30 protein-coding genes and 2 pseudogenes (2 of these 32 cut by a window edge) are annotated in these 57,671 nt (G+C 71.4%); 19 read left to right on the forward strand and 13 right to left on the reverse strand.

What is annotated here, in order from left to right:
- The 3 genes from O0S08_RS10115 to O0S08_RS10125 form a co-directional block, all read left to right on the forward strand.
- Positions 1–1,205 carry the 3' end of a M36 family metallopeptidase gene (locus O0S08_RS10115; RefSeq protein ID WP_269038854.1) on the forward strand. Its footprint begins 2,311 nt before the window's first position, so the window shows 1,205 of its 3,516 coding nt (coding positions 2,312–3,516); its start codon lies off the left edge, out of view; it ends in the stop codon at positions 1,203–1,205.
- Positions 1,206–1,427: 222 nt separating this feature from the next.
- Positions 1,428–2,903 carry an SBBP repeat-containing protein gene (locus O0S08_RS10120; RefSeq protein ID WP_269038855.1) on the forward strand — a complete coding sequence of 492 codons (1,476 nt, stop codon included), beginning with the start codon at positions 1,428–1,430 and terminating at the stop codon, positions 2,901–2,903.
- Positions 2,904–3,212: 309 nt separating this feature from the next.
- Positions 3,213–4,637, forward strand: a complete 1,425-nt coding sequence (locus O0S08_RS10125) for an SMP-30/gluconolactonase/LRE family protein (RefSeq protein ID WP_269038856.1) — start codon at positions 3,213–3,215, stop codon at positions 4,635–4,637.
- Positions 4,638–4,788: 151 nt separating this feature from the next.
- Here O0S08_RS10125 and O0S08_RS10130 read toward each other — a convergent pair whose 3' ends face one another.
- From O0S08_RS10130 to O0S08_RS10140, 3 genes are all read right to left on the reverse strand, one after another.
- Positions 4,789–5,031 (reverse strand): CPBP family glutamic-type intramembrane protease, encoded by a 243-nt coding sequence (locus O0S08_RS10130; protein WP_308477880.1) that lies wholly within the window; start codon positions 5,029–5,031, stop codon positions 4,789–4,791.
- 48 nt (positions 5,032–5,079) lie between these two features.
- On the reverse strand, positions 5,080–5,796 hold the full coding sequence (locus O0S08_RS10135; RefSeq protein ID WP_269038857.1) for a hypothetical protein: 717 nt from the start codon (positions 5,794–5,796) through the stop codon (positions 5,080–5,082).
- A 392-nt stretch (positions 5,797–6,188) separates the two neighbouring features.
- On the reverse strand, positions 6,189–7,301 hold the full coding sequence (locus tag O0S08_RS10140) for a PAS domain-containing protein (protein WP_269038858.1): 1,113 nt from the start codon (positions 7,299–7,301) through the stop codon (positions 6,189–6,191).
- A 664-nt stretch (positions 7,302–7,965) separates the two neighbouring features.
- Here O0S08_RS10140 and O0S08_RS10145 point away from each other — a divergent pair.
- The 6 genes from O0S08_RS10145 (at position 7,966) to O0S08_RS10170 (ending at position 16,282) form a co-directional block, all read left to right on the forward strand.
- Positions 7,966–9,363, forward strand: a complete 1,398-nt coding sequence (locus O0S08_RS10145) for a phosphatidylglycerol lysyltransferase domain-containing protein (RefSeq protein WP_269038860.1) — start codon at positions 7,966–7,968, stop codon at positions 9,361–9,363.
- A gap of 525 nt (positions 9,364–9,888) precedes the next feature.
- Positions 9,889–12,813 carry a serine/threonine-protein kinase gene (locus O0S08_RS10150; RefSeq protein ID WP_269038862.1) on the forward strand — a complete coding sequence of 975 codons (2,925 nt, stop codon included), beginning with the start codon at positions 9,889–9,891 and terminating at the stop codon, positions 12,811–12,813.
- Positions 12,814–12,872: 59 nt separating this feature from the next.
- On the forward strand, positions 12,873–13,085 hold the full coding sequence (locus O0S08_RS10155; RefSeq protein WP_269038863.1) for a hypothetical protein: 213 nt from the start codon (positions 12,873–12,875) through the stop codon (positions 13,083–13,085).
- Between the two features lie 72 nt (positions 13,086–13,157).
- Positions 13,158–14,093, forward strand: a complete 936-nt coding sequence (locus tag O0S08_RS10160) for an FHA domain-containing protein (protein ID WP_269038864.1) — start codon at positions 13,158–13,160, stop codon at positions 14,091–14,093.
- Positions 14,094–14,098: 5 nt separating this feature from the next.
- Positions 14,099–14,683, forward strand: a complete 585-nt coding sequence (locus O0S08_RS10165) for a hypothetical protein (protein ID WP_269038865.1) — start codon at positions 14,099–14,101, stop codon at positions 14,681–14,683.
- A 234-nt stretch (positions 14,684–14,917) separates the two neighbouring features.
- Positions 14,918–16,282 (forward strand): hypothetical protein, encoded by a 1,365-nt coding sequence (locus O0S08_RS10170; protein ID WP_269038867.1) that lies wholly within the window; start codon positions 14,918–14,920, stop codon positions 16,280–16,282.
- Positions 16,283–16,343: 61 nt separating this feature from the next.
- Here the strand turns inward: O0S08_RS10170 and O0S08_RS10175 are convergent, their stop codons facing one another.
- Positions 16,344–17,477 carry a leucine-rich repeat domain-containing protein gene (locus tag O0S08_RS10175; RefSeq protein WP_269038868.1) on the reverse strand — a complete coding sequence of 378 codons (1,134 nt, stop codon included), beginning with the start codon at positions 17,475–17,477 and terminating at the stop codon, positions 16,344–16,346.
- A gap of 263 nt (positions 17,478–17,740) precedes the next feature.
- Between O0S08_RS10175 and O0S08_RS10180 the strand changes: the two genes are divergently transcribed.
- From O0S08_RS10180 to O0S08_RS10190, 3 genes are read left to right on the forward strand one after another with little or no spacing between them, the layout of a single operon-like run.
- Positions 17,741–18,829, forward strand: a complete 1,089-nt coding sequence (locus O0S08_RS10180; RefSeq protein WP_269038869.1) for a hypothetical protein — start codon at positions 17,741–17,743, stop codon at positions 18,827–18,829.
- Between the two features lie 38 nt (positions 18,830–18,867).
- A complete protein-coding gene (locus O0S08_RS10185; protein WP_269038870.1) occupies positions 18,868–20,019 on the forward strand; it encodes an RNA polymerase sigma factor in 1,152 nt (383 codons plus the stop codon).
- Between the two features lie 54 nt (positions 20,020–20,073).
- Positions 20,074–20,655, forward strand: a complete 582-nt coding sequence (locus tag O0S08_RS10190) for a hypothetical protein (RefSeq protein WP_269038871.1) — start codon at positions 20,074–20,076, stop codon at positions 20,653–20,655.
- Positions 20,656–20,870: 215 nt separating this feature from the next.
- On the opposite strand, the gene O0S08_RS10195 is transcribed toward O0S08_RS10190, so the two are convergent.
- Positions 20,871–21,524, reverse strand: a complete 654-nt coding sequence (locus tag O0S08_RS10195) for a glutathione S-transferase family protein (RefSeq protein ID WP_269038873.1) — start codon at positions 21,522–21,524, stop codon at positions 20,871–20,873.
- Positions 21,525–21,849: 325 nt separating this feature from the next.
- On the opposite strand from O0S08_RS10195, the gene O0S08_RS10200 reads away from it, so the two are divergent.
- Positions 21,850–22,656, forward strand: a complete 807-nt coding sequence (locus tag O0S08_RS10200) for a hypothetical protein (protein WP_269038874.1) — start codon at positions 21,850–21,852, stop codon at positions 22,654–22,656.
- A 374-nt stretch (positions 22,657–23,030) separates the two neighbouring features.
- On the opposite strand, the gene O0S08_RS10205 is transcribed toward O0S08_RS10200, so the two are convergent.
- The 4 genes from O0S08_RS10205 to O0S08_RS10220 all read right to left on the reverse strand — a co-directional run bounded on the left by O0S08_RS10205 (position 23,031) and on the right by O0S08_RS10220 (position 26,364).
- Positions 23,031–24,410 (reverse strand): type 2 periplasmic-binding domain-containing protein, encoded by a 1,380-nt coding sequence (locus tag O0S08_RS10205; protein ID WP_269038875.1) that lies wholly within the window; start codon positions 24,408–24,410, stop codon positions 23,031–23,033.
- 216 nt (positions 24,411–24,626) lie between these two features.
- Entirely contained in the window at positions 24,627–25,613 is a 987-nt protein-coding gene (locus tag O0S08_RS10210) for a prohibitin family protein (protein WP_269038876.1), read from the reverse strand.
- Positions 25,614–25,619: 6 nt separating this feature from the next.
- The gene (locus O0S08_RS10215) at positions 25,620–25,808 is read right to left on the reverse strand and encodes a hypothetical protein (protein WP_269038877.1); all 189 of its coding nucleotides are present in this window, start codon (positions 25,806–25,808) and stop codon (positions 25,620–25,622) included.
- 16 nt (positions 25,809–25,824) lie between these two features.
- Positions 25,825–26,364 (reverse strand): YcjF family protein, encoded by a 540-nt coding sequence (locus O0S08_RS10220; protein WP_269038878.1) that lies wholly within the window; start codon positions 26,362–26,364, stop codon positions 25,825–25,827.
- Between the two features lie 694 nt (positions 26,365–27,058).
- Between O0S08_RS10220 and O0S08_RS10225 the strand changes: the two genes are divergently transcribed.
- Together O0S08_RS10225 and O0S08_RS10230 are read left to right on the forward strand one after the other, a co-directional pair.
- Positions 27,059–27,289 (forward strand): MbtH family protein, encoded by a 231-nt coding sequence (locus tag O0S08_RS10225; RefSeq protein ID WP_269038879.1) that lies wholly within the window; start codon positions 27,059–27,061, stop codon positions 27,287–27,289.
- A gap of 36 nt (positions 27,290–27,325) precedes the next feature.
- On the forward strand, positions 27,326–28,960 hold the full coding sequence (locus O0S08_RS10230; RefSeq protein ID WP_269038880.1) for a cyclic peptide export ABC transporter: 1,635 nt from the start codon (positions 27,326–27,328) through the stop codon (positions 28,958–28,960).
- Positions 28,961–29,000: 40 nt separating this feature from the next.
- Here the strand turns inward: O0S08_RS10230 and O0S08_RS10235 are convergent, their stop codons facing one another.
- The 3 genes from O0S08_RS10235 to O0S08_RS10245 form a co-directional block, all read right to left on the reverse strand.
- Positions 29,001–29,714, reverse strand: a complete 714-nt coding sequence (locus O0S08_RS10235) for a DUF6875 domain-containing protein (RefSeq protein WP_269038882.1) — start codon at positions 29,712–29,714, stop codon at positions 29,001–29,003.
- Complete coding sequence (locus tag O0S08_RS10240; protein ID WP_269038884.1) at positions 29,705–47,002, reverse strand: non-ribosomal peptide synthetase; 17,298 nt, start codon at positions 47,000–47,002, stop codon at positions 29,705–29,707. Before O0S08_RS10240 ends, O0S08_RS10235 begins: the two co-directional genes overlap by 10 nt.
- 558 nt (positions 47,003–47,560) lie before the next feature.
- Positions 47,561–49,405, reverse strand: coding sequence for a multicopper oxidase family protein (locus O0S08_RS10245; protein ID WP_269038885.1), 1,845 nt, complete (start codon positions 49,403–49,405; stop codon positions 47,561–47,563).
- A 1,138-nt stretch (positions 49,406–50,543) separates the two neighbouring features.
- Between O0S08_RS10245 and O0S08_RS10250 the strand changes: the two genes are divergently transcribed.
- A complete protein-coding gene (locus O0S08_RS10250; RefSeq protein ID WP_269038886.1) occupies positions 50,544–51,284 on the forward strand; it encodes an outer membrane lipoprotein-sorting protein in 741 nt (246 codons plus the stop codon).
- Here O0S08_RS10250 and O0S08_RS10255 read toward each other — a convergent pair.
- Complete coding sequence (locus tag O0S08_RS10255; protein ID WP_269038887.1) at positions 51,259–51,771, reverse strand: hypothetical protein; 513 nt, start codon at positions 51,769–51,771, stop codon at positions 51,259–51,261. The genes O0S08_RS10250 and O0S08_RS10255 overlap by 26 nt on opposite strands.
- Before the next feature lie 469 nt (positions 51,772–52,240).
- On the opposite strand from O0S08_RS10255, the pseudogene O0S08_RS51245 reads away from it, so the two are divergent.
- The 3 genes and pseudogenes from O0S08_RS51245 to O0S08_RS10265 form a co-directional block, all read left to right on the forward strand.
- A pseudogene (locus O0S08_RS51245) lies at positions 52,241–52,990 on the forward strand (serine/threonine-protein kinase); the annotation flags it as partial.
- A gap of 431 nt (positions 52,991–53,421) precedes the next feature.
- A pseudogene (locus O0S08_RS51250) lies at positions 53,422–53,556 on the forward strand (1,2-phenylacetyl-CoA epoxidase subunit PaaD); the annotation flags it as partial.
- 2,524 nt (positions 53,557–56,080) lie between these two features.
- Positions 56,081–57,671, forward strand: partial view of an ATP-binding cassette domain-containing protein gene (locus tag O0S08_RS10265; RefSeq protein ID WP_269038891.1) — the 5' portion only. Its footprint extends 269 nt past the window's final position; only the first 1,591 of its 1,860 coding nucleotides appear in the window; its start codon is at positions 56,081–56,083; its stop codon lies beyond the right edge, outside the window.

Genomic DNA, 57,671 nt, shown 5'->3' on the forward strand with positions numbered 1-57,671 from the left:
TCGTCGGCGTGGTCGAGGACTTCGAGGTCCGCCCGCAGGGGGCGCTCGTCGCCGCCAGGCTCGACGACGCGGTCGACTCGTGCGACGGCGACGGGGTCCTCGACGCCGAGGAGTCGGGGCGGCTGACCGTCACGGTGCGCAACTTCGGCGCGGCGCCGCTGACCGGCGCGACCCTCGAGGTGGTGGGGGCGCCGGCCAACCTGTCCCTCGGGCCAGATACGTCGATCGCGGTCCCCGAGGTCGGCCCGCTCGCGGAGGTCGAGGTCAGCTTCGACGCCGAGCTCGCGGCCGCGAGCGGCGCGACGCCGCTGACGCTCACGGTGCGCCTCGACACCCCCGCAGGTTGCGAGGCGAGCACCGAGCTGCTGCTGCCGACGGCGCTCGACGCCGACCGCACGCCCGCGGGCGGGAACGTCGACGACGTCGAGTCCGCCGCCACTCTGTGGACGATCGGCGGGGCCGGCGGCGAGGCCGTGTGGTCGCGCCTGCCGTCGGCGGCCTCCGGCACGATCTGGCACGCCACGAGCTCCAGCACGGTCAGCGACACCTGGCTCGCCTCGCCGCCGCTGAAGGTCTCGCCCGATCAACCGTTCGTCGTCGGCTTCGAGCACATGCACGCGTTCGAGGTGCGCGTCGATCCGCTGCTGACGTTCGTGGACGGCGGCGTGATCGAGATCTCGCGCGACGGCGGGAAGACGTGGGAAGACGTGGCGCCGCTCGTGAAGAAGAGCCCGTACACCGCGCTGATCCTCGGCGGGCTGAACCCGCTGTTCGGCGAGGGCGGCGTGGTCGGCTTCAACCCGTCGTACCCGCAGCGCGACCCGGTCTCGCTCGACTTCGGGACGGCGCTGGCCGGTGAGACGGTGCAGCTGCGCTTCCGCGTCGGCACCAACCCGAGCACCGGCGGACACGGCTGGGACCTCGACAACTTCGAGTTCGCGGGCATCGTCGACGGGCCGTTCCCGCAGTGGATCGACGACGACGGCGAGTGCGACGGCGATTCGCCGACGACGAGCGGAGACGACGCGAGCACGGGCGGTGACGATTCGTCCGCCACCGGCGCGAGCGACACGAGCGACGAGCAGCCGAGCGGCGAGGACGGTTGCGCGTGCTCGGCCGACGGCGAGCGCGGGTCCGCGGCGCTGCAGTTCGCGCCGCTGCTGCTCCTGGCGGCGCTGCGCCGCCGTTCACGCCGCGGCCGCTGATCGCGAGGGCGTCGACGCCTCACCGCGATCGCGAGCTCGCCGGGCTCGCGGTCGCGGTGCCGTTTGCTGCCCGCAATCGAATGCACCGACCCCGCCGCCGTGGATCGAAGTCGAGCGCGGCACGAATGCGCGAAGAACGTCATTGACGCCACTCTTCGCGCCCTTCATGCTGCCTCCGCGGCGTCGCCGGACGATCGGTGATGGGCGCCGCGCCGAGGTATCATGCATTTGTACAGCCTGGATCTTTCCGCTCGCACGCGTCGTCATGCGTGCTTTTCTGTCACGCTCGCGGCGCTCGTCGCCGCCGTCCCCGAGGCCCACGCGCTCCCGGACCTCACGTGGAGCACGTACTACGGGGCCGACCCGAGCGACGCCGTGAACGACGTCGACTTCGACGTGTGGGGCGAGCTCGTCAGCGTCGGGTATACGTTCTCCGAGTCCGAGATCGCCGGCGGCGACGCCTTCGACCCGGACTACGACGGCGACGCCGACGGCTTCGTCACCAAGTTCGACGCGTTCGGCGATCAGGTGTGGGGGACCTACCTCGGCGGCAGCGGGCCCGACTACCTGCACTCCGTCGCCAGCGACGCGAACGACGGCATCATCGTCGTCGGCGTCACCTCGTCGACGTCCGACATCGCCACGATCGGCGCCGACCAGACCATCCTCTCGGGCACGAGCGACGGGATGGTGGCGAAGTACGACGGCGAGGGCGAGCTCCAGTGGGCCACGTACATCGGCGGCAACGGGGTCGACGGCGCCCGCGGCGTCTGTCTCGCCGCCGACGGCACCATCTACGTGGTCGGCCGCACGACCTCGAACAGCGGGCTGGCCGTGGGCACGGTCCACGACAGCACCTTCAACGGGGTGCAGGACGCCTTCGTCGCCAAGCTGGCCAGCGTCGACGGCGACGTCCTGTGGACGACGTACTTCGGCGGCAACGGCACCACCGAGGCCTTCGACTGCGCCGTCGACTCCAACGGCAACATCTTCGTCACCGGTTACACGAACGCGACCGACATCGCCACGGTCGGCACGCACGACGCCGGCGCCAACGGCGGGCAGGACGCCTTCCTCGCCAAGTTCACCTCGTCCGGCGGGCGGTCCTGGGCCACCTTCTACGGCGGCGCCGGCGACGATCATGGCAACGCAGTCATCGTCGACGGCTCCAACAACGTCTACATCGCCGGCGACACCAAGTCGGCCAACGGCGGGCTGTCGCTGCTCATCGCCACCACCGCCGACACCAGCCTGGACGGCACCCAGGACGCCTTCGTCGCCAAGTTCAGCAACGGCGGCGTCCGCTCGTGGGGGCGCTACTTCGGCGGTGCGCCGGGGGGCTTCGAGTACGAAGGGTTCTACGACCTGGAGGTCTTCGCCACGGGGCTCTACCTCTCGGGGAGGACGACGAGCTCCGGCCTCGCCACCGCCAACGCCTTCGATGCGACGCACGGCGGCGGCTACTCCGATGCGGTGTTCGTCGCGATCGACGCGACCAACGGCTCGCTGTTCCACGCCAGCTACCTCGGCGGCACCAGCTACGACGCGGGGCACGGTGTCGCCATTCGCATCGGCGAGGCGGCGATCGGCGGCACGACCGGCTCGCCGAGCGGCGTCGCCACGGCCGGCGCCCACGACGCCACGTACGACGACGGCTACGACGGGCTCATCGCCTGGATCCACCTGTTCGACGTGTGAACACGAGCCGGGCCCGCGGTCGCCTCGCGCGCCCGCGGCGACGCGCATGGGGTAGTGAGATCCGGCGTCCCCATCTTGAGGCGTGTCGATCGTAAACCCCGACGCAGTCGCGCTCGGGGCCCGTCCTCGAGGCTCCGTGTGGACAAGCGTCGACGACCGCGAGAGCGGCTCGCACGAGCGAGATCCACGTGAAAACTCGTCGCTCTCGCGCGCAAATGGTCGCGCCGCGAGGCGCGCGCGATCGATCGATCCCGCGTGGAGCGCTCTTGCGGGCCCGTGGCGGGCCCGATACCGTAGTGCATGGCCTCCATGCGTCGCTTCGGTTTGTTGCTCGCGGCAGGACTCTTTCACGCCCCCGGTTGCTCGAGCACGTGCGTCGACGACGGCGCGGTGTTCAACCAGTCGCTCGAGGCGTGCATGACCGCGGGCCTCACCGCCAACGCGACCGAGGGCACCGAGGGCAGCGAGTCGGACACCGACGGGCAGACGATGACCGCGCCGACCGAGGGGAGCGCGAGCGCGACCGAGGGGAGCGCGACCGAGGGCAGCAACAGCAACAGCGAGTCGAACTCGAACTCGAACTCGAACTCGAACTCGAACAGCAACAGCGAGAGCGACACGATCACCGGCGGCGGCGGCGGCGTGTGGTGCGAGGACAAGGACGGGGACGGGTTCGGCGATCCTGCGAATTGTGTGCCCGCGGAGCCCGGCGAGGACCCGCCGGCGGGGTTCGTGCCGAACGACGACGACTGCGACGACGGCAGCGAGCACACCTTCCCGGGGGCCGCGCCCAACGACGACCCGATGGCGTGCATGACCGACGTCGACGGCGACGACTGGGGCGAGAGCATGCCGATGAACCCGGACGTGACGCCGGGGACCGACTGCGACGACGACGACGCGTCGACCTTCCCCGGCTCGGCCGAGGTCGAGGACCCGGAGAAGTGCATGAAGGACGAGGACGGCGACGGCTGGGGCGACAGCAGCGTCGGCTCGGGCGTCGACGTCGGCTCCGACTGCTATGATTCGAACGCCGACATCAACCCCGGCGACCGCCTGCTCTACACCGCGTTCGACGACGGCCAGTTCGCCGAGGTGAACGTGGAGACCGGCGACGTCACGCCGTTCGCCAGCGTCGACATCGGCCCGCTGGCCCCGCCGTACCAGGTGATCACCTGCGCGATCTCGCCGATCGACGGCACGATCTACTGCTCGCAGTCGGCCAAGCAGATCCTCATCGTCGTCGATTACTGCAGCGGCGACACGCCGACCGAGCTCGCCGACCACGGGAGATCGATCTGCGGCCTCGGCTTCCTCGACGACGGCACCCTCTACGGCATCGACTCCGACGGCGACGAGCTCGTCACCTTCGACCCGGCCACGGGCGAGGTCCTCGACGCCAAGCCGCTGACCCTCGACGGCAACGGGGTCAACATCCAGGCCTGCGGCATGGCGGTCGACTGCGTCGGCGAGCGCATGCTCGTCACCGACGGTCAGAACAGCCGGATCCTCAGCGTCGACCCGGCCACCGGCGAGGGCACGGTGGTCGCCGACATCCCCGAGGGCCAGTGGAACTCGGTCGGCCTCGAGTTCGACTCGGTCAGCAAGCAGGCGTTCTCCAACAACGGCGACCAGCTGTTCCGGATCACCCTCGACGGCTCGAACGACTACATGCAGCTGCCCGACCTCGCGGTCAGCATCAACGACCTGTCCTACGGGCCGACCTGCAACTGACGGGCTGCCGGCTGTCTCGCGCGGCGGATGCCCTTCGAGACATGGCGATCGGGCCATGTCCTGCCTTCGTTCCCTCGGCCGCTCGGGAGCCGATGCGTCGGCGCCGGCGGCGAGCCATCGCGGCCGAGACGTGCGGTTCACCCGGCGACGGTCACGTCATCACGGCAGGCAGGACGACGTGCAGCGCGATGTCGGCCGCGAAGTGCATCACGATGGCGTGCTCGAGGCCGCGGCGCACGTAGATCGCTCCGAACAGCGCCCCCGGGAGCGCGTTCAACAGCAGCGTGCGCGCGACCACGAGGTGGGTCAGCGGCCACACCTGTGCCGCCGCGGGTAGATGCAGCGCGCCGAACAGCACCGCGGCGCCGGCGATCCCGACGGCGGCCGACGCCAGCGGATGACCTCAAGGACATGGCGCAATAGCCATGTCCGAACGAGCATCTCAAGCGCGACGCCGGCGCAGCAGCCACAGCAGCGCCAGGCCCGCGAGGCCGCCCGGGGCCGAGCCGCGGGTGTTGCAGCCGCCGGCGGACTCCTGGGCCTTGGCGGCGGGCGGGTCGGCGGCCTTGACCGGAGCCGGGGCGGGCGGCGGCGTGGGGGCGGGTGCCGGCTCGGAGGCGGGCTTGGGCGGGTCGGCGAGCGGGGCGTTGATGGGCTTGGGCGGCTCGGGCGGCGGGGGCGTGGGCACTGCCTTGCCAGTGGCGTCGAGGTACTCCTGCTTGACCAGCTCGGCGCTGCACTTGTCGCCGTCGACGGTGGCGCGCCAGGTCCAGCGGACCTCGACGGCCGGGGAGGTGTCGACGATCGTGCGCACGCCGGCGAACGGCTTGGCACACTCGACGCTGGCGGCGAGCAGCGGCTTGATCTTGTCGCGGTCGAGGTCGGCGCCCGCGGCCTTGATCGCGTCGCCGTCGCCGGCGCTGATCAGGCGCAGCTGCATCTCGCCGCCCAGCGGGTGCCACGAGATCTTCTGGTCGGTGCCGGGGACGAGCAGGGTGCCGCCCTCGAAGGTGTTGGCCAGCACCAGGGCCTTGCCGCTCGGGACCTGGGCGTCGACGCGCAGCGACAGCGCGACGCCCTTCTGCCCTTCGGGCAGTATGTCGGCGCGGGCGGCGAGCGGGACCAACAGGACGGCGAGGGCGGCGGCGAGGGTGCGCATCGGCCCGAGGATGCCACAGGGCCGGGCCGGCCGACACGGGCACGAGTGCGCGCTCGACTGTCGGGACGGACATGTCCTCTCAGGCATGTGGCCGCGAGCCCACACCTGCGGGCGTGCTGCCGGGTCTGTCCCCGGGACGGAGCCCGTCAATGACTTTGACGGTGAGACACGGCGCCGGTCAGGTTTTGTGAATGTGAGATCTCGGCAAGTGGCGTCGGAGGATGGGTTCGTCGTGATGCACCTGTCCGTAAGGACATGGACGTCGTACTCGCCAGGGCCGCGATCGGGATCTCGGGGGGCACCTATGATGAATGCCCGTCCCCCGGGCAGCCTCACCGATGCGGCCGACTCGCCGCGGGGGCACCCAGAGAGGGACGCCGCGCCCGACCGCCTCAGCTGCGCGCGCGGGGCCGCTTGCCGATGCAGTAGACGAGGGCGTCGCGCAGCTTGCCGAACACGGCCACGCGCGACAGGTCGACGCCGAGCGACACGATGGTCTGGGCGATCAACGGGTGGATGCCGGTGAGGATGCCTTCGGCGCCGAGCAGGCGGATCGCCTGGATCATGCGGATGAGGTGGCTGGCCGTGCCGGTGTCGACCACCTCGACGCCGGTGAGGTCGAGGATCGCGTGCCTCGCCCGCGTGCGGGTGACCGCCTGCAGCAGGTTGTCCATGATCTCCGCGGTGCGCACCGTGTCGATGAGGCCGACGATCGGCAGCGTGATCACTCCGTCCCACACCTCGATGATCGGGGTCGACAGCTGGCGGATGACCTCTTGCTGGCGCTCGATCAGGTCGAGCTTGGCCTGCAGCTCGAGCTCGTTGCGCTTCGTCTCCGTGACGTTGAGCGTCACCCCGATCAACGACAGCTCCTCGTCGTCGACCGTGGGGAGGTTCCAGTTGAGCCAGTGGACGCCGTGCACCTCGGTCGGCACGGCCGCGGAGGCCTCGCCGGCGATCGCCCGCCGCACGTCATCGACGTTCGGCAAGTGGCCGTAGTGATCGAAGTAGTTCTGACCGACGAACTCATTGGGCCGCAGACCGGCGGTCCGCATCGCCTTGCCCTGCTGAAACACGAAGTTCGCCTGCTTGTCGATCGCCCACACCGCGAGGTCGAGGTTGTCGAGCATCACCGCGAGGGTCCTCGCCTCGATCCCGAGGCGACGGGCCTCGCGCTCGCGGGCCGTCACGTCGTGGCCGTAGATCGTGGCGCCGACGACCCGCCCGTCCTGGTCGAGGGTCCTCTGGGACCAGGTCTCGAAGTGCAGCGGGCCCCCGGGGCGATCGATGATCCGGACGCTGGCATCCTCGCTGTCGTCCACGAGGGCGCTCGCCCACGAATCGTGGTCTTCGGACACCGGCAGGACCTCATGGACGAGGCTGCCGAGCGCCTCGCTCGCTGCGATCCCGAGCACTCGCTCGGCGCGAGGGTTCCATCCGATGATTGTCTGATTGTTGTCCAGCTCGATGGCGGCGAGAGGAGCAGTGTTCCGGCGGTTGTCCACGAGGCCAGGATATCGACATGTAGACAGGAGTCCACGCATCCCCGAACGCGGGCGAGAACCGTCGGCGTGGGTGTGCGTGCTGGGCTGGCGATCCGCAGACCGCGAGAGCCGTGGATATTGGCGGTCTCGCGCGCACCTGCCCCTTGAGGCATCTGCCGAGCTGTGAGCATGTCGCACAGGTCCGCCTCGGTCATACGTCGCTTCCGGCGCCGGGCAGACTCGTCGCCCTGCTCTGAACTTCGCGGGCCGTGTCCCACACGACATTGGCCGGTAGGGACGATTGCTCTTCTCGCGCGCGGGAGCGATGCGGCGCGATCTCCGTCGAGCCGAGATTTTTTGATCAGCGACACCGGAGCGCTGACGGGAAGATTTCCCATGACCAGGAACGATTCCGTTCCGCGTGGCGAGGCTCGATCTCGGGGACGACGGATTCGCGGAGCACGCGAATGCCACATGGCACTTCCGGTGACCGCGTCGAGCGAGCAGGCGTCCTGCTCGAGCCCGCAGGCGCAGGGCGCGGCCACGATTCACGCAGGACAGTGCCGGTGTCGTCGCGCGGTCGCCTGCAGCGCCAGCGAGGTCGTTGCGACTGCATGTCGCAGCGCGGACCGACCTCGGCCCTCGCGGGTCGCCCGCGCGGGCCGATCGGCTTTAAGCTTGCGGCGTGGGGCACGACGATGACGGCGCAACGACGCGGCCGCCAGGCGACGAGGCGGCCCGGGTCGCGCTGCTGCGGGCGTGGGGGACCGACGCGGTGTCGTTCCAGGCGCTCGAGTCCGTCATGCGATGGTGGTACGACGTCGGGCCGCCGGACGGCACCGGCGCTGCGGTCGCCTTCGTCGACGTCGGCCGTTACCGGCTCGCCGGCGGCAGCCCGCTCGCGCCGCCCGAGCTGCGCCTCGCCGCCGTCGCGCGCTTCATCGCCGCCGCGCGGGCGGCCGGGCGCGAGGTCGCCTTCGTGGCGGTCGAGGACCTCGCGCCGTTCGCCGGGCTGCGCCGACTCCCGCTCGGCTTGCAGTCGATCGTCCGCGCCGCCGACTGGCCGTCGACGCTGCGCGCCCGCCGGCGCCTGCGCGAGCAGCTGCGTCGAGCCCGGGCCAAGGGCGTCGTCGTGCGCCGCGTCGCCGCCGGGGAGCTGGCCGCGGGCAGCCCGTTGCGTCGCGCCGCGGAGGCGCTGCAGGCCGGGTGGCTGGCCTCGCGGCGGATCGAGCCGCTGGGCTTCCTCGTCGCCGTCGAGCTGTTCCACGCGCCCGACGAGCACCTCTATCTCGTCGCCGAGCGCGACGGCGCGGTCGTCCAGTTGCTGTCGGCAGTGCCGATCTACGCCCGCGGCGGGTGGCTGATCGAAGATGTCCTGCGCTCGCCGGCGGCCCCCAACGGCACCACCGAGCTGATGCTCGACCGGCTGCTGCGCGAGGTCGGCGAGGCCGGCTGGGTCACTCCGGGGCTGACGCCGCTGGCCGGACCGATGCCCTGGTGGCTGCGCCTCGCTCGCACGGCGGCGCGTCCGTTCTACGACTTCTCGGGGCTCGAGCAATTCCGGGCCCGCCTGGCGCCTTCGCGCTGGGATCGCGTGTGGCTGGTGTGGACGCGGGGCTCGGCCGTGCGCGTGGTGGCGGTGGTGTTGCGAGCGCTCGCCCACGGGGCGCTGCTCCGGTTCGCCTGGCGCTCGGTGGTGCGTCACCCGAGCGGGCCGCCGTGGGTCCTCGCGGTGCCGCTGGTGCCCTGGACGCTCCTGCTCGCGATCCTGGCCGGCGTCGGGCGCCACGATCTGTTCGGCTTTTCGCGCGCGACGCTGGCCGGCTGGGCGCTGTTCGACGCGGGCCTGGTGGTCCTGCTGTTCCGCGCGGCCGCCCGCCCGCGGCGCTCGACGCTCCGGGCGGCCGCCGCGTGCGTGACGTTCGACGCGCTCCTGTCGGTGCGGCACCTCGTCCTCGTCGGCTTCGGCCCGTCCTGGCCGAGCGCCGTGCTCCGCCTGATCGCCACCGCGGCGCCGCTGGTTGCCTCGGCGCTGCTGCTGTGGACCCAGGCGAGGCCGACTCCGCGGAGACCGGGTTCGTGAGGCGCGAGCCGCTCGACGGGTCGCGGTCTCGACGCGGCGAGGTCTCGAGGTTCGGCCTGTCGCCGACATGACCTCGTGAACGGGACCGCGGACATTCGTCTGTCCCAAAGTTCAGGTGGCTCTGCGCGCCGGAGGTCGCGGGCCGGCGGCTGGCGGCGTGGGTGGCGAGGCGGCGACGCGAGCCGGTGGGTATCGGGGCGGCCTGTCCGCATCTCTCGAGGCCCGCGATCGCGGACCGACGGAGAGCCTGAGGTTGCGCCGCGTCCGCAGGTCGGCGAGGGCGACCGAGGCGACCGACGCAGCTCCCCGAGAAAGCTCGCCGTTGGCTGCGAAGGGGCCCGCGGCGGCGAATTGTGCAGGCGTGCGGAGGTCGTCGGGGGGAATCGGCGGCAAGTCCGCCTGTGAGGATGTTTCTCTCGTTCCGATCGGAGTCGGATCACGTAACGGCGTGAATGTTGGTATTGTGGTTTCAGCCTCGTGCGAAGTCTCATGCCCTCCCTCGACGCCACGCCCCACTCCGCGCGGATGCGCACGGACCCCGACGGTAGCCGGGATTCGGGGGACTTCGAGGCGATCGGGGACAGCAGCGAGGGCGGGGACTTCGGGCGGATGTACGTCGACGCCGAGCGCGGGGCGGTCGCGTACGAGGCGGCGACGCGGGCGGTGGAGGCCGAGCTCGAGCCGTTCCGCGCCGGTCGCTACGTGATCATGAAGCACCTGGGGCACGGGGCGATGGGCAACGTGTTCCTCGCCTACGACCCCGACCTCGACCGCAAGGTCGCGGTGAAGATGCTGCGCGAGTCGTCGCGGGCGCTGGTGCCGGCCTCGCTGGTGCGCGAGGCCAAGGCGATGGCGCGGCTGACCCACCCCAACGTGGTCGGCGTGTTCGACGTCGGCGTGTGCGACCGCGGCGTCTACGTCGCCATGGAGCTGGTCGAGGGGGTGACCCTTCGGACATGGCTCAAGGAGCAGCCGCGAGGCTGGCGCGAGGTCCTCGGCCTGTTCATCCAGGCCGGCAGCGGCCTGGCGGCGGCGCACGAGGCGGGCCTGGTCCACCACGACTTCAAGCCCGACAACGTCCTCGTCAGCGCGCGCGGGCGGGCGATGGTCAGCGACTTCGGCCTGGCGCGCGTGCACGAGGCCGCCAGCGCCGACGTGAGCGGGGAGATCAGCGACGCCGGGACCACGCGGCGCGGCAGCGGCGGGGCCAGCGACGGCAGCTCGACCGTCGCCTCGAGCCGCGGGCCGGTCGGCACCCTGGCGTACATGGCCCCGGAGCGGCTCAAGCTGCAGCCGTCCGACGCCCGCTCCGACCAGTTCAGCTTCTGCGTCGCCCTGTACGAGGGCGTGTACGGCCGGCGGCCGTTCGTCGGCGAGGACGCGCCGGCCCTGCGGCGCGCGCTGCTGCAGGACCGCCCGCAGGACCCGCCGAAGGGCTCGGTGGTGCCGCCCAAGCTGTGGAAGGTGCTGCGCCGCGGGCTCGCGCGCGACCCGGCGGCCCGCTACCCCGGGATGGACGCGCTGCTCGCCGAGCTGACGGCGATCGCCGCCGAGCGGCCGATGCGGCCGTGGCAGTGGGCGCTGGCGGCCGGCTCGTTCGCGGGTGTCCTCGGGGGCATGTCCTTGTGGACAGCTCCGGTCGACCGCTGCGGCGCGGCCGGCGAGGCGCTGGCGGCCGCGTGGACGCCCGAGGTGCGCGGCGAGCTGCAGGCCAAGTTCGCCGGGGTGGCCGGGCGGTGGGCGCGGGTCGAGTCGGCGCTCGACGACTACGTGACCGGCTGGCAGGTCCGGCGCGAGGCCGTGTGCGCCGGGGCGGCGCGGGCCGACGCGGCCGCCTCGGAGGAGCTGCGGGCGCGGGCGACCTGCCTCGAGCACCCGCGGATGCGCTTCACGGCCTTGATCGAGCTGCTCGGCAGCTCGTCGCGGGTCGACGTCGACGACGCGGCGCGGGCGGCCGCCCAGCTGCCGGCGCTGGCCGACTGCGACGACCGCCAGCTGCTCGCGCTCGGCCTGCGCCCGCCGGACGCGCACGAGCGGCCGCGGGTGACCGCGCTGCGGGCCGGGCTCGAGCGGGCGCGCGTGCGCGAGGTGTCGGGCGAGTACGCCAGGAGCCTGGCGATGGCCGAGGAGGCGGTCGGGGCGGCGCGCGGGCTCGACTACCCGCCGCTGCTGGCCGAGGCGCTGTACCAGCGCGGCCGCGTCGAGCACTACCTCGGCCGCAGCGACGCCGCGGTGGCCAGCCTGTCCGAGGCGGTCGACCTGGCCGAGGCCAGCCGGCACGAGGTGCTGGTCGCCGAGGTGTGGCAGTACCTGGTCGAGGTCGGCGCGCTGCACTGGCGCCCGGGGCTGCCGGTGCTCGAGTGGGTCCGACGCGCGCGGGCCAGCGCCGAGCGGCTCGGCCGGCCCGCCGCCGACAGCCGGGCGCGGGCGCTGCAGGCCGAGGGCCTGGTCGCGCGCGGCCGCCAGCAGCCGCGCTCCGCCGAGTCCGCGTTCCGCAAGGCCCTGTCGCTGTGGGCCCAGAGCCCGGCCCCCGACGCGGTGGCGATCGCCAAGCTCAAGCTCAACCTGGCCACCGCGCTGGTCGACCAGGACCGCGGCGACGACGCGGCGGTGCTGTACGTCGAGGCCGAGCAGGGCTTCGTCGCCGCGCTCGGTCCGCGCCACCCGTACGTGCTGGTCGCGCTGTACAACCTCGGCCTGCTCGAGGAGCAGCGCGGCCGCCTCGACGCCGCCCGGGCCGCCTTCGAGCGCGCGCTGGCGGTGGCGCGATATGTCTTCGGGGACAGCCACGGCAAGGTCCTCGAGCTGCACCTCGCGCTGGCCCGGGTCGACCTGTACGAGGGCCTGGCCTCCTCGGCGCTGGCCCACGGCGAGGCCGCGCGGGCGATCTTCGACGACACCGGCAGCGCCGACGACGAGGTGTTCGCGGTCCTCGGCGAGGCCCACCTGCTGCTCGGCGGCTACGTGGAGGCCCTGGCGGCCGCCGAGCGCGAGCTGACCCTGGCCGCGGCGCTGCACGGGGCCGACGGCGAGGTCGTCGCCCGGGCCCACGCCAAGGCCGGCGAGGCGCTGCTCGGCCTGCACCAGCCCGACGAGGCCGAGGCCCGGTTCGCCCAGGCCCAGGCGCTGCTGTCCCGCATCGACGACGCCGACGGCGACGCCCAGGGCTTCGTTCTCAAGGGCATCGGCCAGGCCCGGCTGATCCGCGGCGACCACGCCGGCGCCGCCCAGGCGCTGCGCCAGGCCTCGGCCGTGTGGGCCAGCGCCGGCAGCGACTTCCGCGAGGTCGCCGACACTCAGTGGTGCCTCGCCCAGGCCCTCGCCGCGCTCGGCGAGACCACGGCCGCCGCCGAGCGGCGGGCCGCCGCCGAGCGCTTCTACGCCCGCTTCGGCGAGGCCGGGGCGCGCCGCGCCGCCGAGCTGGCCGGGTGGCTCCGACCTCCGTCCTAGCCCCGTTTTTTCTTCCTAGCCCAAAGAACATGTCCCCAAGACCCTGTAGGGAGGTACTTATGTCTCGCACCGTCACTCTCGCCCTCGCCGCTCTCGCCCTCACCGCCGTGTCCGGCTGCGACGAATTGGTCCAACGCGCCGCCGCGACCCAGGCAGGGCCGACCGCCCTCAAGGAGGACGCCGGTCCGGTCGACGGCAACGGCGATTGCGGCTCTTGCGCCAAGTTCCGCACGCGGCCGCCGTCGGGCATCAACGCCCCGCCGTCGCTGTGATCGCTCGCGCGCAGGCCCGCTGCGCTGTCGTCCGCTGGTACAATCGTCGTCCCTATCGAGAGGAGGCCCGCCGTGTTGCAAGGTCGCTACACCCCCTTTGTCCGTTTTCGCCTCCCTGACGGGCGTTCCGCCCAGGTCGCCGCCGGCGGGCTGATCGGCAGGGCGTCGACGGCCGAGCTGCGGATCGAGAGCCCGGAGGTGTCGGAGGCGCACGCGTTCATCAGCATGCGCGGGCGTCACCTGCAGATCCTCTCGCTGCGGCGCTGGATCATCCTCGACGGCGAGCGCAAGTCGTCGATCATCCTCGCGCCGGGCCAGCGGATCCGCCTGTCGCAGAACGTGACGCTCGACGTCGAGGCGGTCGAGCTGCCGGACCGGGTGATGGTGCTCTACGGCGACGGCCAGGAGCTGTGCACCCTCAGCGAGTCGGTCTATTCGATCGTGACAGCGAACGGCGGGCCGTCGCAGACCCCCAGCTACAAGCTCCACCCGGAGTATCTGCCGGGGGCCGAGGCGTACATCTGGGGCACCTCCGACGGCTTCACCCTGCGGGTCGGCGACCGCGAGCCGGTCGAGCTGGCCGCCGGCACCTCGTGGGAACTGCGCGGGCATCACTTCGCGGTCCAGGCCAGGCCGCTCGGCGACGGGGCCCTCAGCACCCGCAGCATCGGCCAGAACGACCCGCCGCTGACGATCGTCGCCCGCTACGACACGGTCTATGTGCGGATGCCCGGGCGGCCCGAGTGCGTGATCGCGGGGTTGCTCGCGCGGATCGTCAGCGAGCTGGCCACCATCAATCGCCTCGTCTCGTGGGAGGCCGTGGCCAGGGAGATCTGGGGCGACGAGACCGACCGCGGGATCATGCGGCAGAACTGGGACCGCAATTTGCGGCGACTCCGGGCGCAATTGCGTGAGGCGGGGATTCGTCCCGACCTGGTGCGGCCGGACGGCAAGGGCAACGTGGAGCTGTACCTGCTGCCGCAGGACACCGTGGTCGACGAGAGCTGAACATCGTGCGGCCGGGCGGCGAGGGCGACGTCGCGTCGTCCTCGCCGGGACAGGACACCGCGCTCGACGGCGCCGAAGTTCGTGCTCGTCGCGGCCGGCGAGCGCTGAACATCAGACGAGGGATTATGTGGATACGGTCGTTGGTGGTCGCATTATCATTGTCGTCGGCCGGGTGCGACGACGTATTCACGGCCGGCGGGGTGGCCACGGCGACGCCCGTGTTCACCAGCATCACCGCCGGCGACCTGCGCGACCTCGACCGCGATGAATCGGTGCTCGTCGAGCTCGACGGCGAATATCCGGTGGTCTTCGAGTTCGACGGCCGCCGCGGCGCCCTCGACTTCGGGCGCATCGAGATCGCCACGCCGGCGGGCGGGCGGCTGCCGCTGGGGGCCTGGCTCGAGGCGCTGGTGTCGGCCCACGGCCTCGGCTTCGTCGCGCTGTCGGGCGGCCGCTTTCGCCTGGCCAACGACCGCGCCGCGGCCTCGCTGGGGATCGTCGATTCGCAGCCGGGGAGCTGCGATTCCATCGACATCGTCGATCTCGACGGCGTGGTCGCGGTGCTGTTCGTCGCCGAGGCTTCGTGCTGAGTCCGAGTTGACTCCATAAGATGTGTTGTTCGAGGCCGGTGATTCCGTCACCAGTCTGCTCGAGCGGACGCTCACGTAGAGAGACGTCCACAGCCGCTGGTTGAGTGGTTCGCTTCAGCGCAGGATGCTGCCGCTGTCACTCAGCAGAAAGCTCGGGTTTTTCTGATGCGATATTCCGCCATTTTCCCCGGTTTGTTTGTCCTCGCCACGCTGTCTGGTTGCGCCCAGGACGTAGTGCAGGGTTCTGTCACCGACACGACCACGGATACGTCGTCGACCACGGAGCAGGACCTCTCGACGGGTGTGACGCCGACGACGGCCGACCCGCCGACGACGACGGACGAGACGACGACGACGACGACGGCGCCGACCACGACCGTCGACCCGACCGAGCCGACGTCGACGACGACGGGAGAGACGACGGACACGTCGACGACGACGACGACGACGGGAGAGACGACGGACACGTCGACGACGACGACGACGGGAGAGACGACGGACACGTCGACGACCGGCGATACGACGACGACCACCACCGGCGATACCGAGACCGACACCGAGACGACCGCGCCGGGCAGCTGCGGCGACGCGATCCTCGATGCCGGGGAAGATTGCGATCAGGACAACCTCGGCGGCAAGGATTGTGTCAGCCTCGGCTTCGACGGCGGCACGCTCGCGTGCGCCGACGATTGCACCTTCGACACCGGCCTGTGCCTGCTCGAGTCGTGCGGCGACGGCCAGCTCGACGAGAAGGAGACCTGCGACGGGGACGACCTCGCCGGCGAGAGCTGCGAGTCGCAGGGCTTCGCCGGCGGCGCCCTGGCCTGCAATGACACCTGCAACGGGTTCGACGCCTCGGCTTGCACCGCCTGCGGCGACGATCAGAAGCAGGACGGCGAGACCTGCGACGGCGCCGACCTCGACGGCGAGAGCTGCGAGTCGCAGGGCTTCGGCGGCGGGACCCTGGGCTGCAACGCCGACTGCGGCGGCTTCGACGTGTCTCAGTGCGACCCGTGCGGCAACGACCAGATCGACGACGACGAGACCTGCGACGGGGCGGCGCTGGCCAACGAGACCTGCGAGTCGCAGGGCTTCAGCGGCGGGACTCTGGGCTGCAGCGCGACCTGCGACGCGTTCGACACCTCGCAGTGCGACAGCTGCGGCAACGACGTGCTCGACGCCGGCGAGACCTGCGACGGGGCGGCGCTCGGCGGCGCGACCTGCGAGTCGCTCGGCTTCGACGGCGGCGTGCTCGCGTGCGCGGCCGACAGCTGCGGCGCGTTCGACACCTCGGGCTGCATCGGCTGCGGCAACGACAAGCTCGACGGCGACGAGCCGTGCGACGGGGCCGAGCTCGACGGCGAGACCTGCGAGACGCAGAACTTCTTCGGCGGGACGCTGGCCTGCAGCGAGCAGTGCGACGACTTCGACCTGTCGCAGTGCACCAATTGCGGCAACAACCAGATCGACGCCGGCGAGACCTGCGACGGCAGCGACCTCGGCGGGGCGACCTGCGAATCGCAGGGCTTCGCCGGCGGCGGCGTCCTGATCTGCGCCACCGGCTGCGGCGCGTTCGACACGTCCGCCTGCATCGACTGAGCCGCCGGGATCCGGCGAACCTTGGAGGCGACGGCGCCGCGGCGCCGTCGCCTCGAAGACGTCAGCACTCGCCGCCGTCCCAGAACATCCACAGGCCGAGGTCGCACAGCGCCGGGATCAGCGTGTCGAGGCTGTTCGCGTCGAGCGGGTTGCCGGTCACCGAGAGGAGGGTGTTGCTCACCGCGCACGGAGCGTCCATGAACGGGGCCAGGGTGGTGATCTGATTGTTGCCGAGGGCGAAGGTGAACTCGAGCGCGGGGTAGTTCTGGAGCGGGGATAGGTCGGAGATGTGATTGTTCGGGAGGGTGAGCATCCCGAGGGAAGGAGGGGGCACGGCCGGGAGCTCGGTGAGGCCGGTATTGGCCGCCGAGATGGCGAACAGCTTCGGCGCGCCGGAGAGGACCTCGAGCCCCTCGGCCAGCGGGTTGTCGTCGACCGCGAGATAGGTGAGCTGCGGGTGACTTCCCAGAGCGCTCAGGCTGGTGATCTGATTGTCGCGCAGGGACAGGTCGAACAGCGCGCTCGCACCGGCCAGCGGCCCCAGGTCGACGATCGCGTTGCGGTCGGCGTACAAATAGGTCAGGCCGGGCAGCGCCGCGACCGGCTGGAGGTCGACGATCGCGTTGTCGTGGAGCTCGAGGAGGTTCAACATCGGCAGGCCCGTGAGCGTGTCGAGCTCCGTGAGGCCGTTGTTCGCCAGGTCGAGCCGCCACAGCCGAGCCAGCCCGGCCAGCGGCGAGAAGTCGTCGACCGTGGTGTTGTTGAGGGTCAGATCCTCGAGGTTCGAGAAGCACTCGAGACCGGCGATGGAGGCCACGCCGCCGTCGACGACGAGCATCTCGAGCTCGAGCGCCGCTGCGGGCGAGATCGGCCCCTCGGCGATCCCCAGCGCGTCTCGGACGGCCTGCAGGAGCACCTCATCCGCGAGGACGATCTCGCTGCAGTCGACGGGCTCGGGGGTGGTGGTGGAGGTGAGTTCGAGTTGATCGGTGGTGCCGCTGGTGGTGGAGGTCTCCTCGGGCTCGCCGCTGGCGGATTCACTCGAGGTGGGCTCCATGCCGGGCGTGGTGGCGGTGGTGGCATCCGTGGTCGACGTCGCCTGCGGGCTGTCGCCGACCTTGTAATCGAGGACGCACGCGGACAACCAGGTCGAGGCGAGGACGGCGGCCGCGGGTTTGCGCTTGGACAGGATCATGCATCGCTCCTTTATTCGTGTCGTTCTCCGGGGGGCGGCGGATCCTTCACGACGCGAGCTGAAAAACTGTCGCGGTCGTCGGCGCGCAGAGAATGTCGTCAGCGGCTCCACGCGCGCGATCCGGACGAGACGCGATCGAGCGAGGCGAATCACCGGGGCGGATGAAACCGGCGGACGCGGCCGCGGGTCCTTCGCGGTGGAGGGCGCACGCCCGCGGTGCACCGAGGTCGTCGCGGCGGCGCTCGTGGTAGGTTCGTCGTCCCTTGCCAATCATCACTGCCCTCGCCGCGCTGCTCGCGGTCCAGGTGCCCGACCTGGCGTCGGCCCGATTGGTGTGGGACGCGCCGAGGGACTGTCCGGGGCGCGAGGACCTGCTCGCGGCGATCGAGCAGCGGCTCGGGCGAGCGTTCGCGGGCGAGGTCGAGGTCGAGGCCCGGGTGACGCACCACGCCGACGCGCCGCGCTTTCGCCTGACGATGCGGCTCGGCCAGCGAGGTCGTGCGGCGCTCCGCAGGCTGACATCCGGGCGCTGCGCGGCCCTCGTCGACGCCGCGGCGCTGCTGGTGGCGACCGCCGTCTCGCCGGGCGAGGCGACGGAGGTGCAACCGGGCGCGGACGCGGCGCAGCCGATCGCGGACGCGGCGGGAGAGGTCGCCGAGGTGGAGGCCCGAGAGGAACCGATCGGGCCGGAACTCGCGCCGCAGTCCAGGCTCGAGCAGACGGCCGAGCAGGCGCCGGAGCTCCCCCCGGCGGCGGCGGAGTTGGAGGTGTGGGAGCCCGCGGCAGGGACCGCCGAGACGCCGCTGGAGGCGCCCCGGCGAGCGCGGCGGGGGCCCGGCGGGGTCTTGAGGATCCAGGGAGGGGCCGAGCTCGGGGCGCTCCCCGGCGTCTCCGGGGCCGCGATGGTGGTCGGCGGTCTGCTGTGGCGGCGGGCGCGGCTGGAGCTGCGCGGTACGTTCCTCTCGCCGCGGACGGAGGTGCGCCCGGAAGGGTCGCTGCGGGCGTTCGCAGGCATGGGGGCGGTGCTCGGCTGCGGGCGGCCGGGCCCGCGGCGGGTCGAGTTCCCGCTGTGCGGCGGGCTGGAGCTGGGGGGCGTGCGCGGGACCGCCACCCGCGCGGCCGGGGCCCGCGGCACGACCGGGTACTGGCTGGCGATCGTGGCCTCGGCCGGCGTCGCGGTGGCCGTGCATCCGCGGGTGCGGCTGGGCGCGGCGCTCGAGGGCGTCGCGGGGCTCCTCGTGCCGAGCTTCGAGCTGCGCGATCCGGGGCCGGACGTGGCCCTCTTCACCTCGTCCCGGATCTCGGGCCGGCTGCTCTTCACGGTCGAGCTGCATTTTCGCGATCCGCGGTGACGGAAGTCGGGGCCGCCGGAGAACCGAACCAACAGGTCATGCACGACACTGCGACCGCTCGCGCACCCGGACCCGCCGACGAACCGCGCCGCGCGCGGTTCCACGCCCTGTACTGCCGCGAGTTCGAGTTCGTGTGGGCGGCGGCGCGTCGCTTCGGGGTGCCGCGCGCGGCGCTCGAGGACGTGGTGCAGGACGTGTTCATCGCCGCCTATCGCCGGCTCGACGCGCTCCACTACGAGGTCTCGCCGCGCGCGTGGCTGTTCACGGTGACGCGGCGGGTCGCGTGGCGCTACCGGCGAGGCGCGACCCGCCTGGCGCGGCGCGTGGCGGCGCTGACCGAGGCCGGGCCCGCGAGCCACGAGGCGCCGCATCGGCAGCACGACGCGGCGCGCCAGCTCGAGCAGGCGCTGGGCCAGCTGGGCGGCGATCTGCGGGCGGTGTGGGAGATGTCCGAGCTGCTCGGCATGAGCGGGCCGGAGATGGCGGCCGAATTGGCGGTGCCGCTCAACACCGTCTATTCGCGGCTGCGTCTGGCGCGAGGGCAGCTGCAGGCGCGCCTCGGGGAGGCGGAGCTGGCCGCCTGCGCCGCCGCGACGCGCCGGGACGACGCGCCGCCGCCCAGGCAGGCGCAGCGCACGTGGGTGTTGCTGGGGCCGACGCTCGGCAAGACCGCGACCGTCGGCGTGCTCGGAGCCGTGTCGGCGAGCCGCGCGGCGGTCGCTGCGACGCTGATCGTCGCCGGCGGGGCGACGCTGCAGGCGGTCGCGCGCACCGAGCTGCGGCCGGAGAGCGAGGCCCGGGCCGCGGTCGAGCGCGCCGAGAAAGACATGTCCCGAGAGACAGATCGCACGGCGAGCCCGGCGGAGCCGAGCCCCGAGCCGGCGGCGGTCCCGACGCCCGCCCCGGCGCGGGCGCGGATCGATCGGCTGTCGGCCGAGGTGGCGCTGCTCGACGAGGCCCGCGCCCGCCTCGAGGAGGGCGCGCCGGCGGCCGCGTTGACGCTGCTGACCACGCATGCGCGCGAGTTCCCGCGCGGCGCCTTGATGGACGTGCGCGAGGCGGGGCGCGTCGAGGCCCTCTGCGCAATGCAGCGCGGGGCCGAGGCCGAGGCCGTCGCCCGGCGCCTGATCGCCACGCACCCGAGCTCGCCGCTGGCGCAGCGGTTCGAGCGCTACGCGTGCGCGCCCTGATTTTCGGCGCGCCCACCCGCATCCGCAACTGCCCGCCCTGCGAAGACGATTCGTGTGTCTGCGGTGACATGGTCTGGGAATCGGCTCGGCGATCTCTACATCGAAGAGGCGCTCCTCCGGGGCCTCGACCTGTCTTCGTGGCATCGCTTCGGATTGACCGGCCTGTACCTGTCGCACGAGCTTTATCAACACCTCGTGGTCGCGGGCACGGTCGGGCTCCTGATGACCGGGGCGCTCGATCGCTGCCACCACGAACCCGCGCCGGAGCGAGCGCAGGCGGCCAAAGTGGTGATCCAGGCCTCTGGAGATTCCAGGGCACCGCGGCCGCTCTGCTCGGTCGACGCGTTCATGCGATTCGTGCGCGCGCCGGGTCTCACTGTGCATTGCCGACGGCGTGGCGGCGAGGGGCCCGACCGCACGTTCGAATTGGAGGACCTGATCGAACCGGGCGCCGACCCGACTGAACTGGATGCGCTGGCGCGGCGATTCGCCGACGTCACCCACCTGCGGCCGCTCGCGCGGCAGGCTGACGGCATTCTTCTGTCCCACCAGGCAGCTCGCACCGCCTCGTCTGCGCGGACGGTCGCATCTATTATTTTTCGCCGCTGGGCGACTCTCGATACCACAACCAGGTGATCGCCGACGATCTGACGATCTGGCACGCTTCCTCCGAGACAGCGCAGCGGTGACGACGTACTACGAGGACGACGGAGAGCAGTATTACCCGCGCGCGTTCCTCGTCGAGGCGTGAACGAGGCGCTCGAGCAGCGATTGCGACGCCTTGCAAGCAGGGCGTCGAAGGTGCTCGGTGCTGTCGCCGAACAGGCTCGATCGGCGGGCCTCGGTCGCGCTCAGGGGATGTCCGCGACGGTCACGCCGAGCCGCTCGGCGTAGCGCTCGAGCGTCCGCTGCCAGGCCGGGCGCGCCAGGGCCCGATCGTAGTAGGCCCGCAGTCGCGGGTAGTCGGCGAGGAGGTCGGTCCGCCGGATCTGGCGCAGGACGGTCGCCAGCAGGATATCGGCGACCGTGAAGTCGTCCGCGGCGATCCACGTGCGCCCGTCGAGCCGGCGCTCGAGCCCGCCGAGGCAGCGGCGGGCCCAGGAGACCAGCGCTGCTCGCTGCTCAGTCCCGCTTGGCAGACCGCCGAGGTCGGTCAGCTGGATCATCGCGACCGGCGGCTCGACGGTGGTGAGCGCGGCGAAGCTCCACTGGACGACCGCGATTCGGGCGACGGGGTCGGCCGGCAGCGCGCCGGCCTTCTCCGCCAGGTAGAGCAGGATGGCGCCCGTCTCGGCGACGACGACGCCGTCGTCGTCGATCACCGGGGCCTGGTGGAACGGGCTGATCGCCACGTACGCCGGGCTGTCGAACTCGCCGCCGGTGTGGTCGAGCGGGTGGACGCGGTACGGCAGGCCGAGCTCCTCGAGCGCCCACTCCACGCGCAAGTCGCGTGTCTCGCCGATGACCTTTGGATGGACCCGGCCGAAGCCGTAGAGCGTGATCATCCGATCCTCCTCATTCGGGCCGTTGCCGATCGTCGTGATTGGCGTTGGGCTCGGCCACGGGGCGACAGTCTGTGCGAGATCGCTCGCCCCGTCAATCCGACCTCGGTTCGAGTCGGCAGCGGCGCCACGGCCTGCGACCGGATCGGCGCACGCGGGTTCGTACGTACTTCATGACGGTCCGTTCGCTGCAGCTCGCGACGCGACAGCATGAGAGCGCCGGCGGGATGATCCTCCGAGCTCATCGGGCCTTTGAGGCAGGTGGCGACCTGTGACTCCCCGCGGTCCTCGTGGCGAGGTGCCCGGCGCTTCGTGGCATGCTCCGCGAATGGCCGAGAGCGCCCTGTCCGAGCTCGTGGTGTGGAACGACCACCCGAGCGGCATCTTTCCCGAGGGGGAGCACTTCTTTCCCGCCGATCGCGAGACGCTCGCAGCGTTGGTCGCAGCGCTCCGGGGCGATCTCGCAGAGACACACCTGGTGCCCGTCGCGGAGCTCCTCGACGATCTGGAAGAGGTCCGGCCCGAGCAGAGGCTCCCGCTTCGCCTCACGAACCTGCGCGCCTTCCTTGCGGCCCATCATTCGCGGCTCGTGGAGGCGCTCGGCCACGAGCGCGTGACCGCGAACACGCTGGCTCACGGCGCCCGGCGCATCGCGCGGCTGCGGGAGCTCCATGCGCCGGACGTCATCGTCGACCACGACGTCGCAGAGCTCGCGCGGGTCGGAGCGGAGCGCTGGAAGCCGCAGGTCGATCCCTGCGCGTCGTTGCCGGACGTCCTGTGGACGGCGAGCATCGTCGATGTCGACGCGCGCCGGGTGAGAGACATACCGCTCGTCGTCGATGCCGACATCACCGACCTCGTCCTGCTCGCCGCGCAGTGCTGCATCCCGCCCGACGCGACGAGCCTCGCGGCTCCGTGGCTGGAGGGTCTCGATTGGGTGTCCTTGTCCATGAGCGAAGAAGACGACGAGAGCGATCTGCCGGACGACGTCGTGCGTGTCCGCCCTGCCATCAATACCGACACGGTCGAGCTCCTCGCGTTCGCCGACGTGCGCGGCGTGCCCGAGGCGGCGTCGCTGGCCCGAGGCGGCGCTCTCTTGCGGGTGCACATGGTGACGAGCGAGCTCGACGACTGAGGGGTTGATTCGGCGAGCGCGGGAGATCGCGGCAGGAGGCTCGCGTCGCTCGTGGTCGCGTCCGCCGCCGGCGCGCAGGTGCACGCGAACGTCGACGCGGTCGACCTCGCGGGAGTTCCCCTCGACGTCCTCCGGCAGATCACGTGCGACTTCCAGTGCTCTGCAGGAGCACCAGTCGACGAGCCGCCGACGATCTCGTTCGAGCTGCGGCGAGGAGGTCGGCGCCCCGTTGTATCGGCTCGGCGTGAATACGACCGAGGGGCGGCCTACGCCACGTTTGACGCCGCTCAAATTCCGGCCGGTCGCGTCTCGCCACAGCTCGAGGAGCCTGAGCAGTCCCTGCCGCCGCGTCGACGGCAACGCCTTGAGCTCGCTCAATTCCGGCCGGTCGCGGCTCGCCACAGCTCGAGGAGCCTGAGCAGCACCGGCCCGTCTGGCCGCGGCGGCTCCTGGTTGGCCGGCTCGAGCTCGATGCCAAAGCGACGCATGTCGAGGAAGGGGTTCTTCTCGAGGTCGAAGGCGTCGAGCGGGCGCGCGAGTCGCCCCGGCCGCAGGCCATACGTGATCGCGTTCTGCTGAACTTGTTCGCTCTCGAGGTATTGCAGCCAGCGCCGCGCGGCGTCGAGGTTAGGCGCGCGCTCCTCGTCGTCGGGCCACATCAGCACCGCGGGGTGCTCGGCGACGAGGGTCGGCGACGGGTAGTACACCCGGAGTTCTCCGAGCTCGTCGGAGCTGAGTCGCGCGAGGATCGGGAAGACGAGGCTCTCGTAGGTGATGACGCCGTCATAGCTCTTCGGGCCGAGGTCGAAGACGTGGTCGGTCAGCAGGAACGCGGAGGCGAACCATTCGTCACGCCCCGCGTTGCAGCGGCGCAGCCACCGCTGCAAGACCTCGCCCTCGCGCTCGAGCGCAAGCGCGAGGTCGCCGGCGGTGTCGGCGAGGAGGTGCTGCCGGGCCATCAGCAGGAGCGTCGAGATGCCGCTGGCGGAGGACGTCGGCGCAGGGAACCCGAGCTTGACGCGGCCCCAGGAGCGCAGCTCTTCGGGCGTAGGAATCAGCGGAGCGGCGGGCGTCGGCTGAGCTGCAGGGGCGGAGCGCTTTTTCTTCGTCACGAGCCGCGTGTCGGGCTGCGGCGGCGGCGGGTTCCGCTGGGTGTACCAGTCGAGCCAGGTACCCGGGAGCATGTCCTCCTGCAGCACACCGTCGAGCTCGGGTGCGCGAGGAATCGTGGGACAGAGCGCGTCGACCCAGAACCCCACCCCGTCGCGGTCGGCCTCGCGGATCGCCCGCAGCACTCGGTACTGCTCCTCGTGGAGCAGGGCGACGAGCGGCGAGCGGACGAGGGGGCGCCGCTCGTCCAGCCGGAACAGCAATTCGTGGGACTGCTCTCGCCAGCGGATCTCCAGGTAGCGCAGCGTGAGCTCCTCGGCCGCCGCCCACAGCGTCGGCCGCAGCTCACCGCGGAGGATGGCGTTGGCGGTCTCGAAATCGTCGCCCGCGGTCAGTCGCAGCTGGATGTTCGGGCACTTCTCCATGAAGGCGTCGGCGGCGCGCGAGAGCCAGGGCCCCTGGTCGATGCTGTGGATGACCTCGACGAGGTGTGGCTTCCCGAGCGGGCCAGGAGGGCCGCAGTCGAGCGGTGCGTCGCCGACTTCGTCCCGTACCTCGACGAAGTCGGCGACCGGCGGGACGGCGTCGACCAGGTTACCGCCGAGAGCCATGAACGCCGCGATGACGCCGACCAAGGCCCACAAGGCGGCGAGAAACAGCGCTTGGCCGAGGATGGACCCCCATCCCCGGCGGCGCACCTCATCTCCACGCCGGGCCGGGGTGCGGCGGCCGAGCCTGAACAGCGCGATCACGAGAGCAGAGAGCGCGAGGGCGAGAGCGATGTGAATAGCGACTTCCATCACGCACATCTCGAAACACGGCGACCTGCGCGGCCATCCTCGCACACGGGCATCAAGAGCTCAAGGCGCTGCGGTCGACGCGGAGGCCGTCGACGCGGAGGCCGGCGACGCGGAGGCCGGCGTCGAGGCCGGCGTCGAGTCACCACCGACGTTGAACAGCAGCGAGGAGCTCGAGCCGGCCCCGCCGCCGAGGACGAGCACCTTGGAGTTGGACGACTTGGCGAGCTCCGACGTCGCTTCGAGGTCGCGCCAGCGCAGCACGTCGGGGGAGAGGTCGCCGATGATCGTGTTGTAGTCGCGGACGCCGCTCGCCTCGGTCCGCTTGCGCTGGGCCTCCGCCTCCTCGCGCTCCAGCCGGTGGCGATACTCGAGCGTGAGCTGCTCCTGGCGGTACCTCTCGGCGATCGCGGCGAGGACGGCCTCGGGCAACTCGAGGTCGACCAGATCGAGCTCCTGGATCTGCACGTACGGCTTCTTCTCCTCGCCGTCACCGAGCTCTTCGCGGCTGAGCGCGGAGATCCGGCGCAATTCGAGCATCAGGTCGTTGGCGCTCGAGTAGATCTTGTGCGCCGACCGATCCCCGAAGGTCCGCCGGACGTGGGCCTGGATGTCCGGCTTGATCACCCGCTCGAAGTAATCGGGGCCGATGTCGCGGTGGAGATGCCCGAGCATGTCGCTGTACGGCCGGAACTTCACCGAGACGGAGACAGACAGGTTGAGCCCCTCGTCGCTGAGGACGTCGAAATCCACCGTCTTCTGCTGCAGGCGCACCTCGTACAGCGTCAGGTGGTCCCACGGCGGGATGATGTGCAGCCCTTCGCCCCACACCCTGTCCGTCACGGTGCCTCCGGCGAAATAGCGGTACATCACCCCCTGGCTTCCAGTCGGGACGGTGATGAACATCCGCGGCCACAGGAAGCCGAGCAACAGCAGCACCACGACCAGCGCGGTGTAGGTGAGGTATTCGACCTGGCCGAGCGTCTTCTCGCTCCACTCGCGGAAGGGCGACCGGTCGTCGACCTCCTTCGTCTCCTCGGTGTTCGCCATGAGACGTCAGCCTGCTCGTCGATTGGCCTTGCGGGGACCCGAGAATTGGGCGGCGATGAATCCACCGATCGGCGTCAGCACGATCGACAGCAGCAACGTCCACCAGAAGCCGAGCCGCCGCGTCGTGCCGAGCAGCCCGAGCGCCAGGAGGGTCACTACCGGCAGCGCGTAGACGAAGAGCAGGGTCAATTCCATCGCCCGCTCCTTCGGACTAGGCCGGCCCCTGGGGCGACACGTTCGGCGCGCCGGGTCGATTCCGCAGCTCGGCGACCTTCTCCTTCGCGCCCTCGAATTCGCGCCTGAAGTGCTCGCGCATCCGGTGCGGATCGAAGTCGAGGAAGGTGCCGCCGGATTCGAAGTGCATGACGAAGACGCGGCCAATGGCGTGAGTGAAGGCGCCGGACGCGACCGGCACGCTGACGATCCCCAGCGCCTGGCCGACCACCGGAATCAGCTTGGCGAAGCTCATCCCGAGCACCGCGCCGACACCGACGCCGCCGATCCCGACGAGCAGCGAACCGACGAGCTTCTTGGCGAGATCCTCGCGGAACGTGATGCCGTAGAGCGCGGACAGCTCCTTGAGCTGCTTGACTTGCACCGCGCTGACGGCGAGCACATCGGCGATCGGGATCGGTACGACCCCGGCGCCGAGCGCCCACAGGACGTTACGATGAATGATCGCGTCGGCCTGCATCAGCCGCGTCTCCGGATCGGTGACCATTTCTTTCACTTGTGTCGTCTCGCTGGCCATGAACAGTACCTCACTGCATTTGGGTCCCAATGTCAAGGTCGTTGCATCGTTTTCCGTGCCGCGTGCGGCGCGCGATTCGGGCCGAGGAGCCCGCTGCGGCCCCGTCTGGCACGCATGAACGCTCACGCCCGGCGCGGTCGCCCGGCGTTACGATTCGTCGATCATTGCACTGCGAGGCCTCCGGGGCCCACCCGAGGGCAGCGCCTTCCCAGAGCACCTGATGCGATGCTTGTATGGTCGGGCGGCGCCCCTGTGACACGAGTCCGATCGTCGCCCGCCGCCCCCTCGATCTGCTCACGCTCGTGCGTGGGATCGTGGCCACGATCGGCTCCGTGTACGGGTACACGCGCCAGCGCGACGGGTCGCGCAGATCCGCGCGGTTCGCCGGCGATGCCTGGAGATGTGCGCTCGAGACCTCGGTCATCCGCGGTGAGTCGATACCCGTGCAACGTCTTGTTCGCCGACGAGACGGCGGGAGGACCGCGAGGAGGCGCGGCGCCGATGCGTGCATCGGAAGAAGGTCGGCGCTGTGACGACTCCCCGTCTGTCGGTTGGGGACACAGCACGTATCGACGACCCTGTTCACCGTCGTCATTCGCCATGCGGCGCGCGCCGGGTGTTGACGGCGACCGGCCGACGTGCGAGCGTCCTGCCGTTCTCCACATCTGGATCCCGACCGATCAGGAATACTTCCATGCGCGACGACGAGACGGATGACACCCGGCGTTACGAGGTGGTCATCAACCACGAGGAGCAGTACTCGATTTGGTCCGCCGACCGCGAACTGCCGGCCGGATGGCGAAAGGCAGGCAAGAGCGGCGCCAAGCGAGAGTGCCTCGCCTACATCGATGAAGTGTGGACCGACATGCGGCCGCTGTCCTTGCGGCTCGCCATGGCCGAGGCCGCGGAAGGCCAAGCGGGCTGAGCCCGCGCGGCCAGCGGCGTACGACGGAATCGAGCCATGACTATCGTCGAACTGTTCCTCGACGAGGCAGGGAGGGAGCGGCGCGGGGTGCTCGCCGCGGCCAGCCTCGCCGGCGTCGCCAACGTGCTGGTGCTCGCTTTGGTCAATGCAGCGAGCGCTTCCTCCGACCCGACCGAATTTCGCGTCTTTGTGATGTTCGCGCTGGGCGTCCTTTTGTACGCTGCCGCGGGGCGCGCCACGTACCACCGCTGTGTGGCCATCGTCGAGTCGGCGCTGCACCGGATGAAGACCCGCATCGTCGACAAGATCGAGCGCGCCGATCTCGCCAGCATCGAGCGCATCGGCTCCGCCGAGATCTTCGACCGCCTCACCGAGAACGTGGCCGTGATCTCCGGATGGGCCGGGAACATGGCCCACGTGCTGCAGTCGGCCAGCATCTCCGTGTTCGCCTGCCTCTACCTCGCGTACGTGTCGCCGACCGCGTTCGGCTTGCTCGCGCTGCTGACCGTGATCAGCGTGAGCATCTACCGCGCCAGGCTCCGCGAGCTCGACGGCTACTTCCAGGAGAAAGCGCAGACTCGCCTGCGCTTCTTCGACTCTCTGACGGATCTGCTGCGCGGATTCAAGGAGGTCAAGTACAGCCGTCGTCGCGGCAGCGAGCTGCACGCCGGCATCGTCGCTCACTCCGAGCGAATGCGGCGCGCGACGGTCCAGTCCAACCGGATCTTCGACGACAACTGGATCTTCGCCAATTGCAGCCTGTTCGCGCTGCTCGGCGCCGTCGTGTTCGTGCTGCCCCAGTACGTCCCCACGGACACGGCGATGACCGGCACCCTCGTCGCCGGCACGATGTTCATCTGGGGTCCGCTCAGCGGCATCATCAACGGCGTGTCCGCGTTCACTCGCTCCAACCAGGCGCTGGCCGAGATCGCGGCGCTCGAGGCCAAGCTCGACGCGGCGGGCCTCGAGAGCTCCGAACCCGGCGAGGACCCGTGGGGCGGGCGCTTCTCGTCGATCGAGCTGCGCGGCCTTCAATACGGCCACGCCGGGGGCACCGACCAGGGCTTCCACATCGGCCCGATCGACCTCACCGTGAACGCCGGCGAGGTGCTGTTCATCGTCGGCGGCAACGGCAGCGGCAAGACGACCCTGGTCAAGACGCTCACGGGCCTGTACGCGCCGAGCGGCGGGCGACTGCTGGTCGACGGCATCCCCGTCGACCAGCACAACGCCGCCGCCTACCGCGAGCTGTTCACGACGATCTACTCCGACTTCCACCTGTTCTCGCGCCTCTACGGCCTCGCCGACGTCGACGCCAGCGAGGTGCACCGGCTGCTCGCGCAGATGCACCTCCGCAGTCAGACGTCCTTCGCCGAGGGGGGCTTCACCAAGCGCGAGCTGTCGACCGGCCAGCGCAAGCGCCTGGCGATGATCGTCGCGCTGCTCGAGGACCGCCCGATCTACGTCTTCGACGAGTGGGCCGCCGACCAGGACCCCGAGTTCCGCAAGTATTTCTACACCGAGCTGCTCCCCACGCTCCGGGCCCGCGGAAAGACCGTCCTCGCGGTCAGCCACGACGACCGCTATTTCTCCTGCGCAGACCGGGTCATCACGATGGAGCAGGGACAGATCCGCACCGTCCAGCGCTCCGCGGACAGCGCCGGTCCTTGACCTGTTCAGGCCGCTCGATGTCGGGTGCGCCGGGCTCATCTCAAATCGCATGGCTCGGTGGAAACGCCGCGTCGAGGACCGCCTCCCAGTTCACCGGCAGCTGCGGGACGCCGGCGGCGGCGATGCGCGCCGTGAGCTCGTCGCGTGCACTGATGCCGAACCTCCGGACGTAGGCCGACAGGTACTCCGGGCGGGAGAACAGGAACATCAGATCGGTGAGCTGCATCGGACGAAGCACCAGCATCGGGTGCGGTGCTTCGAGCGGGCGATAGTCCGGGTTGTGCAAGCCGGGCTCGCGGCAGCCGGGATAGAATTGGCCGATCATCAGACCCTGGGCGGTGATCTCGGGCTTCAGCGCCTGTTGCACCGGGTCGATGAACCGCGGCCCCGCGTCGTTCGGTAGCTCGGGGAACAGGGTCAGGATGGCGCGGAACTCGCGACCTATCCCGGCGGTCGGGAGCTCCGTGGGAAAGCGTGCCACGAGCGCGCGCATCACCGACTCCACGGCGGCGGGGCGGAGCTCGCCCTCGTACACGTGAAAGCGGATCGATCGGAAGCGGTTCAGGCCGGGCTCGACAAAGGGACACACGGACCCCTTGCGGCCGATGATCGGGTTCGGCCTGGAGATGAACGCCCTGAGCCACGTCCGCACCTCCAGCAGTTGCGCGCGAGTCGCCGCCGGAAGACCGGCGCTCTGCTCGTCGAGCTGCTCGGCGCACAACAGCCGGGCTTGCGATGGATCTGTCAGTTCCAAGCCGTCTCCTCCCCGTCCACCGAGGTGCAGCACGCGATGAGTCGCCGCAGCGACGAGAGGAACGCCTCCGCGATCCGCTCGATCGTCGAGGTCTCATGGACAGCGCCGCTGAAGCTCCAGCTGAGGCGCAGCCGCCCGTCCACGACGATGCAGCTCACCACGAGCTCATGAAACAACGCCATGTTCGGGCTGAGGCTCGTATGCGCCGTCCCGTCGAATGTCCAGGGCGAGCCTGCCTCGTGCTGCCCGAGGTAGTTGAACACCACCGGCATGGGTACGGAGAGCGACGCGCGTACCTTCGCGTCCGGATGCGCATACCGCAGCCAGCCGTATCCGAGGCCCCGGCCGGGCACGCACCGCAGCTGCTCTTTCACGTCGTTCAGCAGCACGGCAGGGGCGCAGCCCGGCAGCACGCTCAGCCACAGCGGGAACAGCGACGAGAACCATCCCAGGGTGCGGGACACGTCCACGTCTGCCACGACAGGCTCGCGACCGTGGTGCTGCAGCGCCACGCAGACCGTATCTGCGCCGGAGGCGGCGCTCAGCGCGGACGCGAGGGCCGACAGCAGGACGGCGTCGATCTCCGTCCCATGCGCCGAGCCCACGGCGCGCAGGAGTGCGCTGGTGTCCGCCGGCGAGAGCTCCGACTCCACGGTGCGGCTGTCGCCGAAGGTCCCCGGCGCGCAGTCGCGATCTCGCACGATCGGAGTCATGCGACGAGCGCACTGCGCCTGCCAGTACCCGAGCTCCGCGGACAAACCGCCGCCGGCGACGAACGCGTGGAGCTGCTCGGACCACTGACGGAGGGACGTCGTCTTCGGCCCGAGCTCCGGTGTCCGCCCGGCGATCAGCGCATCGCATGTGTGCTGCAGGTCCTCGCACACGATTCGCCACGACACGCCGTCGGTGACGAGGTGGTGCATGACGAGGACGAGCTGCGCGCCCTCTTCGCCCAGATCCAGCCACGCGGCGCGGCACACCGGGCCGCTGGACAGATTCATGCCGCGTTGCAGCCTCGCCACCGCCTCGGCCGCCGCGGCGTCGCGGACCGAGCGATCCAACGCCGACAGATCCACCCGCTCGAGCGCGAGGGTCGCCCCCGTCTCGTGCTCCTGAACCCAGCCGGACTCGGTGCGACGATACCGCAACCGCACCGCGTCATGCTGCTCCGCGACGACCCGCAGCGCCTCTGCGGCGATCTCGGGCGTGAGCGCGGGCGGCGGCGTCCAGCGCACCGCTGGACAGTAGTGATGGGCGTCCACGGGGTCCCCGTCCAGGAACCAGCGCTGGATCGGCGTCAGCGGCACCGTCCCGACCACGGCTCCCTGCTCCGCCAGCACGGCGCTCTCTCTGCGCACCACCAGCGCGAGCTGGGCCACCGTCTGATGCGTGAACATGTCGCGCGCCGTGAGATGGAGGCCGGCTCGCTTCGCGCGACCGATCACCTGGATCGCCAGGATCGAGTCCCCTCCGAGCGAGAAGAAGTTGTCGTGGATCCCGAGCGGCGACACTTGCAGCACCGCCGACCACAGCTCGGCGAGCACGCGCTCGGCCTCGGTCCGCGGCGCCACGCAGGACGTCGCGACCGCGTCGCGCGTCGCGTCGGGCGGCGGCAGCGCCTTGCGATCCACCTTGCCGGCGGGGCTCAGCGGCAGCGCCGTGCGTCGCACGAACAGCGAGGGGACCATGTACGTCGGCAGCGCGGCCCCGAGGTGCTCGCGCAATGCATCGTCGGTGCATCCGCGCTCGCCGAGCACCACGTGCGCGACCAGGCGCCTGTCACCGGGCGCAGGTTCCCACACGACCACGGCGCACGCTCGCACGGACGGGTGCGACGACAGCACCGCCTCGATCTCCCCGAGCTCGATGCGGAAGCCGCGGATCTTGACCTGGTGATCGATGCGCCCGAGAAACTCCAGCTCGCCGTTCGCGTCCCAGCGGACGAGGTCGCCCGTGCGGTACATCCGCGCCCCGGGCACCGCGGAGAACGGGTCCGGCACGAAGCGCTCCGCTGTCAGCGCGGGCCGGCCCAAATAGCCGCGCGCGAGCCCGGCTCCGCCGATGTACAGCTCGCCCGGGACGCCCACCGGCGTGGGCCTCAGGTTCTTGTCGACCACGTGGAGCTGCGTGTTGGCGATGCCTCGACCGAGCCGGACGGGGCCGCGTCCGGAGTCGACGCGAGAGAGCGCGGACCAGATCGTCGTCTCGGTCGGCCCATACGCGTTCCACACCGGGGATGCCCGGCGCGCCAGCTCGACCGCCAGATCCGGCGTCATCGCCTCCCCGCCGCACAGCACCTGCAGGGGCCTGTCACCCTTCCAGCCGGCGTCCAGCACCATGCGCCACGTCGCCGGCGTCGCCTGCATCATCGTCGCGCGATCGAGGGCGCTCACCAGCGCTTCGCCGTTGCTCGCGTCGTCGCGGGACGCCAGGTAGATCGAGGCCCCCCGGATCAGGGGCATGAACAGCTCCAGCCCGGCGATGTCGAACGACATCGAGGTCACGGCCAGCATCGCGTCCCGCGGCCCGATCCCCGTCTGCTCGGCGAAGGAATGCAGCAGGTTCGTCAGCGCGGCGTGCAGGATCTGGACGCCCTTGGGCCGCCCCGTCGAACCCGACGTGTACAGCACGTAGCTCGCGTGGTCCGGCCTCACGGGGACTGCGAGGGACGTGCGCGGCTGCTGCCACACGGGCGCGCCCGCGTCGAGGTGCACGGTCGCGACCTCGTGCGGCGGAAGGCTGTCTCGGAGCCGCGCCTGCGTGAGCAGCACGGCGGGCCGCGCGTCCGTCAGCATGAATGCCAGCCGCTCTTGCGGATAGCTCGGGTCGAGCGGCACGTAGGCCCCGCCCGCCTTCAGGATCCCCAACAGCCCCGTCACCATCTCCAGCGACCGCTCGACGCACAGCGCCACCAGCACCTCCGGGCCGACGCCCAGCCCGCGCAGGTGATGGGCCAGCTGATTCGAGCGCTCGTCGAGCTCCTGGTAGGTCAGCCGCTGTTCGCCGAACACCAACGCCACCGCGGCCGGCGTCCGCCTGGCCTGCTCCGCGAACAGCTCGTGGACGCACCGCTCCGCGGGATAGGCCACCGCCGTGTCGTTCCACGCCGCGAGCTTCGCGTGCTCCGCCTCCGTCAGGAGGTCGAGCTGTGACAGGCGCCTGTCCGGGTGGAGCACCCCGTCCTGCACCAACACCTGCAGGTGCCTGCCGAGCCGCTCCACCGCGCCGGCGTCCACGCGGGTCGTATCGTAGGTCAGGGAGACTTCGGTCCCCTCCGCGTCATGCAGCACCCCGAGCGCCAGCGCCTGCTTCGCGGTCACCACGCCGGTGGTCACCGCGTCGAGGAGCGGTGACCAGCCGGCCACGGCGCCGGCCGTCGGCGGCGTAACCTCGAAGAAGGTCACGTCGAACAGCGGATTCTCGCCGGCCTGCCGCGAGAGCCCCTGATCCTGCACGACGACGTCGAACGGCAGCGCCTGGTGCTCATAGGCGTCGAGGGCAGTCCGCCGCGCCCGCGCGAGCAGCTCGGCGAACGTCGGATCGCCCGAGAGGTCGGTCCGCAGCACGACAGTGTTCGTGAAGAACCCCAGCAAGTCGGCCGTGCCCGGCACCTCGCGGTTCGCAATCACGGCGCCGAGCCCGAAGTCCTGCTGGCCGCTGTACCGCGACAGCACCGCCGTGACGGCGGCGACCCAGGCCATGAAGGGGGTGCATCCGTGGGCGCGCGCGAGCGCCTGCAACCCGCGGCTCGCCTCCTGCGGGACGCGCAGCGCGACGCTCGCTTCGAGGCCCGGGCCGCGCGCCGGAGCGGGGCGAACGATGGGCAGCTCCAGCCGGGGCACCCTGGCGAGCTTGTCCTTCCAGTAGGCCCGCGACGCCGCGAAGCCGCCGGTCGTGAGCGCCTCCTGCTCGGCGCGCGCATAGTCGGCGAACTGGTAGGAGAGCGCCGGCAATTCCGCCGCTTCGCCGCGGCAGCACGCGTCGTACAGGCGCGAGAGCTCCGAGAGCAGCACGCCGCTGGACCACTCGTCGGTGATGATGTGGTGCTGGAGGACGAGCACGACGTGGTGCTCGGCCTCCAGGCTCACGACCAGCACGCGCGTCAGCGGTCCGGTCGCGAGATCGAAGCGGGACCCGATCTCGGCCTCCAGGTGGGCGCGCAAGGCGGCTGCCCGCGCCGGCTCGGGCAGCGCCGAGACGTCCTCCACGCGCAGCGGGATCGACACACTGTCCGCCACCCTTCGCGTCAGCACGCCGTCCACCTCGGGATAGGTGGTGCGCAGGATCTCCTGCCGCTCCGCGAGCCGCTTCACGCTCTGGCGCAGCGCCGGCTCCGAGAGCGCGCCGCGGACGACGAACACGTGCGGGACCTGGTACGACCGCGCCTCGGGCGCGAGCTCGTCGACGAACCAGATCCGCCGCTCGGTCCCCGAGAGCGCGTCGTATGCGGGCTCGACCGCGCCACGCGGGGAGGGCGAGAGCGCGGGCGCCGGTCGCGTCTCCGTCCCGGCGAGCAACGCCGCCAGGGCCGCGACCGTCGGCTGCCGCAGCAATGTGGCCAGAGTCAGCCCGAGCCCGAGCCTCGTCTTCACCGCCGACGCGACCCGCACCGCCAGGAGCGAGTGGCCGCCGAGCGCGAAGAAGTCGTCCTCGATGCCGATGGGCCGCACCCCGAGCAGCTCTTCCCAGATCGCCACGAGGGCACGCTCGACGTCGGTCCGTGGCGCCACGAATGTCTCGTCCGCGCCGCGGGTCGCCTCGGGGGCGGGCAGGGCCTTGCGGTCGACCTTGCCGTTGGCGGAGAGCGGCAGCGCGTCGAGGAAGACGAACGCCGACGGGAGCATGTAGTCGGGCAGGTGGCTCCGCAGGTGCTCGCGCAGCTCGTTCGCCGCGAGCGCGCCGTCCTTCGCGACGGCATAGGCGACGAGGCGCGTGCTCCCCGGCGTGTCCTCTCGCGCGACGACGACGCACGACGCCACCGCGGCGTGGGACGAGAGCGCGGCCTCGACCTCGCCGAGCTCGACCCGGAAGCCGCGGATCTTGACCTGATGATCGGCGCGCCCGAGAAACTCGAGCTCGCCGTCCTCGTTCCAGCGCGCGAGGTCGCCGGTGCAGTACATGCGGGCGCCCGGCTCCTTCGCGAAGGGATCCGGCACGAAGCGCTCGGCCGTCATGGCGGGACGATTCAAATAACCGCGCGCGAGGCCGACCCCGGCGAGGTGGATCTCCCCGGGCATGCCGATGGGCACGGGCCGCTTGGCGGCGTCGAGGACGTGGAGGCGAACGCCGTGGACGGGCCGGCCGATCGAGAACCTCTCCGGACGCGACGGATCGAACCAGGCCTGGGCGGCGAAGATGCTGAACTCGGTGGGCCCGTAGGAGTTGAGGACCTGGCGGCCCTCGGCCCACTGCGCCACCAGAGAAGGCGGTGTGCTGTCGCCGGCGAGGGTGATGTGGCGCAGCGCCGGCGCGCGGCAGCGGAGCACGCGCAACATCGCGGGGGGGATGAAGGAGAACGTGATGGCGCGGTGCTCGAGGCACTCGGCGATGCCCTCGACGGCGTCGTAGGCGTTGCTGGGCAACACGCAGGCGGCGCCGTTGCACAGCGAGAGCATCCAGTCGACGATCGCGCCGTCGAAGGCGACCGCGGCGCTGAAGAGGATGCGATCGCCGGGATGGACGGGGATGTGCTGGCGCTGGAAGGCGACGCGGGCGGCGAGGCCTCGATGCTCGTTGATCACGGGCTTGGGCTTGCCGGTCGAGCCCGAGGTGAAGACGACGTAGTTCGCGTGCTCGAGGGTCACGCCGCTCGCGGGCGGCGTGATGGGTTGCGAGGCCCACTGCGCCGCATCGACGTCGAGCCGCACCACCGTCACGCCTGGCGCCGAGAGTCGGACGTCCGCGTGCGTCAGCAACACCGGCGCCTCGGCCTCGGCCAGCAGCAGCGAGAGCCTGTCCGGCGGGTACGACGGGTCGAGCGGCACGAAGGCGCCTCCGGCCTTCAGGATCGCGACCAGACCCACCACCATGGCGAACGACCGCTCGACGCACACCGCGACGCGGACCTCGGGCCCGACGCCGAGCGCGCGCAGGTGGTGCGCGAGCCGGTTGGCCTGCGCCTCGAATTCGCCGTAGCTCAGCTGCTGCCCGTCCTGCTCGAGCGCCACGGCCTGCGGGGCCTTCGCCGCCTGCTCGGCGATCAACTCGTGAATGCACCGGGCAGCGGGATCGATCGCCGGCGTGTCGTTCCACGCCGCGAGCTTCTCCGTCTCCTCGTCGGTCAGCAGCTCGAGCTGCGACACCCGCCTGTCCGGGTGTGCCGCTGCGTCGAGCACCAGCGTCTTCAAGTGCCCGCACAGCCGCTCGGCAGCCGTTCGTGAGACGCGTGTGGTGTCGTACAGGACCTCGACGAGGGTCCCCTCGGCCGCGTGCTGCACGGACACGGCCAGGGCGTTCTTGGCCGTCGCCAGGCCCTGCGGCGCCGCGCCGAGGCGCGGCGACCAGCCGGACGCGGCGCCGGTCGTCGGCGGCGTAACCTCGAAGAAGGTCACGTCGAACAGCGGATTTTCGCCGGCCTGCCGCGAGAGCCCCTGATCCTGCACGACGACGTCGAACGGCAGCGCCTGGTGCTCATAGGCGTCGAGGGCAGTCCGCCGGGCCCGCGCGAGCAGCTCGGCGAACGTCGGATCGCCCGAGAGGTCGGTCCGCAGCGCCACCGTGTTCGTGAAGAACCCCAGCAGGTCGGCCGTGCCCGGCACCTCGCGGTTCGCAATCACGGCGCCGAGCCCGAAGTCCGACTGGTCGCTGTACCGCGACAGCACCGCCGTGAGGGCGGCGACCCAGGCCATGAAGGGCGTGCATCCGTGGTCGCGCGCGAGCGCTTGCAACCCGCGGCTCGCCTCCTGCGGGACGCGAAGCGCGACGCTCGCTTCGGGGCCGCGCCCCGGAGCGGTGCGGACGATGGGCAGCTCCAGCCGCGGGACGCCTGCGAGCCTGTCCTTCCAGTAGGCCCGCGACGCCGCGAAGCCGCCGGTCGTGAGGGCTTCCTGCTCCGCGCGCGCGTGGTCGGCGAACTGGTAGGAGAGCGCGGGCAAGTCCGCCGTCTCGCCGCGGCAGCACGCCTCGTACAGGCGCGACAGCTCGGAGAGCAGCACCCCGCTGGACCACTCGTCGGTGATGATGTGGTGCTGGAGGACGAGCAGGACGTGGTGCTCGGCCTCCAGGCTCACGACCAGCACGCGCGTCAGCGGTCCGCTCGCGAGATCGAAGGGGACCGCGATTTCGGCCTCCAGGTGGGCGCGCAAGGCGACCTCTCGCGCCGATTCGGACAGCGCCGAGACGTCCTCGACGCGCAGCGGGATCGACACACCGTCCGCCACCACTCGCGTCAGCACGCCGTCCACCTCCGGATAGGTGGTGCGGAGGATCTCCTGCCGCTCCGCGAGCCGCTGCACGCTCTGGCGCAGCGCCGGCTCCGAGAGCGTCCCCCGGACGACGAACACGTGCGGGACCTGGTACGACCGCGCCTCGGGCGCGAGCTTGTCGACGAACCAGATCCGCCGCTCGGTCCCCGACAGGCCGTCGTACGCGGGCTCGGCCGCGCCGCGCGGGGAGGGTGAGAGCGGGGCCGCGGGCGCCGGTCGCGTCCCGTCGAGCAACGCCGCCAGGGCCGCGACCGTCGGTCGTTGAAGCAATGTCGCCAGAGTCAGCCCGAGCCCGAGCCTCGTCTTCACCGCCGACAGCACGCGCACCGCCAGGAGCGAGTGGCCGCCGAGCGCGAAGAAGTCGTCGTCGATGCCGATGGGGCACACCTCGAGCAGCTCTTCCCAGATGGCCACGAGGGCGCGCTCGAGGTCGGTCCGCGGCGCCATGAATGTCTCGTCCGCGCCGCGGGTCGCCTCGGGGGCGGGCAGGGCCTTGCGATCGACCTTGCCGTTGGGGCTCAGCGGCAGCGCGTCGAGGAAGACGAACGCCGAGGGGACCATGTATTCGGGCAGCCCCGCGCCGAGCGACGCTCGCAGCTCGCTCAGCGCGGCGGCGTCGCCGACCACGTAAGCCACCAGCCGCTTGTCGCCGGTCGCGTCTTCCCGAGCCACGACGACGCAGTCGCGCACCGACGGGTGGGCCGCGAGTGCGGCCTCGATCTCGCCGAGCTCGATGCGGAAGCCGCGAATCTTGACCTGGTGGTCGATGCGGCCGAGGAACTCGAGCGCGCCGTCGTCGCGAAAGCGGGCCAGGTCGCCGGTGCGATACATGCGGGCGCCCGCCTCGGGCGAGTGCGGATCGGGCACGAATCGCTCCGCCGTCAGGCCGGGGCGATTCATGTAACCGCGTGCGAGCTGCACGCCCGAGAGATACAGCTCTCCAGCGACGCCGACGGGCACAGGGCGGAGCGCAGCGTCGAGCACGTAGGTGCGGGTGTTGTCGATCGGCCGACCGATCGGCACCGGCCCCGTCTCCTCGGGCCGGCAGGCATGGCTCGTGACGTCGATCGCGGCTTCGGTGGGGCCGTAGAGGTTGTGGAGCTCGCCCCGGTTGCCCGCATACCAGGCGGCCCGCAAGTGCTCGGGCAACGCTTCGCCGCTGGCGAAGACATAGCGCAGCGCCGTCCGCTCCCGCGGCTCCGTCGCGGCCAGGAACACGCCGAGCATCGACGGGACGAAGTGCGCCACGGTGACGCCGGTCGCCGCGATGAGTGCCGCGAGGTAGCGCGGATCCTTGTGCCCCTCGGGCGCGGCGATCACCATGCGGGCGCCCTCGAGCAGCGGCCACCACAGCTCCCAGCCGGACACGTCGAACGACAGCGGCGTCTTCTGCAGGATCGCGTCGCTCGCGTTCAGCCCGTAGGCGCGCTGCATCCAGCGCAGGCGGTTGTAGAGGCCGCGATGGGTGTTGAGGACTCCCTTGGGCCGCCCGGTCGAGCCCGACGTGTAGATGACGTAGATCGCGTGATCGGGCCCGACGCGGACCGCGGGGGGCGTGCGCGGCTGGTGTTGCCATTCGGGCGCATCGAGGTGCACGACCACGATCTCGTGCGGCGGAAGGCTGTCGCGCAGGCGGGTCTGCGTGAGCAGCACGGCGGGCCGTGCGTCGGCCAGCATGAACGCCAGCCGCTCTTGCGGATAGCTCGGGTCGAGCGGCACGTAGGCCCCGCCCGCCTTCAAGATCGCCAGCAGCCCGACGAGCATCTCGAGCGACCGCTCGACGCACAGCCCGACCAGCACCTCCGGGCCGACGCCCAGCCCGCGGAGGTGATGGGCCAGCTGGTTCGCGCGCTCGTCGAGCTCGCGGTACGTCAGCGCCTGGTCGCCGAACACCAGCGCCACGGCGTCCGGCGTCCGCGCGACCTGGTCCGCGAACAGCTCGTGGACGCACCGCGCCGGCGGATACGCGACCGCCGTGTCGTTCCACGCCGCCAGCTTCGCGTGCTCCGCCTCCGTCAGGAGGCCGAGCTCCGACAAGCGCCGGTCCGGGTGCGCGACCATGTCGAGAAGGACGGTCCGCAGGTGTCCCCAGAGCTGCTCGATGTCTTCGCCGCGAAGCGCCGCGGGTTCCCACATCCAGCGCAGGTCGAGGGTGGTTCCCGCCGCCACCGTGATGGCGAGCGGGTAGCTCGTCTGCTCGAAGGCCTGAAAGCCCTCGATCGGCAGGGCCTCGGCCTGCTGCGCCGCTTCGTCCACCGGGTAGTTCTCGAACACGAGGAGCGTGTCGAACAGCGCGCGACCTCCACCCACCGCGCTCGCGCGCTGCACCTCGTACAGCGGGGTCGCCTCGTGGACGCGCAGCTCGACCTGCTCGGCTTGCAGCCGCTGCAGCCACTCGAGGACGCCCTCCGAGCCGGACCACCGGGCCCGCAGCGGCAGCGTGTTGATGAACAGGCCCACCATCCGCTCGATGCCGCGGAGAGGCGCGCTGCGGCCGGAGGTCGTCATGCCGAAGACGACATCCGTCCGCCCCGTGATACGGCCGAGGAGCTGCGCGAGCGCCCCTTGCACCACCGTGTTCAGGGTCAGCCCGTGCCGCCGCGCGAAGGCCGTGAGCTCCTCGGTCTCGGCCGCGGTCAGCGAGGCATCACGATGCCTGTGCTCTCGCGTCGCCGCTGCGGGCATCGCCGCGGGCGGCGGGAACGGCAGCCGCGTCGGCTCCTCGACGCCGGCCAGGTACGCGGCGAAGAACGCCGACGACGCCTTCTCGTCTCGGGTCGCGAGCCAGGCGATGTACCGCTCGTAGGCCACCGGCTCCGGCAGCGCGAGCCGGCGCCCGCCCCGATACGCGGCATAGGCGGCCTGCAGCTCGCCGAGCACGACCGGCATCGACCAGCCGTCGGCCAGGATGTGATGCGTCGTCTTCACCAGCCACGTCCGGCCGCCGGGCATGCGCACGAGCACGACCCGCGCCAGCGGGGCCCGCCCGAAATCGAAGCCGGCCGCTCGCTCCTCGCGCCGCAGGGCCTCCCACCGCGCCTCCGCCTCGTCCGCGTCCAGCGAGGACCAGTCGTACGTCGGCATCGCGAACGCGACGCTCCTCCGCACCACCTGCAGCGGCTCCGGGACCCCCTGCCACAAGAAAGCCGTCCGATACACCGCATGGCGGGCGAACACGGTCTTCCACGCGCTCTCGAGCGCCGCGGCGTCGACGTCGCCTCCTAGCTGCAGCGCGAGCTGGACGGTGTAGGTCGGCGACTCCGGCTCGTTCAGGGCGTGGAACAACAGCCCCGCCTGCAGCGGCGAGAGCGGGTAGACGCCCTCGACGTCGCGCAGGGTCCCGAACAGCCCGTCCAGGGTCTGCTGCCCGAGCCGCGCGAGCGGGAAGTCCGAGGGCGTGTAGCCGAACGCCTCGCCCGCCGTGCAGTGAGCGATGATTCGCCGCAGCGAGGCGACGAACCGGGCCGCGAGCCGCTCCACCGTCGAGTCGTCGTGGATCGCCGAGCTGTACGTCCATTCGAACCGCAGCCGCCCCTGCCACACGCCGCCGTTCACCGCCAGCGCGTGCCACAGCTCCATCCGCGAGCTCGTGGTCCGCCCCGTCGGCTCCGCCGCCGGTCCGAACATCCCTCGGCCCTGCGCCCCCATGTCGAACTGCCCGAGGTAATTGAAGACCACCGGCGGCTCCACCGAGAGCGCGGCGCGCACCGTCTCGTCCGGGTGCGCGTACCGCAGCCAGCCGTATCCGAAGCCCCGGTTCGGCACCGATCGAAGCTGTTCCTTGACCCCCTTCAGCAGCGTCGCAGGATCGTCGGTCTCCGGGACCGTCAGCCACACCGGAAACATCGACGTGAACCAGCCGACGGTGCGGGACACGTCCACGTCCTCGAGCAGCGCCTCGCGCCCGTGCCCTTCGAGGGTGACGCACACCGTGTCCGTCTCGCAGAACGCGCTCAGCGCCGCCGCGAGCGCCGAGAGCAAGACATCATTGATCTCGGTGCGGTAAGCCGCGCTCACGTCGTGCAGGAGCGCCCGGGTCTCTGCCTCGGACAGCTCCACGTCCACAGTGCGACTGTCTGCGACCGTGCCCGGCGCCGCCTCGTGGTCCCGCGGCAGCGGCGTGATGCCCCGCGCGCATCGAGCTCGCCAGAAGTCGAGCTCCTGCGACAGGCCGCCGGCGGCGACGAAGGCGTGCAGCCGCTCCGACCACTGCCGGAACGAGGTCGTCTTGGCCGCGAGCTCCGGCGTCCGTCCGGCCAGCAGGGCCTCGCAGGCGCGCTCGAGGTCCTCGTGCAAGAGCCGCCAGGACACGCCGTCCACCACGAGGTGATGCACGACGAGCAGCAGCCGCGTGCCCTCCTCGCCCAGATCCAGCCACGCCGCGCGCGCCACCGGACCCGCGGACAGCGACAGGCTGCTCTGCAACGCGTCGGCCGACGCCTCCACGGCCGCCCTGCGCGCGCCGGGCGGCAGCGCCGAGAGGTCCGCCCGCTCGAGCGGCAGCGCCACCTCCTCCGCGTGGCTCTGCACCCACCCGGACTCCGCACGGTGATACCGCAAGCGCAGCGCGTCGTGCTGCCGCAATACGACCTGCAACGCCTCGGCCACGATCGCGGGCGACAGCGCGGACGACGGCGTCCACATCCAGGCCTGATTGAAATGGTGGGCCTCTGCGGGGCTCTTGCCCAAAAACCACTGCTGGCTCGGCGTCAGCGAGGCCGCGCCGGTCACCGCCTGCTCGGCCACGGCTGCGCTCGACCTGCGCGCCACCTGCACCAGCTCCGCGACCGTCTGGTGCGTGAACATGTCGCGCACCGTCACGTGCAAGCCGGCTCGCTTGGCCCGACCCACCACCTGGATCGCCAGGATCGAATCTCCGCCCAGCGAGAAGAAGTTGTCGTGGATCCCGACCGCCGAGGCGCGCAGCACCTCCGACCAAACTTCCGCGAGCGCTCGCTCCGCCTCGGTGCGCGGCGCGACGTACGACGTCTCCGCGGCCTGCCGCGTGTCCTTTGGAGCAGGCAGCCGCTTGCGGTCGACCTTGCCGTTGGCGGAGAGCGGCAGGGCGTCGAGGAAGACGAACGCCGACGGGAGCATGTAGTCGGGCAGGTGGCTCCGCAGGTGCTCGCGCAGCTCGTTCGCCGCGAGAAGGCCGTCCTTCGCGACGACATAGGCGACGAGGCGCGTGCTCCCCGGCGTGTCCTCTCGCGCGACGACGACGCACGACGCCACCGCGGCGTGGGACGAGAGCGCCGCCTCGACCTCGCCGAGCTCGACCCGGAAGCCGCGGATCTTGACCTGATGATCGGCGCGCCCGAGGAACTCGAGCTCGCCGTCCTCGTTCCAGCGCGCGAGGTCGCCGGTGCAGTACATGCGGGCGCCCGGCTCCTTCGCGAAGGGATCCGGCACGAAGCGCTCGGCGGTCATGGCGGGACGATTGAGGTAACCGCGCGCGAGGCCGACCCCCGCGAGGTGGATCTCACCGGGCATGCCGATGGGCACGGGCCGCTTGGCGGCGTCGAGCACGTGGAGGCGAACGCCGTGCACGGGCCGGCCGATCGAGAACCTCTCCGGACGCGACGGATCGAACCAGGCCTGGGCGGCGAAGATGCTGAACTCGGTGGGCCCGTAGGAGTTGAGGACCTGGCGGCCCTCGGCCCACTGCGCCACCAGAGAAGGCGGCGTGCTGTCGCCGGCGAGGGTGATGTGGCGCAGCGCCGGCGCGCGGCAGCGGAGCACGCGCAACATCGCGGGGGGGATGAAGGAGAACGTGACGGCCCGGTGTTCGAGGCACTCGGCGATGCCCTCGACGGCGTCGTAGGCGTTGCTGGGCAACACGCAGGCGGCGCCGTTGCACAGCGAGAGCATCCAGTCGACGATCGCGCCGTCGAAGGCGACCGCGGCGCTGAAGAGGATGCGATCGCCGGGATGGACAGGGATGTGCTTGCGCTGGAAGGCGACGCGGGCGGCGAGGCCTCGGTGCTCGTTGATCACGGGCTTGGGCTTGCCGGTCGAGCCCGAGGTGAAGACGACGTAGTTCGCGTGATCGAGGGTCACGCCGCTCGCGGGCGGCGTGATGGGTTGCGAGGCCCACTGCGCCGCATCGACGTCGAGCCGCACCACCGTCACGCCCGGTGCCTCGAAGCGACCCTCGAGGTCCGCGTGCGTCAGCAACACCGGCGCCCCGGCCTCGGCCAGCAGCAGCGAGAGCCTGTCAGGCGGATACGACGGGTCGAGCGGCACGAAGGCGCCTCCGGCCTTCAGGATCGCGACCAGACCCACCACCATGGCGAACGACCGCTCGACGCACACCGCGACGCGGACCTCGGGCCCGACGCCGAGCGAGCGCAGGTGGTGCGCCAGCCGGTTGGCCTGCGCCTCGAATTCGCCGTAGCTCAGCTGCTGGCCGTCCTGCTCGAGCGCCACGGCCTGCGGGGCCTTCGCCGCCTGCTCGGCGATCAACTCGTGAATGCACCGGGCAGCGGGATCGATCGCCGGCGTGTGGTTCCACGCCGCGAGCTTCTCCGTCTCCTCGTCGGTCAGCAGCTCGAGCTGCGACAACCGCCTGTCCGGGTGCGCCGCCGCGTCGAGCACCAGCGTCTTCAAGTGCCCGCAAAGCCGCTCCGCAGCCGTTCGTGAGACGCGTGTGGTGTCGTACAGGACCTCCACGAGGGTCCCCTCGGCCGCGTGTTGCACGGACACGGCCAGGGCGTTCTTGGCCGTCGTCACGCCCTGCGGCACCGCGCCGAGGCGCGGCGACCAGCCGGACGCGGCGCCGGTCGTCGGCGGCGTCACCTCGAAGAAGGTCACGTCGAACAGCGGATTCTCGCCGGCCTGCCGCGAGAGCCCCTGATCCTGCACGACGACGTCGAACGGCAGCGCCTGGTGCTCATAGGCGTCGAGGGCAGTTCGCCGGGCCCGCGCGAGCAGCTCGGCGAACGTCGGATCGCCCGAGAGGTCGGTCCGCAGCACCACCGTGTTCGTGAAGAACCCCAGCATCCCCTCGGTCCCGGCGATCTGGCGGTTTGCCACCACCGCGCCGAGCCCGAAGTCCTGCTGGCCGCTGTACCGCGACAGGACCGCCGCGAGCGCGGCGACCCAGGCCATGAAAGGGGTCGCGGCGCTCTCGTGAGCGCGCGCCTGCAGCTGGCGGCTCGCCTCCGGCGAGAGGCGGAGCGAGACCTGTCCTTCGGGCCCCGAGACCCCTCCCGAAGCGGGAGAAACGATCGAGAGGTCGAGCCGCGGTACGTCGGAGAGGGCCTCCTTCCAGTGGGCCCGTGACGCCGCGAGCCCGTCGCCGGCGAGCGCCGACCGCTCTGCCCGCGCATAATCCGAGTACTGGTGGGCGAGGGGAGGCAGAGCGGCCGTCGCCCCGCGGCGCGACGCTTCGTACAGGGACGAGAGCTCCGCGAGCAGCAGCCCCCAGGACCACTCGTCGGTGATGATGTGATGCTGATGCACGACGACGACGTGCCTGTCCGCGGCTGTCGTCACGGCCAGGACACGGGTCAGGGGCCCGCGCTCCAGGTCGAAGCGGGTCTCCACCTCCGCGGCGAGCATCGCCCGCACCGCCGCATCGCGCTCCGCTTCGGGCAGCGACGAGACGTCCTCCACGCGGATCGGGATCCACACGTCGTCGGACACGGCTCGCCGCGGCGTGCCGTCCACCTCCGGATAGGTCGTGCGAAGGATCTGGTGGCGCAATGCCAGCGCGCGCACGCTCTCCCGCAGCGCCGGAGCACACAGCGCGGACGCCACCTCGAACACGTGCGGGATCTGGTACGACCTCGCCTGGGGCGACAGTTTTTCAAGGAACCAGATGCGCCGCTCCGTGCCCGACAGGCCCTCGAACGGCGCCTCGCCGTCCGCTCGCGGCGAGAGGCCGATCTGCGGCGCCGGTCGCTCCGCCCTCGTGTCCCAGAGGCCCGCCAGCGCCTCGATCGTCGGGTTGCGAAGCAGCGCGGCCAGGCTCGGCGCGGCCCCGAACCGCGCCTGGATGGCGGATACGACGCGAAGGGCGAGGAGCGAATGACCACCCAGCAGGAAGAAATTGTCGCGGACGCCGATGGGGCGCACCTCGAGCAGCTCTTCCCAGATGGCCACGAGGGCGCGCTCGCCGTCGGTCCGCGGCGCCACGTATGCCTCGTCCGCGCTGCGGGTCGTCTCGGGGGCGGGCAGGGCCTTGCGATCGACCTTGCCGTTGGGGTTGAGCGGTAGCGCGTCGAGGAAGACGAACGCTGCGGGGACCATGTACTCCGGCACTCTCGCGCCGAGCGACGCTCGCAGCTCGCTCACCGCGGCGCCGTCGCCGACCACGTAGGCCACCAGCCGCTTGTCGCCGGTCGCATCCTCGCGAGCCACGACGACGCAGTCACGCACCGACGGGTGCGCCGCGAGTGCGGCCTCGATCTCGCCGAGCTCGATGCGGAAGCCGCGAATCTTGACCTGGTGGTCGATGCGGCCGAGGAACTCGAGCGCGCCGTCGTCGCGAAAGCGCGCCAGGTCGCCGGTGCGATACATGCGGGCGCCGGGCTCGGGCGCGTATGGATCGGGAATGAATCGCTCCGCCGTCAGGCCGGGGCGATTCATGTAACCGCGTGCGAGCTGCACGCCCGACAGATACAGCTCTCCAGCGACGCCGACGGGCACAGGGCGGAGCGCAGCGTCGAGCACGTAGGTGCGGGTGTTGTCGATCGGCCGCCCGATCGGCACCGGCCCCGTCTCCTCGGGCCGGCAGGCATGGCTCGTGACGTCGATCGCGGCTTCGGTGGGGCCGTAGAGGTTGTGGAGCTCGCCCCAGTTGCCCGCATACCAGGCTGCCCGCAAGTGCTCGGGCAACGCCTCGCCGCTGGCGAACACGTGGCGCAGCGCCGTCCGCTCGCGCGGCTCCGTCGCCGCCAGGAACACGCCGAGCATCGACGGGACGAAGTGCGCCACGGTGACGCCGGTCGCCGCGATGAGTGCCGCGAGATAGCGCGGATCCTTGTGCCCCTCGGGCGCGGCGATCACCATGCGGGCGCCCTCGAGCAGCGGCCACCACAGCTCCCAGCCGGACACGTCGAACGACAGCGGCGTCTTCTGCAGGATCGCGTCGCAGGGGTTCAGGCCGTAGGCCCGCTGCATCCAGCGCAGGCGGTTGTAGAGGCCGCGATGGGTGTTGAGGACCCCCTTGGGTCGCCCCGTCGAGCCCGAGGTGTAGATGACGTAGATCGCGTGATCGGGCCCGACGTGGACCGCAGGGGGCGTACGCGGCTGATGCTGCCATTCGGGCGCATCGAGGTGCACGACCACGACCTCGTGCGGCGGAAGGCTGTCTCGCAGGTGCGTCTGCGTGAGCAGCACGGCGGGCCGTGCGTCGGCCAGCATGAAGGCCAGCCGCTCTTGCGGATAGCTCGGGTCGAGCGGCACGTAGGCGCCGCCCGCCTTCAAGATGGCCAGCAGCCCGACGACCATCTCGAGCGACCGCTCGACGCACAGCCCGACCAGCACCTCCGGGCCGACGCCGAGTCCGCGGAGGTGATGGGCCAGCTGGTTCGCGCGCTCGTCGAGCTCGCGGTACGTCCGCTGCTGGTCGCCGAACACCAGCGCCACGGCGTCCGGCGTCCGCGCGACCTGGTCCGCGAACAGCTCGTGGACGCACCGCGCCGGCGGATACGCCACCGCCGTGTCGTTCCACGCCGCCAGCTGACGCAGCTCGTCCGAGGCGAGCAGGGGCAGGTGGCCAATCGGGCTGTTCGGGTCGGCCACGGCGGCCCAGAGGAGCACGTCCCCGGCGTGGTCGTGGCTGCCTGCATCCTGCTGCGCCGCGACATTCTGCTCCGACCTCGGCTCGACCCCGCAAACGTCCCGGCTCTCGTCGTGCATGCTCATCGTAGATCCTGATCAATTCCTCTGGCATCCATCCGCGCGCGGGTCCTACCGAGCGTCGCGCCGATCACGGGATGCACTCTGCCCGTGCCCGCCGGGTCGACCCTGGATCCACCGGCCCTTCGTGATCGGCTTCGGCAACCTCGTCTCCCTCACCCGCGAGTGCGATGGCGGTGCCGCCGTCGCTGACGCCCTGCAGTGAGCCGGAGCTTGCCGTCATCGAGGAAGACCGTGTTCACATTCGGCTCGGCTTCGAAGAGAGAAAAGACATCATCGTGCCCCGACGTGGGTGCCCCGCGACCTGCCCGTGACGGGCGTGTCGCCATTCCTGCCATACTTCGCTCGAAATTCGCAGGGCACAGAAATGGCGGATTGATCAGGGGAAATCGAAGGAGCCGTGGTGATGACGTCATCGAGTCGGCGGGCGGGCGCCAACTGGGCGCCCACTGGGCGCCCAGTTGATCCGTGTAGAGTGCGATTGCACGCATGCTCACGTGCGACGGCGACTCCACAAACTCGAGCGAGGCAGCAGCGCGCTCGTGGACGTACGGACACTCATTGGTCCTCGCAAGAGTCGTCCACCGGCGGCGCCGGGCATGCCGCCGTCTGCACCTCGACGATCTGCATCATGCCTTCGTCCTCGTGCTCCAAAATGTGGCAGTGCAGCACGTACTGGCCCTGGAAATGCAGGAAGCGCGACAGGAACGTGAGGGTGCCGTCGGCGTTCGTGCCGCTCGTGGGAATCAGGCACGTGTCGCGCCAGATCGGCTGGGCGGGAGTCTTCCCGTTGATGGACGTCACGAGGAACGAGTTGACGTGGATGTGGAAGGGATGAATCGACTCGCCCGCGGTGTCGGTGAATTTGTTGATGATCGTCCATTCCTCCACGGCGTCGAGGAGGATGCACTGGTCGACACGGCTCATGCAGAACGTCCTGCCGTCGATCAAGAAGTGCGCTCCGTCGGCGTCCTGGGTCACCGCGAATTCGACCTGGCGCGTGTTCGTGACCTCGTTACCGGGCTTCGTCATGTCGTCAAACGACGGGTAAAGCGCCGGCGGCGTGAGCACCTGCGGGATCTGGAGGCTCGTGTCCGGATCTCCCGAGACGATCACGGTGGCGAGGACCTGCGGCGCCCAGCAGACGAAGTCGAGGTAGCCGAGCGCCACCATCTGGTAGGTGCCCGCGTCGAATTGCACGAGCATGTCCACGCGGCCGCCCGGTGGGATGACGTACTCGATCTCGGAGACCGCATCGGCGAGCGGCATCTTCAGGGGGGCGCCGTACGTGATCCCGTCGGTCGCGACTTGGTAGTACGTGGCCGACCTCGCTCGCAGCTCGTCCCGGTTGAGCATGGGCGGGCCCCCGCTCGCAGCGCAAGAATAGCCGAACGGATCGTAGTCGGGCTTCGGCAGCGCCGTCGTGGCGTCCAGCTGATCGTCCGGCACGCGGAGGAAGGCGATGTCCAGCGGGGCACGAAAGCCGGTGTGAAGCACACGAAGGCGCTGCACCTCGCTCGGGCGCATGCGAAGGACCGGATTGAGCTGGCCGTTGACGTGGAAGAAATCATCGACGCCAGCAGGAAGGGGACCGGAGTGGCCCATCTCCCCATACGTCGCGAGGCGGGTCTTCCCGTCGCACGAATCCTTGGTCTGGATCATGTACTCGCCGACGACGAGGAGCTGCTCCTTGCCCTGCCCCGGCCCGGGCTCGGGAGAAAACAGCCTGTCGAGGTCGTCTCTCTCTTCGTCGCGAATGATGATAGCCCCGACCATGCCACCTGCCACCTGGATCGCCGTCGATCCGTGCATGTGCGGGTGGTACCAGTAGGTCCCGGCCGGATGATTGGCCTTCGTCCCGTCCGGCATCTCGATGTCTCGCGGGATGTCGAAGACGAAGTCGTAGCTCTCACCAGGACCGATGACCAGGAAGACGTCATCTCCGGGCGGCCCGGGGTCGACGTGCAGGCCGTGCGTGTGGAGGTTCGTCGAATTGTTGTGCGTGCCCGCGCCGTGCCCGCCGCCGTGCCCGCCGCCGCCGCCGCTGCCCATGGCGCAGTCCTGAGGGTCGACGGCGCTGCCGTCGTCCGGAAGGTCGTTGATGAGCTTCAGCTTGAGCTTGTCACCCGGACGGAGCTCGATGCTCGGGCCCGGGACGCTCCCCGTATACGTCGCACCGCTGAAGCTCGCCTCCCCTTGATTGACCTTGAGACCCGTGTACGCGCGGGTCATGAACGTATACTGGCCCACCGTCACTTCGGTCTCGGTGATCGTCAGCTCGATATCGAGGACGCCGTCCCGAGAGCGGACGCTGGCGGGCGTGAAGAGCTCTCCATTCGCAATCGGGTCTGGTTGCGGATTGTCGTCATCGCCCGGACTGCACCCCGTGAGCTCGGGGAGCAAGAAGCCGGCGCCGAGCGTGGCGCCGAGCGTGAGGAAGCCGCGCCGATCGAGCGTCAGCGCGACATGGGACCGGTTGTTGCCAGGCGAAGGCTTGTTCTGAGAGGTCATAAAGCTTCTCGTCGAGCCTCAGGGTGGATGGGTCCGCCCGGTTCAGGTTCCGCCGGAGGACGATCGGCCACTGCGGGCTCAAGGGTGAAGAGCCGGGACCATCCCGTTGCGATCCAAAAAACTTCGAACTTTTTTCGCGCCGCTGGAGGCGACACCTTCGCGCTCGCTCGACGGTGCGAGTCTCGACGCCGACGGCGTCGGCGACAGGGCAGCAGAGCCGCCTGCTCGACGGCCTCGACGCGATGCAGGGGCCCATGGACTCGTTCGTGAACAGGTGGCCGTCTTCGCGCTTCCGGGCTGTGCGATGCGCAGACGTCAGGTTGGCGAGAACCCCGGCAGCGGACAGGAATTTGTCGGGCGAGTCGAGCCGGTGGGCATCAGGGTTCCCACTGCGCGCTGCCCCTGTTCCGACCTCCTGTCATGGCGACGGATGTCGACACGCGCCAGCCCGCGACCGAGGGAGCGCGTGCGCACGGCGATGCCGTGGCCAGGCGCCGTACGCCCGCCCCGGTCGCCTTCACACGAGCCGGCGGTATCCATACGAAAACCCAAGCCCCAGGACGACGGCGTGGCCATGAAGCGTCTCCGAGGCGAGCAGATCGGTGAGACGGTGCCGAGCGTGGGGGTCCCTGGTACGGCGACTCGCAATTGGGAGTCATCGATATTCTCCGGTCGATCGCTGCGAGCCGGTCGAAGGCGCAGGTGAGCGCCCATATCGCGGCACAGTTCGCGCACGACAATGCTCGAGGACGTGCAGAGGGTGCGCCTCGTCAATCAGGGGCACCGCGAATTGGGACGATGGTTCCGGCGGATCGCATATCCTCGGTATCTCCAGTGCCACGCCCAGATCGCTCGCAGCGGCTGAGCCGGGCGCCCATGGGCGCCCACGGGCGCTCGACCCACGGCTCGCTCGGTGATGATGAATTCGCTCAGGATCACGAATCGGGGTGACGCCCGATGGAATGATCGGTACGTCGAGACCATGATTGTCACCCGGCGATCTCGTCGCCGTTTCGAGGTCCTCATGAAGATGCATCGCCCCGTCGTACTCGTCGCCGCGGCCGTCGCCGCGCTCGTATATCCCACCTCCGCCGTCGCCGACTCGGCCGGCGATCAGCTCCTCGCCGAGATGGACGCGGCGATGAACCGCGCCCAGACCCTCGTGTTCGACTTCGAGGTCTTGAATCAGGAGGCGGGCAAGGCCGAGCGGACGATGGCCATGAAGTCGTCGAGGAAGGCCAGGAAGCACCTCATCGAGTTCAGCGCCCCGGCCGACATGAAGGGCACCAAGTTCCTCGTGCTCTCGCCGACGGAGAGGTACGTGTTTTTGCCCTCGTTCGGCAAGGTCCGTCGGATCGCCGGCGCCGCGGCCGAGCAGGACTTCTTCGGCCTCGCCTACAGCGCGGACGACCTCACCACCACCGCCTACGGCCCGCGCTACGCTGCCGCTCGCGCCGGCGAGGACGCTACCACCTGGAGGCTGGTGCTCACGCCGAAGGCCGGCATGGACACGCCGTACGCTCGCATCGAGATCGCCGTCGACAAGGTCCGCAAGCTCCCCGGCGAGCTCAAGTACTTCGATGCCCAGGGCAAGCAGCTCAAGGCCGAGACCCGCACCGGCTACTCCTGCGAGGGCAACGTGTGCTCACCCGCGGCGCTCACGATGGTCGACAGCGTCAAGGGCGGTCAGACCCGTCTCGTGCGCAAGTCGTGGCAGGTCAACCCGTCGCTGCCCGACGACCGCTTCACCAAGCGCGCGCTCGAGAAGTGACCGCCGCGGCCGGCTCGCGCAGCAGCGCCTCGGCCTCGCCCGCGGTCATGCGCGCGCCGCCGGCCACCCGCGCGGCCAGGGAGGCGCCGTCGACGTGGTCCTGCACCAGCACCAGCGAGACGTCACCGCCGAGCTCGCCGTGGCCGGCGGGGTCGACGGCGCGCGCGCCGTCGGTGGCGAAGCACTCGTGACAGCGCGGGATGTCGGGTGCGTCCGCGCGGCCAGCACCCGCGCCTCGCGCTCGAACAGCTCCATCGCCTTCCAGTAGCTGCTCGAGCACGACCCGCCGCGCCGGCGGTCGCCACGAAGGCGAGCCGAAGCCGCCCTCGTCGAGCCGCTCGCCGACGACGTAACGAGATCTCAGGCCGACGACCCGCTCGCCCGCGGTGAACTCCGCCGTGCCTCCATGGTACGCGAGCCGCCGCCGGCGATCGACGCGTCGCAGGCGCCGCTGCGGGCGTGGCCCTTGCCGCGCAGCCGGCCGCAAGGCGAGCGCCGGAGATCGTCGACTCCGGGCCGCAGGGGCGCGTCGCGGCCGATCCGGCGGGGAGAGATGTACTTCGATTGCGGCGGCGCCGAATTCGTTGTCGTCGACCAATGATGGTCGAAGGGACAGGTCGATCGCGGGCGCAGGCTGCGGAGCGGGCCGCGAATCCGCCGCGCCGGCGAATTCACGAGGGAGTGGTTCGCTCGCTGCGACGTCCGGTCGCGACCTCGCAAGCCGGTGCACGCGAACGAAATCATGGGTCGCGGCGAAATCGTCCGAGAACTCGGTTCATCGCGCTCCCGCCATCGCTGAGGTTGACCACCCCGTGCGAGCTCTTCACATTTCGCGCCGGCGACACGAGATCGGCCGCGGGAGCGGCGCCTAGATGCGCAACAACAAGAAGAGACGTCAGGAGCACGATAGTGCGTCGGGCTCGACCGTCTACGACAGCGGTGGCGACTGGCCGTCGATGGCGCAGACGATCCCCGGCCGCTCGCACAGCTGTGGCCCCGATCCGCGGCAGATCGGTCGATTTCACGTGCACGGCCGGCTCGGCGAGGGCGGCATGGGGGTCGTGTATTCCGGCTTCGACGGCGAGCTCGGGCGCTCGGTCGCCATCAAGCTGATGCACGCGGCCCTCGACACCGACCCCGAGACGCGCCCGCGACTGCTGCGCGAGGCGCAGGCGCTCGCGCGCCTGTCGCACCCGAACGTGGTCCAGATCTTCGAGGTCGGTCACCACGAGGGGCGGCTGTTCGTGGCGATGGAGTACGTCGACGGCGAGACGCTGCAGGCCTGGCTGCGCGCGCCCGATCGGCCGCGGTCGTGGCGGCAGATCCTGGCCGTGTTCATCGCCGCCGGCCGCGGTCTGGCGGCGGCCCACGGGGTGGGCCTGGTGCACCGCGACTTCAAGCCGAGCAACGTGATGATCGGCGCCGACGGCCGCGTGCGCGTGCTGGACTTCGGCCTGGTCGGCTCGCTCGCCGACACCCGCGGCGACGACGGGCCGGCGTCGTCGCAGTCGCTGCGCGAGGTGCCGAACCCGCCGGTGCTGCAGACCCCGCTGACGATGACCGGCGACATCCTCGGCACGCCGGCGTACATGGCGCCGGAGCAGTACAACGGCCTGCGGTGCGACGCGCGGGCCGACCAGTTCAGCTTCTGCGTGGCGCTGTACGAGGCGCTGTACGGGGTGCGACCGTTCGCCGGGGCGACCGCGTGGGACGCCCTCGAGGCCAGCGAGCGCGGGGAGATCCGCCCGCCGCCGGCCGACTCGCGGGTGCCCGCGTGGCTGCACGCGGCGGTGGTTCGCGGCCTGTCGCCCGACCCCGCCGCGCGCTGGCCGTCGATGACCGCGCTGCTGGCCGAGCTCGAGCGCGACCGCGACGCGCCGGCCCGCGTGCGCACGACCATCGGCGTGGCGGCGGCGACTCTCGGGCTCGGGGTGTGGCTCAGCGCGCTGCGGGTCCCGGCCCCGGTCGAGCGCTGCGACGCCGAGGTCCACGCCGCGCTGGCCGACGTGTGGGACGAGCAGACCACGGCCGCGCTGGCGCCCCCGGTGCACGCGCAGGTCTCGGCGCTGGTCGCCAAGTGGAAGGGGGCGTCGCACGAGCTGTGCCTCGGCCGCGTCGCCGGGGTGCTGTCCGACCAGCTGCTCTACCGCGGCTCGCGGTGCCTGGCGGCGCACCGCCAGTTCTTGCAGCGGCTGGCGCGGGAGCTCGACCGCGGCGCGACGGACCTCGACTGGCGCGAGCTGCCGTCGCTGACGCGGTTCGCCGCCTGCACCCACGGCTCCGATCGCGAGGAGACGGCGATGAGCGCGATCGTGATGGACCCCGAGGCGCTGCGGCGGATCGAGGAGCAGCTGGCCGAGGCCGAGGTGGCGTGGATGGCCGGCCGCTATCGTGACAGCGAGGCGCTGGCCACCGCGGGGGTCCGCGAGGCCCGCGAGCTCGGCCACCCGCCGACCCTGGCGCACGCGCTCTACCACCTCTCGCGGGCCCAGGACGCCGGGCCGCGGGCCGACGCCGCCGGGGCCACGCTCGCCGAGGCCGACCTCCTCGCGGTCGCGCACGACCTCCCGGACCTGGCCGCCGACATCGCCCTGCGTCGGCTCCGCTTCGCCGTGTATCAGGACTACCGCCCGCAGGACGGCCGCGTGTGGTACGAGGTGCTGCGCGGCCGGCTGGCGCGCGTCGGCATCCCGGACGACCCACGCGCGGTCGAGGCCCACGATTACCTCGGCCTCATCGCCCTGGCCGAAGAGGACTGGGCGCTGGCCGAGGACGAGTTCCTGACGGCGTGGCAGGGCGGCGAGGCCGGGTGGCCGCTGCTGCGCACGCCGGCGCTGCTCGGGCTCGGCCGCACGTTCCTGGCCCGCGGCGACCACGCCGCGGCCGGCGAGCACTTCGCCAGCGCGCGCGCCATCCTCGAGGCCGAGCTGGGCCCCGAGCACCCCAAGCTGGTGCCGGCGCTGCTCAACCACATCGACGCGTTGCTGCCGCTGGGGCGCGTCGCCGAGGCCGAGGCGGCGGCCCTCCGCGCGCTCGAGCTCGCCGCGGTCGAGCCCGGCTCGCCGCACCTGCCGCTGGCGCAGTTCTACGCGGCCGAGGTCGCCGAGGCGCGCGGCGACGCGGCCCTGGCCCTGGCCCTGGCCGAGCGGGCCCGCGTGGCGCTGCGGGCCGAGGGGCTCACCGCGGACCAGCGAGTGTATCGGCCGGAGGTCCTCGACCTGGTCGGTCGCCTGTCCTACAGGACAGGTGGTGCCAATGCCGCGATCGCGCCGTACCACGAGCTGCTGAGCGCGCCGGAGGGCCGCGATCCGGCCTACGGGGAGCGGCTGGCCCGCGCGTACACCACCGCGGCGACGCTGGCCGACGAAGCCGGGGCCGACGAGCTCGCGCTCCGCTTCGTCGGCGCGGCGCGGTCGTTCTTCGCCCGGGTCGCCCCCGCCGACGCCCCCGCTCTGGTCGCCGAGCTGGCGCTGGCCGAGGGCGCCGCGCTGATCCGCCTGGGCCGGACCGCTGCCGCGACTCTGGTGATTCGCGCCGCGCTCGACGACTGGGACCCGCACCGGCGCGCCAGAGACCCCCGGACCGCCGATCTGCACCACGCGCTGTTCGCTGCCCTGCGCGCCGAGTCGCCGGCGCAGGCCCTGCCGCACGCGCTGCGGGCCCGCGAGCTCTACGCGGCTCTCGCCGCGCCGCCGCAGGCGAAGCTGGCGGGGATCGACGCGTGGCTGCGGTCGCGCAAGAGGGATCGAAGGCACCATTCGTGAGGACGGCGCGGGGACGATGATTCATCCGACTGCGATGATCGGTTCGACCCCGGAGGTCGAGACGCGAGGAAGATGGGGGCTCGGTCGGGGCGGGTCGGCGATTCGCCGGAGGTGGACGTGGGGGGGTCCGTGCATGGGCCGGGGCGGATCGGTGATTCGCGGGAGGGCGAGGTCGGCGGACGCATGCATTGGCCGCGGCTCGGTGATTTTCGGGAGGGCGCGGTCGGCGGGCGCATGCATCGGCCGCGGGTCGGTGATTCGCGGGAGGCCGAGGTCGGCGGGCGCATGCATCGGCCGCGGCTCGGCGATTTGCGGGAGGACGCGGTCGGCGCGCTCGTGCATTGGCGGCCGCGGGTCGGTGATTTGCGGGAGGGCGCGGTCGGCGGGCGCATGCATCGGCCGCGGCTCGGTGATTCGCGGGAGGCCGAGGTCGGCGGGCGCATGCATCGGCCGCGGCTCGGCGATTCGCGGGAGCGCGAGGTCGGCGCGCTCGTGCATCGGCGGCCGCGGGTCGGCGATTCGCGGGAGGTGGAGGACGGCGCGCTCGTGCATTGGCGGCCGCGGGTCGACGAACGATCAGGGGATTGTGTGTGTGTGTCCGCGGCCCGCACCGTTGCGAATCATCGCAGTGCGCCTCGGGAACGATCGCAGCGATCTTCGAGCGCGTCGAGGAGACGGCGTGAGCGGCACGCTCGAGGGGCTCATCTCGCGGGAGCCTCGCGGTCGGTGGCGCGCTGCGGGCGCGAATCGCCGGCGGCGAGCGGTCGGCGCCGGCGGGGCGGGCGCAGCCGACGGTGGCTCCGGTCGCGCCGTCTCGCGCGGGCCCTGCCGCGGTCGTGGACCGACGCGGCGAGGCCGGCGGCCCCGCGAGCTTGCGCGAGCGCTCGGGTTCGCGCACTCGTTCGCCATGGACCGAGCGGCCCGCGAGCTCGCGTCGGCAACCTGTCGATCCATCCGGCGCACCGTGGCGGCGCGCTCGACCCCCGCGGTCGCGCCGGCACGCGGCCGCCGCGATGGCGCCGGAGGCCGGGCATGACCGTGGCGCCCCTACGGGCGCTGCTGCTGCGAGCGTTGACGCCCGACGAGCTGCGGCGCCAGCTCGCGGCGGTCGCCGCCGACGACGAGGCCCTGCGCGCCCGGCTCCCCGCGGAGGAGGTCGGCCTCGAGCCGCTGCTCGACGCGGCCCTCGCGGCGCTCCACGGGCTGCTCCTCGAGCGCTTCCTCGTCGCGCTGGCGGCCACGCGGCCCGAGCTGGCCGACGAGCTGCGCGAGGTCGCGGCCCAGCTCGGGGTCCGCGAGCCGGAGGCGTTCGCGGTGGCGAGCCTGCTGTCGGCCCACCGCGACGCCGCGGCGGCGCGCAAGCTGGCGGAGCTGCGGCGCGCCGCCCCGGGGACCCCCGGCGACCGCCACGAGCTCAGCCTGGCGGTCGCCGACCTCCACCGCTGGCAGCGCGAGGCGGGCGAGCGCGGCGAGACCAGCGGCCCCCGGCGCGCGGTGATCACCCGCCGTCTGGCCAGCCTGGCCGTGGCGATGAGCGCGCAGGCGTCGAGCCCCAGCCTCGTCGACGAGCCGGTCGTGGTCCACCCGGACGCGCTGCGGATGCGCGAGGAGATCGAGGCCCACGTGCGCCGGGCCGACGGCAAGCGCGCGGCGCTGCGCCTGCTCGACCTCGCCGAGCGGTTCGGCGACCCGCAGGTCCGCCGGCGCGCGCTCGAGCTGTCGGCCCGCGCCGGGACATGGCGATCGAGACATGTCCTCGGGGCCAGGCTCGAGGCGAGCGAGCGGCGCGAGTGGGTCGCCCTGCTCGAGGAGATCCTCGACCTCACCGACGACCTCGTCCGCGCCGCCGCGCCGGGCCCCCCCGAGGAGCTCGGCGAGCACTGGTTGACGGCCTCGCTCGACGCCGCGGCCCGCGAGCTGCTGCACGCCGGGGCCGCGCCGGAGTACGGCCCGCTGGTCCGCTGCGAGGGCCTGGCGCTGCGCTACCGCAAGGCCGGCCCGCTGGTGCTGCAGGACGTGTCCCTGACGGTGTTCCCGCGCACCATCGTGGCGGTGGTCGGCCCCAACGGCGCCGGCAAGACGACCTTTTTGCGGGTCCTCGCCGGCGAGCTGCGCGTCGACGACGGCATGATCTCGTACCCCCAGCTCGACCCGGGCCTGCCGCGCGGCGCCGACATCGACTGGCCGGTGGTGCGCTCGCGGATCGCCCACGTGCCGCAGCGGGTGCCGCGGTTCCGCGGCCGCCTCGACGAGTACCTCCACGCGTGGGCCGGCGCGTGCGGGCTGCGCGGCCGCGAGAACGTCGACAGCGTCGACTTCTGGCTCGAGCGCCTGGGCCTGGCCCAGCGCCGCTCGTCGCGCTGGCGCGAGCTGTCGCGCAGCCTGCAGACCCGCGTCGCCCTGGCCCGCGCGCTGGTCGGCCGGCCGCGCCTCCTGCTCGTCGACGAGCCGCTGGTCGCCCTCGACCCGCGCGCGCAGCAGTGGTTCCTGCAGGACCTGCGCGACATCGTCACCAGCTCGTCGCTGCGCCTGGCGGCGGTGGTCAGCTCGCAGCACATCCCGGAGCTCGAGGCGATCGCCGACGACGTGGTCGGCCTGCGCGAGGGCGGCGGGGTGTGGTTCC

It is taken from the genome of Nannocystis punicea (assembly GCF_026965555.1).
Classification (GTDB): domain Bacteria; phylum Myxococcota_A; class Polyangia; order Nannocystales; family Nannocystaceae; genus Nannocystis; species Nannocystis punicea.

Excerpts from the sequence above, each read along its gene's own strand:
- O0S08_RS10220 (WP_269038878.1), bottom strand. The coding sequence starts at position 26,364 with ATGGCCAGCGAGACGACACAAGTGAAAGAAATGGTCACCGATCCGGAG.
- O0S08_RS10175 (WP_269038868.1), bottom strand. The coding sequence starts at position 17,477 with ATGATCCTGTCCAAGCGCAAACCCGCGGCCGCCGTCCTCGCCTCGACC.
- O0S08_RS10250 (WP_269038886.1), top strand. The coding sequence starts at position 50,544 with ATGCATCGCCCCGTCGTACTCGTCGCCGCGGCCGTCGCCGCGCTCGTA.
- O0S08_RS10215 (WP_269038877.1), bottom strand. The coding sequence starts at position 25,808 with ATGGAATTGACCCTGCTCTTCGTCTACGCGCTGCCGGTAGTGACCCTC.
- O0S08_RS10150 (WP_269038862.1), top strand. The coding sequence starts at position 9,889 with ATGCGCACGGACCCCGACGGTAGCCGGGATTCGGGGGACTTCGAGGCG.
- O0S08_RS10195 (WP_269038873.1), bottom strand. The coding sequence starts at position 21,524 with ATGATCACGCTCTACGGCTTCGGCCGGGTCCATCCAAAGGTCATCGGC.
- O0S08_RS10120 (WP_269038855.1), top strand. The coding sequence starts at position 1,428 with ATGCATTTGTACAGCCTGGATCTTTCCGCTCGCACGCGTCGTCATGCG.
- O0S08_RS10240 (WP_269038884.1), bottom strand. The coding sequence starts at position 47,002 with ATGCACGACGAGAGCCGGGACGTTTGCGGGGTCGAGCCGAGGTCGGAG.
- O0S08_RS10135 (WP_269038857.1), bottom strand. The coding sequence starts at position 5,796 with ATGCGCACCCTCGCCGCCGCCCTCGCCGTCCTGTTGGTCCCGCTCGCC.
- O0S08_RS10185 (WP_269038870.1), top strand. The coding sequence starts at position 18,868 with ATGCACGACACTGCGACCGCTCGCGCACCCGGACCCGCCGACGAACCG.
- O0S08_RS10200 (WP_269038874.1), top strand. The coding sequence starts at position 21,850 with ATGGCCGAGAGCGCCCTGTCCGAGCTCGTGGTGTGGAACGACCACCCG.
- O0S08_RS10230 (WP_269038880.1), top strand. The coding sequence starts at position 27,326 with ATGACTATCGTCGAACTGTTCCTCGACGAGGCAGGGAGGGAGCGGCGC.
- O0S08_RS10125 (WP_269038856.1), top strand. The coding sequence starts at position 3,213 with ATGCGTCGCTTCGGTTTGTTGCTCGCGGCAGGACTCTTTCACGCCCCC.
- O0S08_RS10155 (WP_269038863.1), top strand. The coding sequence starts at position 12,873 with ATGTCTCGCACCGTCACTCTCGCCCTCGCCGCTCTCGCCCTCACCGCC.
- O0S08_RS10210 (WP_269038876.1), bottom strand. The coding sequence starts at position 25,613 with ATGGCGAACACCGAGGAGACGAAGGAGGTCGACGACCGGTCGCCCTTC.
- O0S08_RS10225 (WP_269038879.1), top strand. The coding sequence starts at position 27,059 with ATGCGCGACGACGAGACGGATGACACCCGGCGTTACGAGGTGGTCATC.